This window comes from Kitasatospora sp. NPDC127111 (assembly GCF_042677465.1).
Taxonomy (GTDB): Bacteria; Actinomycetota; Actinomycetes; order Streptomycetales; family Streptomycetaceae; genus Kitasatospora.
Genome location: NZ_JBHXTG010000040.1, coordinates 34,619 through 79,823, shown reverse-complemented (window position 1 = coordinate 79,823; position 45,205 = coordinate 34,619). Strand labels below are relative to the sequence as shown.

Genomic DNA, 45,205 nt, shown 5'->3' with positions numbered 1-45,205 from the left:
CCGCGGGGGCGGGTAGGCGGGGGCGCTCAAAGTAAAATACTACATCCCCGAGGGCCTACCACCCCCCCTCCACACCGCCGGGGGGGGCGCCGGACGTGACGTCCGGCGCCCCCTCGGGCGATGTGCAGGGCTGGTGGAAGGCCCTCGGTCAGTTCTTCTTGTCCTTGCCGCCCCACGGCATCCCGGCCAGCGCGGCGATCACCACGAAGGCCCCGATCGGGAGCAGCACGTACAGGCCGAGGGTCTGGGCGACGCTCAGGCCGCTACCCGGGTCGTCGCCGTCGTCCCGGGTGAGGGCCATGGCGGGCGACGACAGCAGCATCATCAGCGTGACCGTTGCGGTGACCGCGCCGGCTCGCAAAGCGTTCCTCTTGTCCACGCTGCCCAACTTACCCGCCGCTTACCTCGCCGCGCTCGGCGGGGTCGCCCTTTCGGGCCGCCCTGACCTCGGGCCGGGGCCCCCGGTCCCCGCCGTCGGTACCGCCAGCACGTCGGCGAGCGCCCGGCCGGCCGGGACGGCGGCGAGCGCGTCCAGCGTCACCGGGTTCCCCGCGCCGTCGGCGACCGGCAGCCGCCAGTTCGGGTACTGGTCCCAGGTGCCCGGCAGGTTCTGCGGGCGCGGATCGCCCACCAGGTCCGGCAGCCAGACGCCGACCAGCTCCGCCGGCGTCGCCCGCAGGAACCGGTACAACGCCCGTGCGGACAGCGGCTCGCCCTCCGCCAGCAGACCGAGCCGCGCCAGTTCCGCCCGCCAGTCGGCCAGCTCGGCCGCCGCCTCCGCCTGCTCCTCGCCGAGCGAGCGGGCCAGCAGGCCCAGCCGGTGGCGCAGCTCGACGTGCTCCCCGGAGAGGCGGGCGGCCGTGCTCGGCAGGTCGTGGGTGGTCAGGGTGGCCAGGCTGCCCGGCCGCCAGCGCTCCGGGGGCAGGATCTCGCCCTTGGCCTGCCAGTCCCGCTCGAACCAGAGCACGGACGTCCCGAGGACGCCGCGCACCGCCAGCTCCTCGCGCACCCCCGGCTCGACCGTGCCCAGGTCCTCGCCGATCACCGCCGTCCCCGCCCGGTGCGCCTCCAGCGCCAGCACGCCGAGCATCGCCTCGGCGTCGTAGCGGACGTACGCGCCCTCCGTCGGCTCGTGGCCGCTCGGAACCCACCACAGCCGGAAGAGGCCCATCACGTGGTCGATCCGGATCGCCCCCGCGTGCCGGGCCGCCGAACGGAGCAGCTCCGCGTACGGGGCGTAGCCGGCCGCCGCCAGCGCGTCCGGCCGCCAGGGCGGCAGGCCCCAGTCCTGGCCGTGGGCGTTGAACGCGTCCGGCGGGGCACCGACCGAGATCCCGGTGGCGAGCACGTCCTGCAGGGCCCAGGCGTCCGCGCCGTCCGGGTGCGCGCCCACCGCGAGGTCGTGGATCAGGCCGACCGGCATGCCCGCGGTGCGGGCCGCCTGCTGGGCGTGGGCGAGCTGCTGGTCCACCTGCCAGGCCAGCCAGCGGTGGAACTCGACGCCCTCCTTGAGCTCCTCCGCCGCCAGCGTGACGTGCGGGCTGTCCGGGTGGCGCAGGCCCTTCGGCCAGGCGTGCCAGTCGGCGCCGTGCGCCTCGGCGAGGGCGTTCCACAGCGCGTACCGCTCCAGCCAGGTGCCCTCCCGGTGCTGGTACGCCCGGTACGCCGCCTCCCGCCCGGCCCCGCGCGGCACCTCGTACAGCAGCTCCAGGGCCCGGCGCTTCAGCGCCCACACGGCGTCCCGGTCGATCAGGCCGTCGTGGCCCAGCACCTCCTCGCGCAGCCGGGCGGCCCGGCGGCCCAGCTCCTCCGCCTCGGCGCGCTGCTCGCCCGTCAGGTAGGCGTACTCGGGGACCGCTTCGACCCGCAGGTGCACCGGGTCGGCGAAGCGGCGGGAGGACGGGCGGTAGGGGGACGGGTCGGAGGGGGTGGTGGGGAGGGCGGCGTGCAGGGGGTTGATCTGCGCGAACCCGGCACCGAGGCTCGCCGCCCACTGGGTGAGCTCGGCCAGATCGCCCAGGTCCCCCATGCCCCAGGAGCGTTCGGAGAGGACGGAGTACAGCTGCGCGAGGAAACCCCAGCTGCGGCCCGGGAGTCGGGGCAGCCGCTCCGGTGCCACGATCAGGTGGGCGCGCTCTTCCCGCTCGGCCGTCGCCGCCCGCAGCGCGTGCCGTCCCAGCGGCAGATCCGCCGGCAGCCAGTGCGAGTGCCCGCGCGGCAGCTCCCACACCCCGCCGTCCTCCAGGTCCACGGTGAGCTTCGCGTCCGCCGGCACGTCCAGCGCCGTCCGCCGCCCCTGCCGCACCACGACGCACGGCGGCAGCAACCGCCCCCGCTGCGCCACCCGGCGACGCTCCAACGCCTCCCGCACCGCCTCGGGCGTCCCGGCCTCCACCCCCAACGCGGCCAGCACCGCCACCAACGTCCGCGCCGAGGGCCGGTACGACGCGTCCACCCCGTACGCCTGCGCCAACGCCACCAGTTCGGCGGGCGGCGGCGGCGCATCCTGCGCGGGCACCTCCAGGCCCTCGGCCCCGTCACGATCGAGATAAGCGGCCACTCGCGGCTCCTGCGAAGTCTCGGCAACACCCGGTCAGAACAGCCACAGTCCTACCCGCGTGACGACCCGGTGACTCGCTGCGACACGACGGCGGGGCCCGCCGATGAGCGGGCCCCGCCGTTTCCTCCGCCCGGCCGGCCGGTCCGGCCGCTAGGCGTACGGACTGATCGAGAACTCCGGACGTTCGCTCGGGAAGTCGTCCGGGAAGAGGCCCAGCCGCACCTCGCCGGAGAGCAGCGCCAGCAACACGCCGGTGGAGGTCATGGGCAGCTGGGCGTAGCTCAGCCGGCCGGCCTCGACCGCGAGCGTCGGCCAGTCGTCCGGCTCGCCCACGGGCAGCCAGAACAGCAGGTCGGCGTTGTCGGTCACCGCCCACTGCACCAGGTCGTCCGTGGTCAGGCCGTGCTCCGCGAGCAGAGCCGGGAGCGTGGGCTCTGGATAGTCCCGCAGGAGCTGGCGGGTCTCGTCCGTCTGCCGGACCAAGTCCAGCCCGGGCCGGGCCGAGCCCTCCGCGTACACCCAGAGGAACTGGTCGAAGCAGCCCGGCCCGTAGGCGTCGATCAGCGCCCGGTGGCTCGGCGGGACCACGAAGTCCGCCGGACCCGTCGGCAGAACGGCGTTCCTCGGCCCCGATGCCGGGCAGAGGGCCAGCAGGCTCCGCAGCTCATTCACGGATGGACCTCCCAGGTTGGCCGGCGGCCGCAGCTCCGGTCGTGCCTGCGCCCGGTGGACCACCGGTCCGGGGCAGGGCGGCCGCCGTGACGGAGCGGTTTTCATCGTATGCGTCGAGGCATTTCGGGCTCTTGACCAGCTTGTGCTGCAGAGCCAGTGCGGCCTGCGGACCGGGCAAGGCCCTTGGCGGCGGCCGCAACCGCCTCGGCCGAAGGGATCGTCACCATCGACATGAGGGTGCCCACGGCGGCTGGCGGCCGTGGACGCGACGCTGCGCACCGCCCCGGACGCACCTGTCCAACACGTTGTTCCACCCCGGCTCCGGGCGCCGCCCGGACCTTCCGGGCCGGGACGCCGGCGACAACAACCGGCCGCGGCCGTACGACTGCCACGGGAGGGAGTCGCAGCAGTGGTACGGCAACCTGTCGCGCACGGCGGTGGTTCCGGCCCCGCCGACGTCTTGACCACGGTGGTCTGGACCGCGGTGCACCCGGGCCCGTTCGCGCCGATCGGCGGGAACGGGCCCGGGGCGTTTGGGGCGGAGGGCGGAACAGGTGATAAAACCGACAAAATCGTCATACCCGTCGGCGGCGTTGACACCGGCTGGGTCAACTGGTGGGCTTTGGCGCGTTGTGGTCACTGCCTGGCGAGGAGGCTCCTGTGCAAGCCCGAGTGTCCGTCGCGGCAGGGCGGCGGTTGCGGCAGCAGCTGGAGCAGAGCCCGGCGCTGCGGGAGGTGTTGCAGCACCCGGCGGCGCTGGCGGCGCGGCGGGCGACGGCGCGGACGTGCCGTCAGCTGGCGCCCCGGACGGCGGACCGGCTGATCGCCGACCTGAAGGGTACGGAGCCGCTGCTGGCGTCGGTCCGGGCCGAGCGTGCGCGCGCCGCGCGGCCGGGGGCGCCGAGCCGGCGGACGCTGCAGGTGGCCGCGACGCTGTCGGCGGCGGCCGTGGTCGGCGGGCTGCTGGTGAGCGGGCCGGGTGCGGCGTACGCGTACAGCCCGGGGCCGGACGTGGTGAGCACCGCGGCGCAGACGCCGCTGGGGAGCATGACCAACCCGCAGGTGTTCCCGCGGCCGCAGGAGCAGAGCGTGGCCGGGAAGCCGGTCGCGGTGCCGGCGGCGGTGACGCTGGTGACCGCGCCGAAGGCGGACCACGGCGCGGTGGACGCCGTCCGCGAGGTGATGGGCGTGGCCGGGGCGACCTCGGTGACGCCGCAGGCGGACGCCGGGACGCCGGCCGCCGGCTCGCTGGTGGTGTACGTCGGCGGGGCCGCCGAGGGCGCGGACGGCGACACGGACCGGGTGTTGCGGGAGCTGACCGTGGCCGCGGGCGGCAAGGAGAGTGCGGCGCCGTCCACGGCCGGGATGCCGGCCGGGGGGTACGTGCTGTCGGCGGGCCAGCTGCCGGCCCAGGGCGGCGGGACGTACGGCGTGGTGGTGCTGGCCGGGGCGGACGCGACGGGCACCTTCTACGCGGCGCAGTCGCTGCGCCAGCTGCTGGCGGCGGTGCCGGCCGGGCAGGGGCAGGCGCCGGGCGCGGCCGGGCTGGGATTCCCGGGGATCACGCTGCGCGACTGGCCGTCGGGCGCGCCGGTGCGCGGGACGGCGGAGGCGTTCTACGGCACCCCGTGGAGCGCGCAGCAGCGGCTGGCGCAGGTGGACTTCCTCGGCCGGTCGAAGCAGAACTTCTACCTGTACGCCCCGGGTGACGACCCGTACCGGCTCTCCCGCTGGCGGGACGGCTACCCGCAGGCGCGGGCCGAGGAGCTGAAGGCGCTGGCCGCCCGGGCCCGGCAGAACCACGTCACGCTCGGCTACGCGATCGATCCGGGGCAGTCGCTCTGCTACAGCTCGGCCAAGGACGCCGACGCGCTGGTCGCCAAGCTGGACGGGCTGCGCAAGCTCGGCTTCACCGCGTTCCAGCTGCAGTTCCTGGACGTCTCGTACGACGAGTGGCACTGCGGCGACGACCGGTCCAAGTACGGCACCGGGCCGGCCGCCGCGGCCAAGGCGCAGGCCGAGCTGGTCGCCAAGGTGCAGGACCGGCTGATCGCGAAGAACCCGGGGCTGGCGCCGCTCTCCGTGGTGCCGACCGAGTACCACCAGCAGGGCGCCACGCCGTACCGCAAGGCGCTGGCGGCGGCGCTGCCGCAGGGCGTGCAGGTGGCGTGGAGCGGCGTCGGGGTGATCCCGGAGAAGATCACGGGCGCTCAGGCCGCCGAGACGGCCGGCCTGTACGGGCGGCCGCTGGTCACGATGGACAACTACCCCGTCAACGACGCCAATCCGGACCGGCTCTTCCTCGGCGCCTACACCGGGCGGGACGCGGAGGTGGCCACCAAGTCGGCGGTCATGCTGACCGGCGCGATGCAGCAGCCGGTCGCCTCCCGGATCGCGCTGGCCACCGCCGGCGACTTCGCGTGGAACCCGGCCGGGTACAAGCCGGAGGAGTCCTGGCAGGCCGCGCTGCGGTCGCTGGCCGGTCCGACCGGCGCGACCAGCACGCCCGCGGGGGCGGCGCTGGCGGCCGTCACGGCGCTGGCCGGCAACAGCTCGTCCTCGCCGCTGTCCAAGCAGGAGTCCGGCTACCTGGCCCCGCTGCTGGAGCGGTTCTGGGCGACCGCCGAGCCGAACGCGGGGGCCGCGCCGGACCTCACCAAGCTGATAGAGGCGGCGGCCCCGCTGCGGGACGCCTTCGCCGCGATGGCGGGTGCGCAGCAGACGCTGGCCGCCACCCAGGCCACCGCCCCGCTGGCCGCCGAGGCCGGCCCGTGGCTGGCCCCGCTGCGCGACTACGGCCTGGCCGGCCAGGCCGCGCTGGACATGCTGCTGGCGCAGCGCGGCGGCGACGGCGCGGCCGCCTGGAAGGCCCGGGTGGAGCTGAACAAGCTGCGCGAGCAGCTGGGCCAGAGCCCGGCGACGGTCGGCGCCGGGGTGCTCGGCCCGTTCCTGGAGCGTGCCGTCCGGGCCGCCGACAACTGGGCCGGCGTGGTCGGCGGCGGGGTCACCCCGACGACCACCCTCGGCACCGCGCACGACCACCTGCCGGCGCTGATGACCGACGGCGTGGCGGACACCTTCTACTGGAGCTCGGCGCCCCCGCAGCCCGGCGACTCGGTCGGCCTGGACCTCGGCGGCGGCCGCCCGGTCGGCAGCGTCACCGTGCTGATGGGCTCGTGGGGCAGCGGTCCGGACGGCGGGAGCGCGCTGGACGACTACATCCGCGACGGCGTGCTGGAGTACTCCACCGGCGAGGGCGGCTGGAAGCAGCTGGCCGTGGTGAAGAACCAGAAGAACATCACCGCCCAGCTGCCGGCCGGCGCCGTCGTCCGCTCGGTGCGGCTGCGGGCCACCGCCGCGCAGAAGACGGCCGTGGCGGTGCGCGAGTTCTCCGTGACGGCGCCGGACGAGGCCCCGGCCAGTGTGACCGGCGGTCCGGCCGCCCTGCCCGGCGCCTCGGCCGCCGCCGTGCTGGACGGCAACCCGGACACCGCCTACCGGGCGGCCACCGCGCCGACCGCCGGCGACGAGCCGCTCACCGTCGAGCTGGGCGCGGCCCGTCCGCTGGACCGGCTGACCGTCCTCACCGACCCGAACGTGCGGGCCTCGGCCACCGTGGCGCTGCGGCGGGCGGACGGCACCTGGGTGGACATCGGCACCGTCCAGCCGGGCTACAACGAGCTGCCGGCCGGCGGCCAGACCGCGGACGCGTTCCGGCTGACCTGGAAGCCGGGCGGGGAGCCGCCGGTGGTCAACCAGGTGATCCCCTGGTACGCGGACGTCCCGGCGGCCCGGCTCAGCCTGGCCGACGCGAGGCTCGACGTGGTGACCGGCGGGGCCGCGCCGGTGCAGGCCCGCGCGCTGGTCGAGGCGGGCCGGCCGGAGGGCGTGACCGGCGACCTGCGCACCGAGGTGCCGGCCGTCGCCAAGGGCCTGACCGTGGCCCCGGTGTCCGGGGTGACCGTGCCGCGCGGCGGCCGGGTGGGCGTGCCGCTGCAGGTCAGCGCCACGCCGGAGACCCCGTCCGGCACGTACCAGGTGCCGGTGCTGTTCGTGGCCGGCTCGACCACCGTCCGGCAGGTGCTCCAGGTGCACGTGGTGCCGCCGACCGGCGGGCCGGACCTGGCCATCACCGCGCAGGCGCGGTCCTCGGCGGACGAGACCTCGTCGTTCCCCGCCTCGGCGGTGGCGGACGGCGATCCGAAGACCCGCTGGTCCTCGCCGGCGAAGGACGACGCCTGGGTGCAGCTGGAGCTGCCGCAGGCCGCCCACCTGGGGTCGGCGGTGCTGCACTGGCAGACCGCGTACGCCTCGGCGTACAAGGTGCAGACCTCGGCGGACGGCGTCAGCTGGACCACCGTGGCGACGGTGGACGACGGCAAGGGCGGCAACGAGACGGTGCGCTTCGACGCACCGGGGGCGAAGTACCTGCGGGTGCAGGGCGTGGCCCGGGCCACCAAGTACGGCTACTCGCTCTGGGGCGTCGAGCTGTACGCCGTCACCCCGGCGGCCCCGCCGGCCGGGCAGCCCGGCCAGCCGGCCGCCCCGGCGGCGCCCCCGGCCACCACGCCCGGTACGACCGCGAAGCCGTAGCGCCGCCCCGGGGCCGTAGCGCCGCCCGGAGGCCGCCGCACCGCCGCCGAGCCGCGGCACGGCCCGGGGGCCGTGGCAGCACCGCCGCCAAGCGGCGGGGGGGGCCGCGACACCCCTGGGGGTGGGGGGGGGCCCGTCGTGGTGGGGCTGGTTGTGCGGGCCGTTCGCCCCCCCGGGCGGCCGCCGCACGCCCGCCGCCCCGCGGCCCGGCCCGGGGGCGGTGGCCCCCCCCCCCCCAAGCGGCGGGCCGCCGCGCTCCCCGGTGGGGTGCGCGGCGGCCCATGAGGCGTACCGGATGTCTGAGGGCAAGCCCTTGTGGAGCGGGTCAGGCGGAGAGCGGTTCGGGCTGCTCGCCGCGGCGGACGGGGGCGGGGTGGGCGGCGTGCGCCCGGCCGAGCGGCACCGTGTGCCCGGCGTCGGTATGGTCGTGGTGCTCGTACTCGCCCCACTGCGGGGCGCGCAGCTGGTCGGCTCCGCCGTACGGCTCCAGGTAGGGGCGCCAGCGCGGATCCTTGATCCCGGTGCCGATGATGCGCCAGGCCAGGCCGCTCGGCGGGGCGGGCGGGCGCTTCATCCGCCAGCCGAGTTCGGTGAGGTGGCGGTCGGCCTTGGTGTGGTTGCAGCGGCGGCAGGCCGCCACCACGTTGTCCCACCGGTGCTGGCCGCCCCGGCTGCGCGGGATGACGTGGTCGACGCTGGTGGCGGCGGCCCCGCAGTAGACGCAACGGCCGTGGTCGCGGGCGAACAGCGCCCGGCGGGTGAGCGGGACGGGCCCGCAGAACGGGACCCGGACGAAGCGGGTCAGACGGACGACGGACGGCGCCGGAAGGGCGCTGGTGGCGCTGTGCAGAGTGACTCCCGAGTCCTCCAGGCTGACCGCCTTGTGATTGAGGACCAGGATGAGTGCGCGGCGCATCGATACGACGCCGAGTGGCTCGTAGGACGCGTTGAGGACCAGGACATGCGGCACGGATGCCTCCTTGGACGCCTGCGGCGCGTGGCTCGCGCCGGGACGAGCGGTTCGACCACGCAACGGGTGCGTGATCTCCCCCAGTGTCGCCTTACGCCGTTGTACGGCGCCACCACTCCTGTGTAACGGACCCGACATGAACACCAGGTGTGGCTTCTGTCATACCCGGTATGCCCTGGCGACGTACGGGTTGCACCCGGGTACCCCTCCGGGGGACGACGGCGGGGCGGCGCGGGGGGCGGGCGGGGGGCGGCTCGGCCGGTCGGAGCAGCCGGGGCGGCGGGCGGCGGCGGGGCCGGCCGGAACGTCTCCGGGCCTGGTCGGAGCCCGGTCACCGGGCCCGGTCACGGCCCCGGTGCAGGGGCGGACCGGGGGCGCGCCGGGGCGTTGACGGGGCGTCCGGGCGGTTCGTGCGCGCCCGGCGGCGGCTCCTGCCCGGCCGCCCGTCGGCTCCCCGGAGTGGCCGGCGGGCGGTTCGGCGGCCGATAGGCTAAGGCGGACGGTCCGCAGGCCAGGGGCATGCTTCCGCGGCGGCGGGCTGTGCCACGCCCCCTGCAAGGAAGGTCCCGCACGTGTTCCGGTCCGGTGCCGTCGGCCTGCTGGCCGACGAGTCCACGACGCTCACGACCACGACGGGTCCGGCCGGGTCGCCGGCCCCGGCCCCCAGCCCGACGGCCCCCGCGCTGCCGCAGCTCGACCTCAGGATCCCGACCAGCGCGCAGGAGGTCAGCGACACCACCAAGCAGGCGGCCAGCTGGTTCGACTCGCACTGGCAGGAGTGGCTGGCCAGCGGGGTGCGGATCGTCTTCATCATCGTGCTGGCGCTGGTGCTGCGGGCCGTGGTGCGCAAGCTGATCACCCAGCTGATAGCGCGGATGATCAAGCCGAGCGAGGACGCCGACGAGCCCGGCCGGCTGGGCGGGCTGCTCGCCAACACCGGGGTGGTCAACCCCGAGCGGCGGCAGCAGCGCTCGGAGGCCATCGGCTCGGTGCTGCGCAGCGTCGCGTCGTTCACCATCCTGGGCACGGCCGCGCTGATGGTGCTGTCGGCGCTCGGGGTGAACCTGGCGCCGCTGCTGGCGAGCGCCGGTGTCGCCGGTGTGGCGATCGGTTTCGGCGCCCGCAACCTGGTCACCGACTTCCTCTCCGGGGTCTTCATGATCATGGAGGACCAGTACGGCGTCGGTGACGAGATCGACACCGGGGTGGCCACCGGCACCGTGCTGGAGGTCGGCCTGCGGGTGACCAAGCTGCGCGGCGCGAACGGCGAGATCTGGTACATCCGCAACGGCGAGGTGAAGCGGATCGCCAACATGAGCCAGGGCTGGTCGACCGCCTCGGTGGACGTCCAGGTCGGCTACAAGGAGGACCTCGTCCGGGTGGAGGAGCTGATCCACGAGACGGCCGAGGCGATGGCCAAGGAGTCTCCGTTCGACGAGCTGGTCTGGGCGCCGATGTCGGTCCTGGGCGTGGAGTCGGTGGCGGCGGACTCGGTGGTGCTGCGGGTCGAGGCCCGGACGGCGCCGGGCAAGTCGCTGAGCGTGGCGCGGGCGCTGCGCCAGCGACTGAAGACCGCGTTCGACCTGGCCGGGATCAAGGTCAAGGAGGAGGTCGCGCCGGCCGGCGGTGCCGCGGGTACCGGGACGGCCGCGACCGCGGTGGTGCTGGCGAGCGCCTCGGCGCCGACCGACGCCGCGCCGCCGTCCGCGCTGGCCGACCCGGCCTCGCCGCGCTACCTGGCGACCGCGCCGATACCGGCGCCGGTCAAGCCGGCCGACGACGCCGGGGCCAAGTCACCCTGACCCCGTACGGCCCGCGCCGGCGCAACAGGGCCTGACCGCGCACGGCCCGTGACCGCGCGCAGCCCCCGACCGCGCGCAGCCCCCGACCGCGCGGCCGCGGCGCTCCGCCGCAGTGCTCCGCCGCGAAAACGGACGAAAGCCCCGCCTCCCGCACCCGTGGGAGGCGGGGCTTCGTGCTGCCCGGTAACGCTTCGGCATCCACGGGCGGAAGGACCATTGACACCCTCCTGACGGGGACCGTACGGTCCTGTCTCAAGCGACTGGAAAGTTTCCTAACAGTTCGCCCGAGGCCCACCCGGCTGCCGTCCGACCTGCGGGAAGAGGAGGATTCTTCGCGTGACCAAGACCACCGCCAAGGCCCCCCTCGCCGGCACCCCCAGCCTGCTGCGGGCCATCAACGACCGCGCCGCCCTCGAACTGCTGCTGGAGAACGGCCCGCTCTCCCGCACCCAGATCGGCACCCTGACCGGGCTCTCCAAGCCCACCGCCTCCCAGCTGCTGGCCCGCCTGGAGGCGGCCGGCCTGGTCCTGCCGGTCGGCACCACGGCCGGCGGCCCCGGCCCCAACGCGCAGCTGTACCAGGTGAATCCGGCCGCCGGTCACGTCGCCGGGCTGGACGTCACCAACAGCCTCGTCCGGGTCGCGGTCGCCGACATCACCGGCACCACACTGGCCGAGCACGTCGTCCCGACCAAGGGCTGGCCGGCCGCGGAGACCGTCCCCCGGATCGCCGCCGCCGTCGCCGAGGCCGTCCGGGCGGCCGGGCTCGCCGAGCACGGCCTGCACGACGTCACGATCGGCGTCGGCGGCGCCCCCGACCCCCTCACCGGCAAGCTCCGCTACGCCTCCCACCTGCCCGGCTGGCACTCACCCCGGCTGGTCGAGGAGCTGTCCGAGGCGATCGGCGCGCCGGTGTCGATCGAGAACGACGTGAACCTCGCCGCCGTCGCCGAGCAGGCCTCCGGCGCGGCGCGCGGGTTCGAGGACTTCGTCCTGCTCTGGGCCGGTGACGGCACCGGCGCCGCGATCGTGATCGCCGGGCGCCTGCACCGCGGCTTCACCGGCGGCGCCGGGGAGGTCGGCTACATGCCGGTGCCCGGGGCGCCGGTCGTGCGGGACGCGCGCCGCCGCAAGGCCGGCGGGTTCCAGGAACTCGTCGGCGCACCCGCCGTCCGGGCCCTGGCCCGCGAGCACGGGCTCGGCGCGCCCACGGCCGAGGAGTCGATCGCCAAGGCCCTGGAGACCCCGGGCGCCGGCGACGAGTTCCTCACCGCCCTGGCCGGCCGGCTCGCCGTCGGGCTGGCCGTCATCGTCGCCGTCGTCGACCCCCAGCTGGTGGTCGTCTCCGGTGACGTACCGACCGCGGGCGGCGAACGGCTGCGCGCGCTCGTCGAGGAGGAACTGGCCCGGATCTCCATGGCCCGGCCGGAAGTCCGCAGCAGCACCCTGCCCGGCTCGCCCGTCCTGACCGGCGCGCTGCAACGCGCCCTGGCCACCGCCCGCGAGGCGGTCTTCTCCACCCACTGACGCTCCCGCCGGCACCCCGAAACGCACCTGCACCCACCTCTCCCCCAACCCAGAACGCGGGACCAGAGGCAATGACGCCTGCCCGCGCACCCCCAGGAGGACCTCGAAGTGCACGCCACCACCTCCCGCAGAGGCCGCCGCACGCTGGCCGCCGTCACCGGCAGCGCCGTCCTGGCCCTGCTCGCCACCGCCTGCACCGGCACCAACGACGCCGGCGGCAACGACGACTCGGCCTCCGGCAAGGACGTCACCATCACCTTCTGGCACGGCTGGAGCCAGGACTCCGAGGTGAAGGCGATCAACGACAACATCGCCGCCTTCGAGAAGGCCCACCCCAACATCCACGTCAAGGCCGTCGGCAACATCGCCGACGACAAGGTCAACCAGGCCCTGCGGGCCGGCGGCGACGACGCCCCGGACGTGGTCTCCTCCTTCACCACCAACAACGTCGGCATGTTCTGCTCGACGAAGGCCTTCGCCGACCTCAAGCCCTTCCTGCAGAAGAGCGGGATCGACGCCGCGAAGACCTTCCCGGCCGCGATGCTCAACTACACGCAGTTCCAGGGCAACCAGTGCTCGCTGCCGCTGCTCGGCGACGCCTTCGGCCTCTACTACAACAAGAAGGCCTTCGCCGCGGCCGGCATCACCGCCCCGCCGAAGACCTTCAGCGAGTTCGCCGAGGCCGCCACCAAGCTGACCGTCGCCGAGGGCGACGGCTACAAGCAGCTCGGCTTCATGCCGCTCTACCACGGCTACGAGTCCACCACCGAGCACTTCCTCGGCCAGTACGGACCGGGCTACTTCGACGGGTCCGGCAAGTCGACCGTCGCCTCCGACCCCAAGGTCGCCGCGATGCTCACCTGGCAGAAGGGCCTGGTCGACAAGCTCGGCGGCTACGACAAGCTGGAGAAGTACCGCGCCACCTTCGGCGAGGAGTTCAGCGCCAAGAACCCCTTCCACACCGGCCAGGTCGCGATGGCCATCGACGGCGAGTGGCGCACCGCCTCGCTCGCCGAGAACAAGCCCGACTTCGAGTGGGCCACCGCGCCGTTCCCCGTCCCGGACGACCAGGCCGCCACCTACGGCCGCGGCTACCAGACCGGCACCATCGTCGGCATCGCCAGCAGCAGCAAGAAGCAGTCCGCCGCCTGGGAGCTGGTCAAGTACCTGACCACCGACACCGACGCGGTCGTCTCCTTCGCCAACGCGATCCACAACGTGCCGAGCACCTTCGCCGCGCTCGACTCGCCGAAGCTGATCAGCGACCCGAACTTCAAGACCTTCCTGGACATCGCCAAAAACCCGAACTCCGGCACCACCCCGGCGAGCGTCAACGGCGGCGGCTACATCGTGTCGCTGCAGAACCTCGGCTACGACCACGAATCCGGCAAGCAGGCCGATCTCGCGGCCGGCCTCGCCGCCACCGCCAAGGAGATCGACGCCGCCATCGCCCAGGCGAAGTAGCGGAAACGGTCCACGGAGCTCCCATGTCACTCGCGTCCGCCACCCGCACGGGCACCGGAGCGGCCGGCCCGGCGGCGCCCTCCACGCAGCACCTGCTGCGCCGGAAGCGCCGCCGGGAGGCGGCCCGCACCCTCGCCTTCCTCTCCCCCTGGCTGATCGGCTTCGGCGTCTTCTTCCTCTACCCGCTGGTCTCCACCGCCTACTTCTCCTTCACGAAGTACAACGGCTTCGGCGCCCCCACCTTCAACGGCCTGAAGAACTGGGCCTACGTCTTCGACGGCTACCCGTCCTTCTGGCAGGGCCTGCGCAACACCCTGTGGCTGGTCGTCGTCATGGTGGGCCTGCGGGTGGCGTTCGGCCTCGGCATCGGGCTGCTGATCACCAGGGTCAGGACCGGCGTCGGGTTCTTCCGCACCGCGTTCTACCTGCCGTACCTGGCACCGCCGGTGGCCGCCACCGTCGCCTTCGCCTTCCTGCTCAACCCCGGCACCGGCCCGGTCAACCACCTCCTCGGCGAACTCGGGCTGCCCCAGCCCGGCTGGTTCGCCGACCCGGACTGGTCCAAGCCCGCGCTCACCATGCTCGCCATGTGGGGCGTCGGCGACCTGATGGTCATCTTCATGGCGTCCCTGCTGGACGTCCCCAAGGAGCAGTACGAGGCCGCGGAACTCGACGGCGCCGGCCCGTTCCAGCGGTTCCGGTACGTCACCCTGCCGAACATCTCCCCGATCATCATGTTCGCCGTGGTCACCGGGGTCATCCAGACCATGCAGTACTACACGCAGGCGATCGTCGCCGGGAAGGTCGCCGGCGGCATCGCGGGCAACTCCGGGCAGCAGTTCGAGCCCGGCTTCCCGCAGGGCTCCACCTGGACCCTGCCGCAGATGGTCTACAACCTCGGCTTCCAGCGCTTCGACTACGGCGCGGCGTGCGTCGTCGCCCTGGTGCTGTTCGCCATCTCGATGGCCGTCACCTCGATCCTGCTCCGCCGCAGGTCCGGCTTCCTGGCGAACGACGACTAGCGGCCCAGTGAGGACACGATCATGACTCTCAGCTCCACCCTCACCGCCGACGCGCCCGCGAAGGGACCCGTCCCCGGCACCTCCACCGGCGCCGCCCGCGCCGCCCGCCGCCGGGCCGTCCTCAACTGGGTGGCCGTGCACTCGCTGGCCGTCGCCGCCGCCCTCTTCTTCCTGCTGCCGTTCGTCTTCGCCTTCCTCACCTCGGTGATGAACGACAGCCAGGCGCTCACCACCGACTACTGGCCCACCTCGTGGGAGTGGGGCAACTACGCCGCGGTCTGGCGGACGCCCGGCTTCCTCACCTGGTGGCGCAACACCCTGCTGTACGCCGGCCTCGGCACCCTGCTGACCGTCGTCTCCAGCCTCCCGGTGGCCTACGCGCTCGCCAAGTTCCGCTTCCGCGGCCGCAACCTGGCCCTGATGGCGGTCATCGCCATGATGATGCTGCCGCCGCAGGTCACCGTCATCCCGATGTACCTGTTCTGGGCCAAGCAGCTCGGCCTCGGCGGCTCGCTCTGGCCGCTGATCATCCCGATGGCCTTCGGCGACGCCTTCTCGATCTTCCTGCTGCGCCAGTTCCTGCTGACCATCCCCAGGGAGTACCTCGAGGCGGCCCGGATCGACGGCTGCGGCGACCTGCGCACCCTGCTCAGGGTGGTGCTGCCGATGGCCAAGCCGGCCATCGCCGCCGTCGCGCTGTTCCAGTTCTTCTACTGCTGGAACGACTACTTCGGCCCGCAGATCTACGCCAGCAACAACCCCGGCGCCTGGACCCTCTCGTACGGCCTGGAGTCGTTCAAGGGCGCCCACCACACCAACTGGAACCTCACCATGGCCGCCACCCTGCTGGTGATGGCGCCGGTGATCGTCCTCTTCTTCTTCGCGCAGAGAGCCTTCATCGAAGGCGTGACACTGACAGGGGTCAAGGGCTGATGTCCTCACTCAAGCTGGCCATCGTCGGCGGCGGTTCGACCTACACCCCCGAGCTGATCGACGGCTTCGCCCGGCTGCGGGACACCCTGCCGATCGCCGAGCTGGTGCTCGTCGACCCGGCCGCCGACCGGCTGGAGCTGATCGGCGGCCTGGCCAGGCGGATCTTCGCCAAGCAGGGGCACGGCGCCGTGGTGACCACCACCACCGACGTCGAGGCGGGCGTCGCCGACGCCGACGCGGTGCTGCTGCAACTGCGGGTCGGCGGACAGGCCGCCCGCGACCGGGACGAGACCTGGCCGCTGGAATGCGGCTGCGTCGGCCAGGAGACCACCGGCGCCGGCGGCCTCGCCAAGGCGCTGCGCACCGTCCCCGTGGTGCTGGACATCGCCGAGAAGGTCCGCCGGACCAACCCCGAGGCCTGGATCGTCGACTTCACCAACCCCGTCGGCATCGTCACCCGCGCCCTGCGGAACGCCGGCCACAAGGCCGTCGGCCTGTGCAACGTCGCGATCGGCTTCCAACGGCGGTTCGCCGGGCACCTCGGCGTCGACCCGGAGCTGATCCGGCTCGACCACGTCGGCCTCAACCACCTCACCTGGGAGCGCGGGGTCACCCTGCTCGACGCGCCCGGCGCGACCACCGGGCGGGAGGTGCTGCCCGAGCTGCTGGGCTCGTTCGGCAAGGAGATCGCCGAGGACCTGCGCCTGCCGCAGCGGGTGATCGAGCACCTCGGCGTCGTCCCCTCCTACTACCTGCGCTACTTCTACCAGCACGACGTCGTGGTGGAGGAGCTCCGGGCCAAGGGCTCGCGGGCCGCCGAGGTCGCCGAGATCGAACGGCAGCTGCTCGCGATGTACGCCGACCCGGCGCTCGACACCAAGCCGGAGCTGCTCGGCAAGCGCGGCGGCGCGTTCTACTCCGAGGCGGCGGTGCAGCTCATCGCCGCGCTGCTGGGGACCGGCGGCGGCACGTCCGTGCAGGTCGTCAACACCCGCAACCACGGCGTGCTGCCGTTCCTGCCGGACGACGCCGTCATCGAGGTGCCGGCCGAGGTCGACGCGGCGGGCGTGCGCCCGCTGCCGCAGCGCCCCGTCGAACCGCTCTACGCCGGGCTGATCGCGAACGTCACCGCGTACGAGCACCTGGCCCTGGACGCCGCCCTGCGCGGCGGCCGCGCCCGCGTCTTCGACGCCCTGCTCGCCCACCCGCTGGTCGGCCAGATCGAACTCGCCGACCGGCTCACGGACCGGCTGCTCGCCCACAACCGCGAGCACCTCGCCTGGGCCTGACCCGCCCGGCCGCCCGGTCCGCGCCCCGCCCGCCGAGCCGCGAGGGGCGCGGACCGGGCCGCGAGGAGACCGACCACCCCCGGCCGGGGACCACGGCCGGGCCACGTACGAGCGCGGGGACCAGATGACCCACCAGCCCGAACCACTCCTGCCCGGCGTACTCGCCATCGACGCGGGCAACTCCAAGACCGACGTCGCCCTGGTCGGCGCCGACGGCACCGTCCACGGCACCGCCCGCGGCGGCGGCTTCGCCCCGCAGAAGATCGGCGGCGCGGCGGCCGTCGCCGGGCTCGCCCCGCTGGTCGAGGAGGCCGTCGCCGCCGCCGGCCTCTCCTTCCACAGCGGTGTGCTGACCAGCCACGTCAGCGCCTGCCTCGCCAACGCCGACCTCCCGGTGGAGGAGGAGGCCCTGCGCGCCGCCCTGGAGTCCCACCCGTGGGGCGTCAGCAACACCGTCGTCAACGACACCTTCGGCCTGCTCCGGGCCGGCACCGACGGCCCGCGCGGCGTCGCCGTCGTCTGCGGCGCCGGCATCAACTGCGTCGGCCTGCTCCCCGACGGCCGCACCGCGCGCTTCCCCGCCCTCGGCGAGCTCACCGGCGACTGGGGCGGCGGCAGCGGGCTCGCCGTCAACAGCATGTGGCACGCCGTCCGGGCGGAGGACGGCCGCGGCGGACCGACCGCGCTCGCCGGGGCCATCGCCGAGCACTTCGGCCTCCCCAGCACCGGCGCCGTCGCCGAGGCCGTCCACCTCGGGCAGCTGCCGTTCGCCCGGCTGCACGAGATCGTCCGGGTGCTGTTCACCGTCGCCGAGGCCGGGGACGAGGTCGCCCTGGAGCTGATCGACCGGCAGGCCGACGAGATCACCCGGCTCGCCGTCGTCGCGCTCCGACGGCTGCAGCTGCTGGACTCGCCGACCCCCGTGGTGCTGGGCGGCGGCGTGCTCGCCTCCCGGCAGCCGCTGCTGCTCGACAACCTGACGGCCCGGCTGGCCGCCGCGGCGCCGCTGGCGGAGCCGCGGGTCGTCGTCGCGCCGCCGGTGCTGGGCGCCGCCCTGCTGGGCCTCGACCACCTCGGCGCCGGCCCGGCCGCACAGGCCCGGCTCCGGGAGGCCTACGACCCGGCGCGCCGCGTGGCGGCGTAGCACCCCGCCTCCGTTCCCGCCGGGTCCGCACGCCCGGCGGGAACGGGAACCGGTGGTGGCGGGGGCCGTCGCCGCGCCCCGCCCCTCGGTCGTTCCGCCCCTCGGTCGTGCTACCCCTCGCTCGTCCAGCCCCGGGCCGTCCGCCAGGTGGGCGCGTCTGCCGAATCCCGGGTTCCTCTGCTGAGCTGCCCGGCATGGACGACTCACAGGGCGACCGGCGGCGTTGGCTGGTCCTCGCCGTCGGGATGTTCGCGATGACCTCCGGGTGCGCGTTCCAGTTCGGGCTGCCGTACCTCATCCCGGCGTTGCGGGACGAGGGGCTGTCGCTCTCCCGGGCCGGGATGCTGGCCGCCTGCCCGACCGTCGGGCTGGTGCTGACGCTCACCGCGTGGGGGGCCGCGGCCGACCGGTGGGGCGAGCGGTGGGTGCTGGCGTCCGGGCTGGGCATCGGCGGCCTGGTGCTGCTCGGGGCGACGGCGGTGCGGGGGACGGTCGCGCTCGGCGCGTGCTTCCTGCTGGCCGGCGCGGCCGGGGCGTCGGCGCACGCCTCCAGCGGGCGGCTGATCCTCGGCTGGTTCCCGGCGGAGCAGCGCGGGCTGGCGATGGGGCTGCGGCAGACCTCGCTGCCGCTGGGGGTCGCGGTGGCCGCACTGCTGCTGCCGCCGCTGGCCGGGCAGGGGCGGGGGACGGCGCTGGCGGTGCTGGGCGGGCTGAGCGTGGCGGCGGCGCTGCTGGTGGTGGGCGCCGTCCGGGATCCGGCGCGGGCCGGCGCCGGGACCGGCGAACGGGCCGGGAACCCCTACCGGACACCGGTGTTGTGGCGGCTGCACGGCGCGGCGACGCTGCTGGTGGTGCCGCAGTTCACGGTGTCGGTGTTCGCGCTGGTCTTCCTGGTGGACGAGCGCGGCTGGTCGCCGTCGGCGGCCGGACCGGTGCTGGCCTGCGTCCAGGTGGCCGGAGCGGGCGCGCGGTTGGCGGCCGGGCGGTGGTCGGACGTGGCCGGCAGCCGGGTCGGCCCGATGCGGCGGCTGGCCTGGACGGCGTCCGGGGTGCTGGCGGTCCTGGCGGCCGGCGCGTTCGCCGGCTCGGGGCTGGCGGTCGCGGCGCTGCTGGCGGCGGGCGTGCTGACGGTGTCCACCAACGGCCTGTCGTTCACGGCCGTCGCCGAGTACGCGGGTCCCGCCTGGGCCGGCCGGGCGCTCGGCGTGCACACCACGGTCCAGAACGCCGTCGCCGCCTGCGTCGGGCCGACGGCCGGCGCCCTGATCGCCACCGCCGGCTTCGGCTGGGCATACGCGGCCGCGGTCACCTTCCCCCTGGCAGCGGCCGCGGTGGTACCCACGCCGCACGAGAAGTCGGCCGGGCCGACTTCTGGTGTGGGGCGGGGTTGACCTCAAGCGTGCTTCAGGTTGTCTGATGGGGCTCGGCGGCGGCGCGTCGGTGTCGCCGTGGGAGTCGAGGAGGGTGCGCTCGTGGGTGACGTCCTGGTGGTGGGCGAGGTTTCGGCGGAGGTGCGGGCGGCGGTGACCGGGGTGGTGGCGGAGCTGGAGCAGGCGTTCAACGCGAAGGACCCGGTGGCGCTGGGCGAGCGGTTCGCCGAGGAGGCGTCCTGGACCAACGCGGTGGGCCGGCGGCTGGACGGCCGGGCGGCGATCACCGAGTCCAGCGCGCCGGCGATGCGGGGGTTCCTGCGCGACTCGTTCGCCCGGTACGAGGTGGTCAAGTTGTTGGAGATCGCGCCCGGGGTGATCGCGGTGAACGTCCGGCAGACGCCCACCGACGCGCAGGGCACACCCGTCGAGGGCCCGCACGGCGCGGCGCTGTACGTCGTCGCCCGGCGGGCGGACGGCTGGCGGATCGTGGCCGGCCAGAACAACGCGATCGACGAACCGTCCGCCGGGTGACGGGAGGCGGCCCCCGTCACGTCCAGGGGCGCTGGCCCGGCTCGCAGTGGTAGCAGCGGGCCACCAGGCCGTCGTGGTTGTACCACTCGTGGTCGCCGCAGTCCCGGCGGCCCTTGCGGGCGACGCCCCGGTCGACGAGGAACCACGGCAGGTGGGCGCGCAGCCGGGTGCGCAGGCGGTAACGGCCTGTTCGATTCATGGCGTGAGGTCGGTCTCTCGGTCGCTCAGGTGAGGCGGCGGGCCAGGGCCGGGGGGAGGGGGTAGGGGCGCTCGGGCGGGAGGAGGCGCTGGGCCTCGGCGGGGCGGCCGGCGCGGAGCAGCGCGGCGATCCTGCGGACCTGCGGGGTGAGGTCGGTGATCCCGGTGATCCACTCCTCCGCGTAGCCGCGGATCAGCGAGCGGCCGATGCCGACCTGGATGCTGTACTGGTTGAGCGCGGCGCCCCGCAGCGATCGTTCCGGGTCCCACTGGACGTGCACCTCGGCGCGGGCGACGGCGGCCGGGTCGGCGGTGGTGAGCACGGCGCGGGAGAGCGCCTCCTCCCAGCCCGCGCGGGTGATCCGGACGGCGAGGACGCGCTCCTGGCCAGGCTTCTGCGCCCAGTTGCTGCGGTGCATGAGCCAGCGGAAGGACGGCTTGATCCACGTCATCCGCCCGAACGAGAACGGCGGCACGAAGCGGCCCGCCGCCACCGCCGGGTCCGCCACCGCCGGGGCGTACGCCTGGTAGACGACGATGGTCCCGGCGTCGTGGTCGGCCCGGATCTCGCGCAGGCCCGCGCCCTTCTGCTGGTGCCGCATGGTCCGCCACCCTGCCGTGCGGCGTGCGCCGGCACAACCGGATTACGTCGCCGTGGCCCGCGCTCAGCGACGGGTGCGGGCGGCCGCCAACAGCGCGGGCACGGTGGCGAACTTGACCCGGGGCCGGCCGGACGCCTCGCCGAGGGCGCGTTCGGTGCGGTCGATGGCGCGCAGCTCCTTGAGCCCGACGGCGTCCGGGCGCCGGCTGCGGACCAGCCGGGCGAAGTCCTTGCCGGTGCCGGCCGGGTCGGGGATCAGGCCGGCCGCGGCGTCGTCCAGGAAGGCGTCGACGGTTTCCTGGGCGCAGGCCCGGTTGGCGCCGATCCCCCCGGAGGGGCCGCGCTTGGCCCAGCCGACCAGGTAGGTGCCGGGCAGGGGGCGGCCGGTGGCCGGGTCGAGCACCCGGCCGTCGCGGTGCGGGACGGCCGCGGCGTCCTCGTCGAAGGGCAGCCCCGGCACGGGCACGCCGCGGTAGCCGATGGACCGCACGACCAGACCCGCGGCGATGCTCTCCGGGCCGGACGCGACGCCCGTCACCCGGTCCTCGCCGGTGAGCGCGGTGGGCGTGGAGTGGAAGCGCAGCACGATCCGCCGGCCGGGGCGCGGCGGCCGGCCGAGGTCGACCGGCTGCAGCGGGAGCCCGGCGAGCAGCGCCGCCTTGGAGCCCGGGGCGGCCGCCTCGATCGCGGCCCGGACCTCCGGCCGGTCCTCGACCACCAGCTCGACGCCGGGGAGGTGTCGCAGGGCGAGGAACTCGGGCCTGGTCCAGGCGGCCTCCTCCGGTCCGCGCCGGGCGAGCAGCACCACCTCGCGGACCCGGCTGGCGCGCAGTGCGGCGAGGGCGTGGTCGGCGATGTCGGTGGCGGCGAGCCGGTCCGGGTCGAGCAGCAGGATCCGGGCGACGTCCACGGCGACGTTGCCGTTGCCGATCACGACGACCCGCTCGGCCGAGAGGTCGACGGCGTCGGCGGGCACGGTGGGGTCGGCGTTGTACCAGCCGACCAGGGTGGTGGCGGGGAGGCTGCCGGGGAGGTCCTCGCCGGGCAGGCCGAGCCGGCGGTCGGCGGCGGCGCCGACCGCGTAGACCACGGCGTGGTGGTGGGCGGCCAGCTCGGCGTGCGTCAGGTCGCGGCCGACCTCGACGTTGAGGTGGACGGTCAGGCGGGGGTGGTGGAAGACGGACGCGAAGCTCTCGGCGATCCGCTTGGTGGACTGGTGGTCGGGGGCGACGCCGTGCCGCAGCAGGCCGCCGGCCACCGGCAGCCGGTCGATCATGGTGATCTCGGCGCTCGTGGTGCGCAGCAGGGACTGGGCGGTGTAGCTCGCGGACGGGCCGGTGCCGACGATGGCGATGCGCGGCGTCCCGAGGGCGAGGCCGTTCGGCAGGCTGCGGGGGAAGCTGGGTTCGCCCCAGGCGTGGTCGTTGGGGTGGTCGCGGTAGTAGTCGCGGTTGAGGTCGCCGAAGACGGTGTCGGGCCCCGCGAGCCGGTCGACGGGGAAGACCGCGTCGACCGGGCAGGCGTCGGCGCAGGCGCCGCAGTCGATGCAGGCGGCCGGGTCGATGTACAGCATGTCGGTGGTGCCGAAGTCCGGCTCCCCGGGCGCGGGGTGGATGCAGTTGACCGGGCAGACGGCGACGCAGGAGGCGTCGTTGCAGCAGGTCCTGGTGATCGCGTAGGCCATGGCGGGGGTGGGGTCCTCGCTGGGTGGGGGTCGGGGCGTTCCGGGTGCGGTGGGTTCCAGGTGCGGCGGGGCGCGGCGGGGTGCGGCGGGGCGCGGCGGGCCGGGTCAGAGCATGTGGACGCGGCGGTAGACGGCCGCCGAGGCCTTGGTGAGCAGGCCGCACTCGGCGAGGAACGCCATCAGGTGGCGCGAGCTGGTGCGCATCATCGCCTTGCGGTGCTCGTTGGCGCGCACCTCGGCGACCGCGCGCTCGCGGTCGAGGCCGGCGGCCGCGTACACCCCCGGGTGCACCATGCTGCTGACGATGACGAAGGCGCCGGCCGCGATCCCGGTCGCGGCGGCCCGCCGGCGCGCGGGCGAGGCGCCGCGCATCCGCTCGCGGATCTGCTGCCGGGCGAACTTCATGTGCCGGGACTCCTCGACCACGTGGATCCGGGAGGTGCCGCGCACGATGTCGAGGACGTTCTCGCCGCGCATCCAGTCGCGCTGCATGACGTCGAGCACCTCCTCGGCCACCAGGATGCCGCCGTAGGCGAGTTCACCCCGGGCGGTGGCCTTGAAGAGGCGGCCGGCCTGGGCGATCACGGAGTTCGGCTTGTACTGGGGAACGCCCATCTTCTCGCAGGCACGGGCGAACATGATCGAGTGCCGGCACTCGTCGGCGATCTCGGTGAGGGCGAAGCGGAACTCGGCGTTGGCCGGGTTCTTCAGGTACTGGTCGCGCAGCACCATCTGCTGGAGGATCATCTCGAACCAGATGCCGGTGGTCATGATCGAGCAGACCTCGTGCCGGGTCAGTACGACCCGCTGCTCCTCGCTCATCTCGTCCCAGAGCCTGGTGCCGTACAGCGTGCTCCACTCCGGGTTGAGCCCGTAGTGGCCCGCGGGGAGCGGGGCGTCCCAGTCGATCTCTGTCGCCGGGTCGTAGGAGAGGGTCGCGGCCGAGTCGAGCAGCCGCTTCGAGACGTCGTCGTCGGCCTCGGTGTGGCCGTGGATCGCTGCCGCCGCGCCGGTCCGGGTCATGGCTGCCTCCAGGTGCGTGCCCTGCGCGGGGTTCCCGCCCGCCCCGCTTATTAGACGGAGAGTACAATAAGAGCACCGGGTCGAGAACCCCTCGCGCGGCACCCTCGCGGCGGACGCACCCGCTCGCGGTGAAATCGCCGGGATTCCCTGCGAGGATCGGGGGGTGGACAGCCGACGATTCCCTTTCGTCGACAGCGCGGCCGGGGCCCTGCTCGACGCGGACGGCAGGATCACCCGCTGGACGCCGCAGGCCGAACGCCTGCTCGCGCTGCGCGCCGACCAGGTCTGCGGCCGACCCGTCCGGGAACTGCTCGCCGACCCGGCCACCTGGCCCGCGCTGCTGGCGGAGCGGGCCGCGGACGCCTGGTCCGGCCGGGCCGTGGTGCGCTCGGGGCGGGGTGAGGAGCTGAGGGTCGTCTTCCAGGTGCTCCCGCTCGCGGACGGCGGTGCGGCCCCGGCGGCCGGCGACGCCGGGGGCCGGTCCGACGCGAGCGACGGGCACGCGGCGGGCGCCGGCGCGCTGCCCGCAGGCGGTGGGGCCGCGCGGTACTTCGTGCTCGCCGCGCCCGCCGGCCTGGTCGCCCAGTGGCGCCAGGACCAGGCGTTCGCCCAGGAGCTGTTCCTCCAGGACCGGGTCGGCCTCGCCGTCTTCGACGACCGGCTGCGGCTGATCCGCACCAACACCCACCTGCTCCCCTACACCGGCCTCCCGCCCGACCTGCAGGGCCACCGCCTGGGCGACTTCCTCCAGCCCGACGACGCGAAGGCGGTCGAACGCCACCTGCACGAGGTGCTGGAGACCGGCCGGCCCCTGGTCCTGGCCGAGGAGCTGGTCCGGACGATCGAGGACCCGGGCACCGGCGCGGTGATGGCCGTCTCCGCGTTCCGGCTCCAGTCCCCCGAGGGGCACGCGATCGGCGTCACCGCGCTGTTCACCGACGTCACCGAACTCCACCGTTCGGGTGAACGCATGGCCGTGCTGCACCGCGCCACCGCGGCGGTCGGCGCCTCACTCTCCGTCGCCGGCACCGCCGAGGACCTCGCCGCCGTCCTCGCGCCCGGGCTGGCCGACCTGGCCGTGGTCGAGGTCGCCGAGGCGGTGTTCGGCGGCGAGGAGCCGGTCCCCGACCGGGACGGCCTGCTGCCGCTCCGCCGGGCGGCCGTCGCGGCGGGCACCGAGCACGCCCGGACCGCCGTGGCCGCCGAACCGCCCGGCGCGCGGCCGGCACCCGTCCTGGTCCCCGCCGACGGGCCGCCCACCGCCACCGACTCCCCCGCCGAGATGACCGCCCCGCTCCGGGCCCGCGGCGCCATGCTCGGCCGGGTCACCGTCCGCCGCGACCCGCACCGGCCGCCGTACGAGCCCGCCGACCTGGACCTGCTGCGCGAGATCGCCGCCCGCGCCGCCCTCGCCCTGGACAACGCCCGCCGCTACACCCGCGAGCGCCGCGCCGCCGTCGGCCTGCAGCGGAACCTGCTGCCGCCCTCGCAGACCGAGACCGCCGCCGTGAGCACCTCCAGCGTCTACCTGCCCACCGACACCGCCACCGGCATCGGCGGCGACTGGTTCGACGTGATCCCGCTCTCCTCCGCCCGGGTCGCCCTGGTCACCGGCGACGTCGTCGGCCACGGGCTGGAGGCCAGCGCCACCATGGGCCGGCTGCGCACCGCCGTCCGCACCCTCGCCGACCTCGACCTGGAGCCGGACGAGCTGCTGGTCCACCTCGACGACCTGGTCTCCCGGCTGCTGGTCGACCCCGGCGAGCCGGAAGCCGCCGGCGGGGCGGTGGACGGCGGCCCCGGTGGCCCCGGTGGCCCCGGCGGTCCCGGGGAGGGCCCCGGCGACGGCCCGGACGGGGCGTGGGCGGAGAGCGGTGCGTCGTGGGCCGGGGACGGGGCGTGGGCCGGGGAGGGGGCCGGGGAGGGGGCGTGGGCCGGGGAGGGGGCGTGGGCCGACGCCTGGGACGACACCGCCGGGTCCGCCGGACACCGTGCCACCGCCCACGGCGCCACCTGCGTGTACGCGGTGTACGACCCGGTGTCGCGGCGCTGCGCGGTCGCCTCCGCCGGCCACCCGCCGCCCGCCGTCGCCGCCCCCGACGGCACCGTCGAGTACGTGCCCGTGCAGCCGGGCCCGCCGCTGGGCGTCGGCGGCCTGCCGTTCGAGGTGGCCGAGGTCGAGGTGGCCCCCGGCAGCGTGCTCGCGCTCTACACGGACGGCCTGATCCACGGCTACGACGGCGACCTCGACGTGGGCATGGCCGAGCTGCGCCGCCGGCTCGCCCGGCCCGGCGCCACCACCGCGGCGCTGCCGGAACTCGGCCGCTCCCTGCTCGCCGACCGCCCCGCCCACCGGCTCGCCGACGACGTCACCCTGCTGCTCGCCCGCACCCGCGCCGTCCCGCCGGAGGCCATCGCCGTCTGGCCGGTGGACGCCGACCCGGCCGCCGTCGGCCTGGTCCGCGAACGGGCCGCCGAGCGGCTGCGCGCCTGGGGCCTGGAGGACCTGGTGTTCACCACCGAACTGGTGCTCAGCGAACTGGTCACCAACGCGATCCGGTACGCGGGCGGGCCGGTCGAGGTCCGGCTGGTCCGCGCCGAACGGCTGACCTGCGAGGTCTCCGACCCCAGCGCCACCCAGCCCCGGATGCGCCGCGCCCACCTCACCGACGAGGGCGGCCGCGGCCTCTACCTGGTCGCCCAGCTCACCAACCGCTGGGGCAGCCGCTACACCCGGCGAGGGAAGACCATCTGGGCCGAGCAGGAGCTGCCCTGAGGCGCGGGTCGGCTCTCCTCCGCCCCGCGCCCCGGTCCCGCCCGGGCCTGGTCCCACTCACGCCCGCTCCCGCTCAGGCCGGCCCCGCCTCATGCCCGGCCCCGCTTCACGCCCGACCCCGCTCAGACCCGCTCCCCGTCGGGCCCGCTGCCGCTCAGGCCCGGGCCCCCCTCACGCCCGGTAGGCCGCCGCGAAGACTCCCGGCAGGCGGGCCCACGAGGGCTCCGCCGCGAAGCGGGTGAGCCGGCGGCCGGTCAGGGCCGCGCTGCGGGCCGTCACGAACCACGGCGGCTTCGGGAAGAGCGCCCACTCGCCGCCCGCCACCGAGCGCGGGAACGGCCGGAACGGGCCCCGGACGACCGTCCGCTCCGGCCCGTCGATCAGCAGCGCGTTGTGCACCACGCCGATCCCGCTCTGCGCGTCGTCCACGGTGTGCCCGGGGAAGGCACCCCAGGGCGCGGTCGCGGTGAGGAAGCCGAGCGCCGTCCAGGCGTTGACGGCGATCGTCCCGTACCGCAGCGCGGCCAGCGCGCGGTCGAAGGCCGGGCCGAGACGCCGCAGCGTCGCCGGGTCGACCAGGACGTTGGCGCCGAGGGTGCCGGCCAGGTCGCGGTTGGCGGTCTCGACGGCCCGGTCGAGGAAGTCCGCGCCCGTCCCCGGCAGGGTCAGCACCCCGAGCACCGGCGCGAAGTACTCGGTGGTCGCCGGCGAGGCGTCTCCGCCGCCGTCACCGATTCCGTCACCGATTCCGTCGCCGATTCCGTCGCCGCGGCCGTCACCGAGGTCCAGCAGCAGCCGGGTGCCCTCGGCGCCCTGCCACTGCGCGCCCGGGTGGGCCGCCGCAGCGGCCAGCCGCTCGTCGCTGCCCGGGTACCAGGCGGGCCGGGCCGGGAGCCGCCGCAGCGCCGTCCGGAGCAGGCCGAGGAAGGCTTCGCGCTGCGGCCAGTCCGCGCTGACCAGCACCAGCTGCGAGGCGATGCAGTTGTGGCCGCTGTTGTGCAGGCGCTGGGTGACGATGTGCTCCGCCTGGTACGTGAGGTCGGCCTCGCTCCACTCCCCGGGGACCACGATGACCGGGGAGACGCCGCCGAGCTCGCTGGTCATCGGCTTGGCGAGGAGCGGCGTCCCGGCGGCCTTGCGGGCCCGGCCCTCCTCGCCGGGGCCGAAGGCCACCAGGTCGTGGGTGGCGAGGCTGCCGGTGATGTGGACGTGCGCGACGCCGGGGTGGTGGGCGAGGTAGCCGCCGACGTCACCGCCGCCGGAGACGATCCGCAGCACGCCGTACTCGACGAGCGGGGCGAGGGCGCGCCGGTAGACCGGCTCGAGGTCGCCGAGGACGGGGTTGAGCTTGAGGACGACCACGCGGTTGTGGGCGATGAGTTCGTACAGCACGTCGAGCGGCGCGATGGAGGTGATGTTGCCGGCGCCGAGGACGAGGCCGACGCCCGTCGTCCGCTCCGGCCGGAGCGCGCCGAGCCCGGCCTGCCGGCGCACGGTCTCCTCGTCGGCGCCCGGGGGCATCCACACCTCGGCGGTGAAGCCGTTCAGCAGCAGCCGGTCGTGGGCGCTGAGCGGGAGGACGGGGACGGTCACCCGCCCGCCGGGCGCCCGGCCGAACCGCGCGCCGTCCAGCGGGCTCCGGCCCGCCGCGACCGCGCGCAGCGAGCGGGCCAGCGCGTCCAGGGAGGTCAGCAGGGCGTACGGGCCGGACATCCACTCCTCGCCGGTCAGCGGCGAGCCCTCGGGGAGCAGCTTGATCCGGCTCGCCGTGCGCACCCAGTCCTCCGCCTCGGCGGCGACGGCGGCGTGGACGCGGCCCAGCAGGGCGATCCGCTCGGCGAGCGACGTCGCCGCCCACCGGCGCTCGCCGTCGGCGAGTTCGGTGAGCAGCGCGTCCAGGTCGGGCCTCGGGCCCGACTCCGGACCGGCGGGGGCGCTGCCTGCGGGGGTTGCGACGGTCATGGGGCCTCCCTCGATCACGGCCGCCCGGGCGGGCGGGCGGCGTCCTGCGGGACCGGGCTGTCGGGTGCTCGGGTCTGGGCGCTCGGGTCTGGGCGCTCGGGTCTGGGTGCTCGGGTCTGGTGTGCTCGCGGTCGGGCGCTCGCGGTCGGGCGCATTGGGTGCTCGCACAGGGTTCCCGGAACGGTCCCACGATGACGCACGCCCGGCCCCGGATGCCATGGGCGGCCGCCCCGGGTTGCCCCGGAGCGGACTGTGCGGCGGCACAGTTCCACCGGGGTCGGCGACGGGTACGGTGACCGCATGGGAACCCTGCCCGGCCCGGCCGAAACCTCGCCCCGCCCCGCCGACGTGACGCCCCGCCCCGCCGACGACTCCGTGCTGGACGACGTCTTCGCCGAGATCCTCGGCTCCGTCGAGGAGATCACCGACGAGACCGTCCGGAAGATCACCGAGGACGAGTCCGGCTACGTCGAGAACCAGCTCCCGCCGGACCTGCTCCGCGCCGTCGTCCGCGCCAACATCGAGGCCGTGCTGCGCACCGAGGCCGGCGGCCCGGACGGCGGCGACGAGACCGCCCGCTGGGCCGGGCGGGTCAAGGCCGAGCACGGCGTGCCGCTGCCGGCGCTGCTGCACGCCTTCCGGCTGGGCGGGTTGGAGATCTGGGAGTGGGCCATCGCCCGGGCCAACACCGGCGCGCAGGCCACCGCCCTGCTGCGCCGCTCCTCCGACTTCTGGGCCGTGCTCGACCGCTTCTCCACCGCCGCGACCGAGGCCTACCGCCAGGTCGCCGACGACCGGGAGCGGCAGCAGGAGGCGGCCCGCCGGATCATGCTGCTCGGCGTCTTCGAGGGCGCCGCGGCGGGCACCACCCGGGCGGCCGGCCTGCCGCGCGCCCTGGGCCTGCCGGAGCGCGCGGCGTTCCGCGTGGTCGTCGGCGAGCTCGCCCCCGACGGCACCGACCCGCTGCCCGGCGTCGCCGAGCGGCTGGCCGGCCTGCACGTCCCGTCCGTCTGGACGACCGAACTGGGTGAGCGGCTCGGCCTGCTCGCCCCCGTGAGCGAGGCCGACGCCGCGGCCGCGTTGCGCGCCCTCGACCGGTCCGCCGCCGGGCGGGTCGGCGTCAGCCGTCCGTTCGCCTCGCCGGCCGCCGCCCCGGAGGCCCTGCGGCAGGCCCGGATCGCCCTGGAGTGCGTGCCGCCGTCCGGCAGCGGCGTGCACCGCCACGGCTCCGCCCCGGTCGACGCGCTGCTCGCCGCCCACCCCGCGTCCGCCGCCGAACTGGCCGCCGACGTGCTGGGCCCGCTGCTCGCCACCGAGGACGGCGGCGCCGCCCTGCTCGACACCCTCGACGCCTGGTTCGCCGCCGACGGCTCCACCGCCGAGGCCGCCCGCCGCCTGCACTGCCACCGCAACACGGTGCTCTACCGCCTGGGCCGGATCGCCGACCTCACCGGCCGCACCCCGACCCGCCCGGTCGACGCCGCCGAGCTGCACACCGCCCTGCGCGCGAGGCGTTTGCGGCCCTGACCGCCGGTGTCCGGCCGTTGTCCCGGCGAACGGCCGCCTGTCATGATCCACACCATGCCCACCTTCTCCGCCCCCGACGGCACCCTGCTCTCCTACCGCGTGCACGGCGACGGCGAGCCGCTGGTCTGCCTCCCCGGCGGGCCCACCGACTCCGCCTACCTCGGTGAGCTCGGCGGCCTGTCCGCCCACCGCCGGCTGATCCTGCCGGACCCGCGCGGCACCGGCCGGTCCGCCGCTCCCGCGGACACCTCCTCGTACCGCTGCGACCGCCTGGTCGGCGACGTCGAGGCACTGCGCGCGCACCTGGGGCTCGACCGGTTCGACCTGCTCGCCCACTGCGCGGGCGCCAACCTGGCGGCGCGGTACGTGGCCCGGCACCCGGAGCGGGTCGGCCGGCTCGCCCTGATCACGCCCAGCAGCCGGGCGGTCGGCATCGCGGTCACGGGGGAGATGCGGCAGGAGGTCGCCCGACTGCGGGCGGGCGAGCCGTGGTTCCCGGCCGCCTCCGCCGCGCTGGCCGCGATCGTCGCGGGGACCGGCACCGACTGGGAGGCCATCGCCCCCTTCGCGTACGGGCGTTGGGACGCCGCCGCGCAGGCGCACCACGTGACGGCGCAGCCGGACAACCCGGAGGCGGTCGCGCTGTTCGGCGCCGACGGCGCCTTCGACCCGGCGGCGACCCGCGCGGCGCTCGCCGCCTGGCCGGGCCACGCACTGCTGCTCGCCGGGGAGTTCGAACTCAACAGCCCGCCGCCGGCCGTCGCCGAGTTCGCCGGACTGTTCGCCGCGGCCGCCTTCACCGTGCAGACGGGCGCGGGCCACAACCCGTGGGTGGACGACGCCGGGGCCTTCGTCGCGGCCACGGCGGCGTTCCTCAACGGCCGGCCTCCTGTGCCTACGATGGGACGGTGACGATGCATCAGACGGCCCAGTGGAGCGGCGCGACCGCACGCGGGGTGTACAAGGCCGAGGTGGACGAGTTGCGGGACGCGCTCGCGGACGCGGCGCGGGACGGCCACTGGAACCGCGTGTTCGAGCTGATCGCGTCCGCACCGCACTGGATCGGCGTCAACGACGCCCGCCTCGGCGGCCCGAGCGGCTACACGCCGCTCCACCAGGCGGCCTGGCACGGCGCGGACTCCGAGGTGGTCACCCGGCTGCTCGAACTCGGCGCCTGGCGCACCCTGCGCACCTCCTCCGGCGAGCGCGCCGTGGACATCGCGGCGGCGCGCGGCCACGTCCGGCTGCTCGACCTGCTCCGGCCCGTGGTGCACCACCCGCTGGGGGCCGGCACGGTCGCGCTGTTGGAGCGCCGCCTGCACGCGCTGATCGAGGAGGACAGCCACGGGCTGGTGGCGAAGCACCGGTTGAAGCTGCCCCCGGTGGAGATCCTGACCGAGCTGGCCGAGCCGAGGATGTGGGTCCCGGTGCCCGGGATGTACGGAGGCTTCAGCATCCGCCTGGAGGGCGAGGGGCTGGTCGTCGAGAGCTGGAGCCGGGTCGTCGGTGGCTCCGGCCGCCGCCACCGCATCACGCCCGACGCGACCACGCTCGTGGCGGAGGGCTTCGTCTGAGCCGCCCCGGGTGCGGCGGCGGCCTTGCCCGCCGCGCCTGCAAAAACGACGCTGCCGCGCCGTCCGGGAGTCGGACGGCGCGGCAGGCGCGGTGTTCGGGATCAGGCGGAGAAGTAGCCGATCAGGTCGGCGACCACGTCCGTGCTGCCCCACTGGTTGGCGAACGACACCCGTCCGTCCACCACCGGAACCATCACCAGGGCCGAGACGACCTCTCCCGGCCGGTAGTTGATGTTCGAGGCGTCCGGCCGGTCGGTCCCGTGCGGGTAGACCGTCAGGAAGCTGGTGTTGGTGGGCCAGACGACCGTGACGTTCATCAGCACCGAGGTGACGCCGGTCGCGGGCACGCCCTCGACCCCGGCCACCTTGAGGCTGACCACGTCGCCCGCCCCGCCCAGGGCACCGACGCGGGCGCCCTCGCCGGTGCGGGTGTCCATCAGCCGCACCAGGCCGGCCGCCGTGTAGGTGGCACCCGAGGCGGAGTAGTACCCGACGACGTCGACGCCGAGGTCGACCTCGCCCCAGGCGTTGTAGAGGTCCACCTTCCCGTCCGTCCCCACCGGAACGGTCACCAGGTTCGAGGCGTTCTGCCCCGCGGCGAAGTTGACGTTCGACGCGTCCGGCACGGCCTGGCCGTGCGGGTACGCCGTCACGTAACCGGTCCGCGTGGGGTTGACGGCCGTCACGCTCATCACGACCGCCGACACACCGGTGGCCGGAACGCCGGCCACCCCCGTCACCTTCAGCGGCACCACGCCGCCCCAGCCGAGCCGGCCGGCGGGCGCGCCGACGCCCGAGACGGTGTTCAGGATGCGCGCCGGGTTGACCGGGGTCAGCAGGGAGCCGGCGCCGCTGTCGGTGTAGTAGCCGGCCACGTCGACGCCGAGGTCGACCTCGCCCCACGCGTTGCGCAGGTCCACCTTGCCGTTCGCGAGCGGAACGGTCACCAGGTTCGGCACGTTCTGTCCGGCGGCGAAGCTGACGGTCGGCAGGTCGGGCACCGCCTGACCGCTCGGGTAGACCGAAACGGCGCTGCGCTGCGTCGGGTTGACGGCCGTCACGTTCATCACGACCGCGGTCACGCCGGTGGCCGGGATCCCGCCCGCGCCGGCGACCTGCAGCGTCACCACGCCGCCCTGGCCGACCCGGCCGGCGGGCGCGCCGACGCCCCAGACGGTGTTCAGGATGCGCGCCGGGGGCACCGGCACGAACCGGCCCTTCGTCGCCGTCGTGGCGGCGGTCACGGTGTACGCCTTGGTGAGGCCGCTCCCCGTCCCGCCGGTGTCGGGCTGGACGTCGTAGCTGCCCGGCTCCAGGCCGTTGGTGTCGACCAGGACGTGCAGCTCGGTGCCGTTGGCGCTGACCGAGACCGGCTTCATCAGCGGCTGGGTGCTGCTGTAGGTGCCGTTGCGCACCAGCTTCAGCTTCGTGCCCAGGGTGAGGCCGCTGCCGCGGACGACGGCCTGGGTCAGCGTGCCGGCCGCGCCGGTGGCGGGGCTGATCGAGCCCAGGGTCGAACGCGGCCAGCCGCCGGCGCACCCGGAGTAGTCGCAGACGCCCTGGAAGCTGTACTCGATCGGCGTCGCGGCCTTCGCCGGGCTGATGACCAGGAGGGCCTTGCCGGCGTCGGCGTTGTTGGTGGCCTGGCACCGGGCGCTGAACTCGACGTAGCTGCTGCCGCACTGGTACTGGTAGTCGTAGTTGTCCCACTTGGTCGGGCTGAACAGGTTGATCCGCGGCCGCTCGGTGTTGGTGGCGCTGGAAGTGCCGTAGACGTTGAAGTCCTGCAACGGCTTCATGTCGATCACGCCACAGTAGGCGGTCGCGGACTCCGTAAGCACGCCAGTCCGCAGCGCGAAGCCGTCCACCGAGAGCGGATGGGCGGCGCATTCCGGAGCCCATCCGTTGTCCGTGCCGACCTTCCAGGTGTCCACGAAGGTGCGGATGTTCTTGTCCTGGTACCCGGCGGCGAGCACCACCATGGTGTACGAGGTCGAACCGGTGACCTGGCAGTAGTTGCCGAACTGGTAGCAGACGCGCTTCCCGCTCGCGTCGACGATCTGCGACTGCCCGGACGCGCCGTACGCGTTCCCGAGCATCCGCGCGCTCAGCCAGAACTTGTCCGTGGCGTTGGCGCTGATCCGGACGCAGCGCACGTCCAGCGTCGAGGTCAGCTCCATCGGGAGCGACGGGCCGCCGACCGAGGTCGAATTCGGGGTCAGGCAGTTCGCGGTGGACGAGATGTCCCGCCGGGCCAGCTTGTAGCTGTCGCCCCAGTACGAGTTGACCAGCAGCGCGGTGTACGGCTGACCGGCCTGGAGCGCGCAGGTGAACGCCGAGCTCGGGCTGGTCGTGCACGCCACGTCGCCCCGCGCGTCGACCACCTGCAGCGAGGCGTTGAGCTTGTTCTGCGTGTTGGTGAAGTCGGCCACCTCCAGCGTCGAATGCTGGTCGGCCGGCAGGGCCAGGCAGGCCTGCTTCAGGTCCGCGGTGAGCGTGACCTCCGCACCCCAGGTGCCGTCGAGCCCGGTCCGCGGCCAGGCGGTGCAGCCCGCCGTCTCGCCGGTCCGGTGGATCACCAGCTGGTACGCCTGGTTCGGCGTGCCGGTCAGGACGGCGCGGAAGGGCGCGGTCCCGCTCAGCTTGCAGACCATGGCCGGGTATCCATCGTCCTCGCACTGCTTCACGCCGGCCGCGTCGTAGACGGTGACGGCGGCACTGGTACCGCCAGCCGGGGGCCGGTTGAGGAGGTAGACGCCGTTGCCGGTGACCGTCGGCAGGGTGCGGCAGGCCGCCTGGCCCGCCGCGCCGAAGGTGCCACCGGCCGGACCGGAGACCAGCCCGTTGTCGCTGGTCGCGGTGCAGCCGCGGGTCTCCTTCGTCGACCGGAAGGCCATCCCGAACGCGACACCGGCGGCGGTCCGGCTGTCGGCCACCCAGGTGTAGTCACCGGGCGTCAGGTCACAGCTGGGGCTGAGCGAACCGCAGCCCGCTACCTGTGAGCCGTCGGCCCTGAACAGCGCGCCGCCGACGGAGGTGTTGTCCACCGTGGCCGGGCCGTAGGCGTACGGGCCGGCCTCGGTCGCCCGGAGGATCCGGCAGCGGGCCGTCGCGGTCAGGTCCGGGGCGTACCCGAATGCCTGCGGCTCCACGGTGAGGCAGCCCTCGGGAGCCGAGAGCCGGGCAAGGGTGAGATCGTAGTTCAGCGCGTCGCCAGAGGACCGCTGCGCCGTCACCCGGAACGGCGCCGTCCCGGTGAGCCTGCAGAGCTCGAGGCCGGGGCTCCGGTCCGAATAGCACAATTCCTTGCCGGTGGCGTCGAAGACGTACTGGAAGGTGCCGCCGGGCGAGTAGCCGCGCAGCATGTCGCCGGCGGCAAGGTCCAGCGTGTAGCAGTCACCGGCCGAGCCGACCGACAGCGAACCGTGGAAGGTCTTGGGCGCACCCAGGCTGCTGTCGGCGGCGGTCACCGTCGTGCAGGTCGGGGTGGTGAGCAGCGGCAGGTACGACACCGAGACGCCGTTCGCCCAGGAGTCGTTGTTCCGGACCTGCAGCGTGTAGGTGCCCGCCTGGCTGGTGGCGCAGCGGAGCGGACCGTAGCCCTCGCAGGTCACCGCGGAGCCGTCCGGCGCGGTCAGCTGCGGATAGACCGACGAGTTGACCGCGACGGCCTGAACGAAGACCAGGTCCTTCGGCTGCGTCAGCGTGATCGTGAAGGCGGCGGATTTGTGCGGGTCGATCGCGCAGGTGGTCACCGTGCCCGGCGTCAGCGTCGCCGGGCAGGGGCCGGTCGGGCCCGCCTGCTGGAGCTCCCGGACAGCGGCCTCGTGCTCGGCCTTCGGGTCCGCGGTGGGCGCGGCCGTCGGCCCGGCGGCGGGCGCCGCACTCGGGCTGGCGGACGGGCCGGCGGACGGGCTGCCCGCGTCACCGCTTCCCGGCTGCGGCGAGCTCACCGCCGCGGGCGGAGCCTCCACGGCGGCCGCCGGATTGACCTGGCCCACCAGCGCGGCCACGACCGCGAGCAACAGGGCTCCCGGAGCGGCGATTCCGGCTCGTCGGTGTCTGTGTCGCACTCGTCTGCCGGACGGCAGCATCCTCATGCTTCCCCCCTTTGTTCAGGAATGCCCGACCCCCATGACGTCCAGAGGAGTTCGCAGGCAGCCGGAGTGTAGCGAGCCCCACCCACAGGACGATCACCGGCTCCGGTCCGAGGTGAGGGTGCCATGCCGGCTCCCCGGAGCGCGACGCAAATTCCGCGGGCGGCCCTTGCCCCAGTGCGAGCGTGGCGAGGCCCCGGGTTGGCCAGGGCCTCGCCACGCGTGTTCGTCCTCGGATCAGCTCGCCGGCCGGGACGACCGCCGGGTCAGGGCGCGTGCTCCTCGTACTTCAGCGTCCACTGCTGGTTGCCCTGCAACGCGGGGCAGTCCCAGATGCCGAGGCGAGTCCCCTGGGCGGTGGCGGGCGGTGGCCCAGCCGGGCAGTTCGAGGCACCTGCCACTTGGATTATCAGCGGCGACCGTCCGAGGGTTGTGGAAATTGACTTGAGCAAGCTCAAGAGCAGTCAGACTCTTTAATCCGCATGATGATGCTGGCCGGGCCGCCAACAACGTCAGAGGATTCACCGCGATCGACAGTCAAAGTCTTCGCACGAGGTACTCATCGCAAGATTAATTCCCTCGGACGCAATCAGTTCGCCAGAGGTGACCCTGGCGGCAACTGACCCACTCGAAAGAATGGCCGAGACACGGGTCTCACCGGGCAGTCGATGAGGCCGCCGCATGCCAGGACCTGGGGCAGGCTCGGCTGCACCCCAATCGTACGGGTGCGCGGCCGGGGAGCCGGCCGAGTCTCCGAGCCAGCCGAGCCTAGTCTCGAGATGAGGCCGGCAGGGCGCTTATCCGAAGTGGCAGCCAGTTCCGGAATCGTGTTCAGGAATTTGGTGATAGCAGCTGATCTATCGGTCCTGTGGCCGTCGCTGATCTTCTCGGCGAACAGCTCCATCCCGCCCTTCCCATCGGTGAAGACGACCGTTCCCTGGGGCCGGCTACCCTCCCCGGCCCTGGAGGCCAGGTTTGCGAGGGCTTCATCAATCTGCCTGGGGCAGTTATGCGCCTGGGGCAGTTATGCGTCATCAGGGGCGTGTCGCCTGCCAGCTTCACGTACTTGAGCCCGCCCACGGCGACCGGGCCGAACATGCCGGATCAGGCTTTTGCAACTAATAAGCTCGAAAAGGGCAGGGCCTGTAAGGCCCTGCCCTTTCAACGATATTCTGGCACGCCGAGTTGCCAGTAGGTCCTAGTCGGGGACGCTATCATTGCTAGCCGCGAACTTCATGATATCTCCAAGCACGGCTTCGACGTCGGTGGAGGACTCCGGCGCGGGCTCTACCCCGGGCCCTCGCTCCTCACGCTCGCCATTCATGTGCCCCCTGACCCAATTGATACAGGTCGGCCTGTCTCCGATTCCCGCCCGATAGAACTCTTCGAGGACCTTGCGAATCTCGGCGACAGGCAGTGCGCTCGCCGCCTCCATGAAGACCGGATGATGCACATCCGAGAGAACCTTCGGGTCAGTCGTGGGCGGTTCCGGATTGTCAGACACCCAGGTGTGGGCATAGATTCCACCCTGCTTAGGGTAGCTTGTACTGACCTGCCAGATTACGCCGCCATATCCGGTCGACCGGTTGATCGAAACCTTGAGACTATTGCTTGCGTAGCTGCCGGCCTCGCGGCGCCGATCATCGATGGAAAGCCATGCATTGTCGCCAAACTCAAGACTCTCCATCGCCCTGGAGATCAGCCGTTCTGCGTCACCTTCACTCTCTCCGTAGAGCCGCTCATCGCCGATTATGACGATAAGAATCATCTAGTCCTCCAGGGAGCCCTTTCCCTCGATCAGCTTGGAGGTCATACTACCGGTCACCGCCCTTCATCCAAACCCTGAGGGTATCGCCAGAAGGAAGAATGCGCTCCACAGATGCGATGCAATTTATCTCACCTTGAAGATCCACTCGGTGTTGCCGATCACGACATTGAGGTTTAGATTCTTGGCGCCATTCTTGAGGGCTTTCCGCATGATCCGTGCGAACCCTGTTTCAACATGGGCGGAAGTCTCGAACTTGGTTCCTGCGGGTTTGCCGAACTTCGTGGCCAGATGGGCGTCGATGTCCGACGACCATTTGGTGTAGCCGCTTTCCAGCTCGGTCGAGAGCTTCTCGATGCCGTTCTTACCGATGTAGAACGCCTGGCCTCTTGTCTTGTCACCCTTGACCCACGTGGGGAGCTCGTCGAAGAGAGTCTTCGGGTCGAGGCAGTTGTGGGTGAGCAGCGGGATGTCGCCTGCGAGTACGTGGTAGGTGTGCAGGTCGGCGACCGCGAGGTTGTAGGCCGGGGCAAGTCAGGGGCGTTTCAAAGTCCCGGTGATCATGTGAGCCTGCAGGTCACGGCTGTGCGGAGGTCCCCGGGTGGCCCGTCACGCATGCATCGAGGCTCCGGTTGAAGGGGCCCTGGCACCCCACCGAATCCAAGGGTGTGGCGCCAGGGCAATGTGGCTATTACCGGCTAGTCGTCAGGGTACTGGTTTTTCCATGTGACGCAGGTCGGGCGCTGACCGCCTGACGCGAGGAATTCCTTCACGGCCTCTCGAATGAGGCCGATGGGGATTTCGGTCTGGTCGGGAAATTTGGTCCAGTGTCCGGCAAGGTAGTATTCGGGGGCGTTTCTAGATTCCGCTGGTCCCGCAGTCACATAGTTCCCGCTGCGGTCCAGGAAGGACAGCACCCCGACTTGGAGCTCCTTGTCTACTCCGACCTGGAGTTCGTGGTCCGGCCATCCTGGCCTAAGCTGTTCCCGATCTAGATGGATGATTTGCGCCAGGTTTTCGTTCGCCGGTCCGTCCAGGAGTTCGTCAATCAGCACATCGACGTCCTCGACGGTATTTAGGTAGTCGGGATTTTCGATCCGGTCCCGCCTGTATCGGAGTTCAGCGCGCATCGGCATTTCAGCCAGGTCGCCCCTTCGTCTTGTGTGTTCCATAGAGCAAGAAATCCCATTCACCACTTCCGTCTGCTTTTGGAAAGTAGACGGTAAGACCCTTTTTGTCGCCGAGCAGGACGTCCAGGGTCTTGTCGCATCCTAGCGGCTGGCGGCACGGTCCGCCCGGAAAGTTGATCACCAGCTCGGCATCGTCGATGCCTTCCATCTCCATTTTGGCAACGAATTTTACCTCAAGGTCGGAGGCGCGCCCGCTAGTGACCCCCAATTTCTCTTTGGTGGTCGCCTTCACCCAGGCAATCAGTGCGGCCTCCTCCCGCTCCCTGCCACTTTCGAGATTGTCAATGATCTTGTCGCCGGCCCTTGCAAATCCCTTCGTCGCCCCCTTCCCCGGATATTCCGGGAGTCCGATCTTGGTCGCAATCGCGTTGATATTTTGTTGGGTGAATGGGGCAAAGCAGTCGACGTTGTGTACGAGTACCGGTGTTGCACCGGCCAGGACGTAGTAGGTGTGGACGTCCCGGATGGTTAGGTTATAGGCCGCCTCGAGACCCTTGCGATGCTGAACACTGGCGACCTTGGCAGTCGGCCCGCTCGGGGTGCGCAGGGTGTCGCCGTTGCTGAGGTCAGCGGCGTCGACCCACTTCTGGTCCTTTTCGACCCAGAACGGGTGGTGGTCGGTTGCGGTGAGGCTGCCAGTTCCGTTCTCACCCTGGATCTCGAGGTCGGTGAATTCCTGGTCATCTGGTGTGTAGATGACGGCCTCGACCGCCCGGGCCGCTGTCCTGCCGGTGAGCGGGTCGGTGGCCAGGACGGTGTCGCCAACCTTGACCGTCTCGATGGGCTTGCGGCTTCCGTCGCCCATGAGGACGCCGGTGCCGGCTGGGAAGCTGTTCTTCTTGCCGAACTGGCAGGCTCCGGAAACCGTGGAGTAGACCCGCTCCAGGAATTCGATGACCTTCTTGCCGATCGGTCCGGCGTTCTTCAGGATTTCCATCACCTTGGCGACGGCCTTGGCTTCGCCAATGATGGGGATCGCGCTGATGCAGGCGGCCTTGGCGTTCTCGACGTCGTGCTGGAGGCCGTACAGACCACAGTTGAGGAGGTCTGCTGCGGACGACCAGCCCGGTGGGAGCACCGCCCCTGCGACGTCGAGGACGCCGTGTGTGATGGCGAGGAGGATGCCCCGCGTATCGACGGGCTGGTAGTCGCGGTAGGGGTCGTCGAGCTCCTTGCTGAGCGCGGCCGCGATCTGCTTCTTCTGTTCCTCGGCTGCCTGTGTGGCGGCTTGCTGGGCCACCATGTCCTTCAGGAAGTCGGCGTTTAGCGCGGCCATCTCGGCCCGGTAGCGGTCCCACTCGGCAACCTTGGCGTTGTAGGCCAGGACGGCCTTTGCCGCTGCGACGGCTGCGGCGTCGGCGTCCTGATTGGCCGCTTCATAGGATGCCCGCGCCTGGGCGCTCGCCCGGTGGGCCGAGGCCGCGGCCCAGTTGGCCACGGTGGCGGAGGACTGTGCCTGCCGGGCGGAGTAGGTGGCCGAGGCGACCTGGCGGCGGGCGGTCGCCTCCGCGTCGGTTGCCGTCTTGGCAGCTGCCACGGCTTGGGCGGCGCCGGCTTCGGCGGCCTTGGCTTTCTCCTGGGCCTGTGCGGCGAAGCCGGCGGCCTTGCCTGCCGAGTCCGCGGCGGATGCGGCGGCGGTATTGGCCTCGTCGGTGGCGCCGGCGGCGACGGCCGCCGCCTGGGCCGCCTCAGAGGCGCTCTGCTGGGCGAGCGCGCTGGCGGCGTCGCCCTCCAGGAGCAGGCGCTCGATCTCGGCCTTGTGAGTGGCCGCGAGCGCGTCCTTGCGCTTGGCCGTGTACTGCCCGGTCTGCAGGAATGCCTGCAGTTGCTGTGGGGAACCCTGCAGGGCCGCCCGGGCCGCGGCTTCGAGTTCGGGGCCTGCGCCGTTGCGCAGTTGGGCGGCGCGCAGGATGTCGTCGCTGGTCTGGGCCTGCGCGTAGCCGGAGGCCATGAACTCGTGCAGGGCCTTTGGGGTTCCGGAGTTGATGGCGGCGCGGGCTGCTTCGTCGACCGCGCTGCCGGCTCCGTTGCGTGTCTGGGCGACGGCGAGGCGCAGGTCCGAGGCGGCGGCCTCGTACTGGCCGGTTGTAAGGAAGGCGGTAATGGCCTGGGCGTCACCCTTGGTGGCCTCGGTGGCGGCGGCTCGTACCGCGGCGATTTCGGAGTTCAGCGCGAGGCTGTTGACGCGTTCCCGCTCGTCTTGTTCGAGGGCTTGGCGGCGGTCGTTCTTGACGTAGTCGAGGACGGCCTGGTCCGAACCGGACAGGGCGTTGGCTGCGGCCTCCCTTGTCCATGGGCCGCCCGCGATCTTCATGGACAGCAGCGCGAGCTTGCGGCCGTCCGTGAGGATCTCGGCGTTGGACGTACCGGGCTGCGCCACCGCGGTCGCGAGGCGGTTAGCCTCGTCCTGGGCTGTGCGCAGGGTCTGGACGGCTTCGCCGACCTTGTTCTGGTCGTCGTCGTATGCGGCCCTGGCGTCGCGGGCCTTCTCGATACCGGCGGCGGTGCGGGCAGTGAGGTCCTCGGCTTCGGCGCGGTCCGCGAGGTCTCGGACCGTCTTGGCCTGCGCGACGGCGTCCTTAGTGGTCTGCGCCGCGTCGGCCGCCGCCTTGGCATTCGCTTTGGAGGCCGCGGTCGCGGTTGCGCTGTCGCCGGCATGCTGAGCAGCGTCATTGGCGGCCTGCGCCGCGGCACTCGCGTGCGCGGCGGCAGAGGTCATGAGCGCCTTAGCGTCGGAAACGGCCTGCTTGGCGTCCCGGACCAGGGCGCCAGCCGCCGTTGCGGCACGGCTGGCCTCCTGGGCGTGCCGCGAGGTGGAGGCGGCGGCCTGCTTGGCGCGGGCCGACTGGGCGGATGCCTTTCCGGCGTTGGCACCGGCCTGGGATGCCGAGGCCGCGGCGGCCTGGGCGTTCACACCAGCGCTGTTGGCCGCCTCGGAGGCCTTGTCGGCGTAGCCAAGGGAGATCTGGGCCCGGCCGAACGCACCCGTCGGGTTAACCGGGTCGTCAGGGATCGGCGGCTGCAGCTCCCCGTGATCGAGCCCATCGTAACCAAACCATTCAGCGGCTTGGGCCGCTGCCGAGGCAGCCTCGGCCGCCTCCCGCGCGGCCTTGGCCTTGCCCTGGTCATTGGCCGCCGCAGCAGCGGCACTGCGTGCGCGGGCGGCTGCCTGGGACGCAGCGGCGGCAGCCGCGGCAGCTTGAGCAGCGGCGCTGGCGGCAGTCCGGGCGGAGTTGGTGGCGGCCTTGGCCGCCTGGATGGCGACCTGAGCGGCTTCGCCGGCGCGGGCCGCCGCCTGCGCGGCACGGTCGGCGGCCGCTCCGGCGGCCTCGGTGTCGTTCTGCGAGGCCTGAGTCTCGGCTGCCGCGGCGGCCGCCGCCTGCTTGGCCAGCTCCGAGGACGCGAGCGCCTTCGCGGAGGCCTGCTTGGCCGCTTCGGTCTCGCGCACGGCCTGATAGGCGGCGTCCTTCGCCTGCTGCACCAGCTGGCTCACGTCGGCACGTTCGGCGTCACGCGCGTGAGCGACGTGCTGGCCCACCTCGAGGAAGTCCCGGACGTCCTCGATGGACCCGTTCAGGGCGAGTCTGGCGGCGGCCTGGGTGTTGGGTCCTCCAGTGCTGAGAATCTGAACGAGCCGAACGCGGTCGTCCGCTTCACGAGCCGTGTACTGGCCGTCGTTCAGGAAGTTGCGGATATCGTCGATCGACCCGTTGATCGCGGCCCGGCCGGCCTCCTGAACACCGCGGCCCGCACCGTTGCGCAGTTGGGCGGCCTGAAGTCGCTGGTCGGACTCCAGCGGCGCCTGCCATCCGGTGGCGAGGAAGGCCTGGAGGTCATCGGGGGTACCGTTGAGCGCCTTGGTCGCCGCGTCGCGTACGGCCTGGCCACCAAGGTCGTGGATCTGCGTGGCACTGAGCCGGTCGTCTGCCAGCTGTGCAGGCTTCAGGTCGGCGTCGAGGAACTTCCGCACATCGGCATCGCTGCCGAGAAGCGCGGCTTCGGCTGCAGCCTTGACCCCGGGGCCACCGTCCTTCCATATCTGGACTATCCGTCCACGGTCCGACTGCGGGACTGGCATAGGAGTTGAACCGGAGTCATCCGCCGCAACGGCAGGCGAGCTTCCTAGCCCGCCCGCCACGAGCGCAAGCGGCAGCATAAGCAGACCCAGCCGCGCAGGGAAGGACTGCCAGTGCCACCCCCTGCGCTGCACTATGTCCGAACTTTTCGTCACCAACGGCCTCTCATATTTACACGTACAGCCGGGTATTGCTAGCGGCGGAAGCCTATACGCCCGCAGAGGGCGAATAGTCCAGACCTAAAGTCAGCCCTCACGCAGGACGGAATGGTCGGACCACGGCCAAAATGTGTCAAAGTGTCAGCTAATTGGGCATCAAGCATGATTACGCTTGGGGACTCCCTGCGGATCCGTCTGGGCAGGTCAGAGGCCCTACATCGGCCCATGTGCAAGCCGGGCTTCCACTCCGAAGCAACTGAAGCCATGACCTAGACTTTGGTCGCAAATTACTGACGCACTGTCGATGCATCGTCCGATGCCGACGGGCATCGTCACCGACGCGTCCGGGCGCGGTGAGTCTCCGAGCGGTGAACTTCCAGCCGCTGACCGTTGGACGATTCCACCGAAACAAACTCTGAAAGAAGCGCTGATGAAGAAGCACGTACGCCGATGGCTCATAGCTGGTGCCAGTACCGCTGTGGCAGCTGCTCTCGGAACCTCCGCGGTGGCCGCCACTGACCCGGCCGCAACGGACACCACCGCTCCCCCGCCAGCTGTCGAGGACTTCGCATACCCCTTGGACTCGCCCTACCCGGCGCTGAGGCTCATCCGCGGTGACGGCCACATCATGCTGGCCGACTGCCACACAGCCACCCAGATCCAGATCTGGAGCCGCGCTCTCCCCCAGAGCATCGGCGAGCAGATCTGCTTCCGTGTCAGCGGAGCCACTGGCTATCTTGCCCTCCAGCTTCCCGAGACAACCATCATCCAGACTGCAGAGCGTCCGGTGCAGGCGACCCTCACCACGGACGGGACCTCCACCCCCGTCAGTATCCCCAAGAACACGATGCAGAACGTGGGACAAGCGCTCGGGCTCAAGCCGACCACACTCGTCGAACTGCGGATCACCGGCTGACGAGCCTAATCAGCTTCCATCCCGCTTGTAAGGCCCCACCATCACCCGAACAAGGCTCAAAGGATCTGGAGTGAAACACCGCATACGCGGCCTGCTCATAGCGCTCAGCGCAGTTGCCGGCCTCACAGTCGGCATGTCTGTGCTCGCTGCGGCCGACACCGCGCCGCCCTCGTCGGCGGCGGGTGACAACGCCACCGCTCCGCCCGCCGTCGAGGACTTCGGTTACCCCGGCGCCGAGGCGATCACCCGTGTCAAGCTGCTGCACGGCGACGGCGGCATCCTGCTGGTTGACTGCGCCAAGCCCTCGCAGATCCAGCTGTGGACCCGTGCGCCCGGGAACCCGGGTAACAAGGTGTGCTTCGCGGCCCCGGCTGCGACCGGTTGGCTGACGCTGCAGTTGCCGGACCTGTTCGCCGTACAGACAGCCGGGCGTTCAGTGCGCGCCGAACTGACCACTGCGGGCGCCACAAAGAGCCTCGACATCCCCACTAATGGATTCATGGGCATCGGCGAGGGCCTCGGCCAGGCTCCCGCCACGGTCGTCGAACTGCGCATCACCGGCTGACCGGCCCGAGCCCTCGACCCATAGGAACTCATCACCATGCTGAACAGACTCTCCCGCACCCGGCGGGCGGGCGTGCTGGCCGCCGCCTTGGCCGCCGGCACGCTGACCACCTTCACCCCGGCCGACGCCGTAGCCGGTGACCTGGCCTCCGCTGACGACTATGCGTTCACCGCCCGAATCGTCATTGGCGACAATGTGCGTGCCTGCACAGGCGCGCTGGTCGATCCGTATTGGGTGATCACCACCGCCAGTTGCTTCGCCGACGACCCCGGCCAGCCGCAGTCGCTCGCCACCGGCGCCCCGAAGTGGAAGACCACCGCCACGATCGGGCGCACCGACCTCACCACCAGTGCCGGGACCACTGTCGAGATCACCGGGCTGGTGCCCCGTCAGGACCGCGACCTCGTCATGGCCCGCCTCGCCAACCCCGTCACGGGCATCGCCCCGCTCCAGCTGGCCACCTCTGTGCCTGCGGCCGGTGAAAGCCTGCGCCTGCCGGGTTACGGCCGCACCAAGACGGAGTGGGCGCCGCTCAAGCTGCACTCCGGCACTTTCACCCTCGATGCGGTCAAGCCCTCTGGTATAGACATTACCGGCACGAATGGCGCCGCCGTCTGCAAGGGCGACACCGGTGCGCCCGCCCTACGCGAGGTTGACGGCAAGGCCGAACTGGTGGCCGTCGCGTCCCGTTCCTGGCAGGGCGGCTGCCTCGGCACCCCCGCCACCGAAGCCCGCACCGGCGCCACCGCTAGCCGGGTGGACGACATCGGTCAGTGGATCACCAAGACACGCCACTCCACCCCGTCCGGGACGACCGTCAGCTCCTCGCCCTACACCGCCGTCGACCCGGCCAACGGACACCTGGTCACCTTCGTCCAGGACAACAACAACCACCTGTGGTCGGTCGACCTTCAGGGCGAAGGCTGGACCGACCTGGGGGCCTACGCCGCCGCCCGGCCGACCACGATCGTCAACCCGGCCGACAACCACGTCATGGTGTACGTCAACGGTCAGAACAACCTGCTCTGGTCCTACGACCGCAACACCGGAAACTGGACCCGGTTCGACCCCACCGCCGCCAGCACCGTGCTGGCTGCCGACGCCGTGCCGCGCACGATCGTCGACCCGGCCAACGGACACCTGGTGACCTTCGTCCGTGACACCGCCAACCACCTGTGGTCCGTCGACCCCCAGGGCGAAGGCTGGCACGACT

General features: G+C 73.0%; 31 protein-coding genes. 17 read left to right on the top strand and 14 right to left on the bottom strand.

Annotated elements, in window-relative coordinates; translation table 11 throughout:
- Positions 1-148 precede the first annotated feature (148 nt).
- The 3 genes from ACFVHB_RS23545 to ACFVHB_RS23535 all read right to left on the bottom strand — a co-directional run bounded on the left by ACFVHB_RS23545 (position 149) and on the right by ACFVHB_RS23535 (position 3,232).
- Positions 149-388, bottom strand: coding sequence for a hypothetical protein (locus ACFVHB_RS23545; RefSeq protein WP_380325566.1), 240 nt, complete (start codon positions 386-388; stop codon positions 149-151).
- Positions 389-400: 12 nt separating this feature from the next.
- Positions 401-2,524: a 4-alpha-glucanotransferase gene (gene malQ, locus ACFVHB_RS23540; RefSeq protein WP_380325583.1), complete on the bottom strand. Its 2,124-nt coding sequence runs from the start codon at positions 2,522-2,524 to the stop codon at positions 401-403.
- Between the two features lie 186 nt (positions 2,525-2,710).
- Positions 2,711-3,232 carry a hypothetical protein gene (locus ACFVHB_RS23535; RefSeq protein ID WP_380325563.1) on the bottom strand — a complete coding sequence of 174 codons (522 nt, stop codon included), beginning with the start codon at positions 3,230-3,232 and terminating at the stop codon, positions 2,711-2,713.
- 660 nt (positions 3,233-3,892) lie between these two features.
- Here ACFVHB_RS23535 and ACFVHB_RS23530 point away from each other — a divergent pair.
- The gene (locus tag ACFVHB_RS23530; protein ID WP_380325560.1) at positions 3,893-7,825 is read left to right on the top strand and encodes a beta-N-acetylglucosaminidase domain-containing protein; all 3,933 of its coding nucleotides are present in this window, start codon (positions 3,893-3,895) and stop codon (positions 7,823-7,825) included.
- A 325-nt stretch (positions 7,826-8,150) separates the two neighbouring features.
- On the opposite strand, the gene ACFVHB_RS23525 is transcribed toward ACFVHB_RS23530, so the two are convergent.
- Positions 8,151-8,795, bottom strand: coding sequence for an HNH endonuclease (locus ACFVHB_RS23525; RefSeq protein WP_380325557.1), 645 nt, complete (start codon positions 8,793-8,795; stop codon positions 8,151-8,153).
- 683 nt (positions 8,796-9,478) lie between these two features.
- Here ACFVHB_RS23525 and ACFVHB_RS23520 point away from each other — a divergent pair.
- The 9 genes from ACFVHB_RS23520 (at position 9,479) to ACFVHB_RS23480 (ending at position 19,880) form a co-directional block, all read left to right on the top strand.
- Entirely contained in the window at positions 9,479-10,597 is a 1,119-nt protein-coding gene (locus ACFVHB_RS23520; protein WP_380325581.1) for a mechanosensitive ion channel family protein, read from the top strand.
- 336 nt (positions 10,598-10,933) lie between these two features.
- Complete coding sequence (locus ACFVHB_RS23515) at positions 10,934-12,124, top strand: ROK family transcriptional regulator (RefSeq protein WP_380325554.1); 1,191 nt, start codon at positions 10,934-10,936, stop codon at positions 12,122-12,124.
- Between the two features lie 108 nt (positions 12,125-12,232).
- Positions 12,233-13,588, top strand: coding sequence for an ABC transporter substrate-binding protein (locus ACFVHB_RS23510; RefSeq protein WP_380325551.1), 1,356 nt, complete (start codon positions 12,233-12,235; stop codon positions 13,586-13,588).
- A 23-nt stretch (positions 13,589-13,611) separates the two neighbouring features.
- Complete coding sequence (locus ACFVHB_RS23505; protein WP_380325548.1) at positions 13,612-14,610, top strand: carbohydrate ABC transporter permease; 999 nt, start codon at positions 13,612-13,614, stop codon at positions 14,608-14,610.
- A 21-nt stretch (positions 14,611-14,631) separates the two neighbouring features.
- A complete protein-coding gene (locus tag ACFVHB_RS23500) occupies positions 14,632-15,543 on the top strand; it encodes a carbohydrate ABC transporter permease (RefSeq protein WP_380325545.1) in 912 nt (303 codons plus the stop codon).
- Entirely contained in the window at positions 15,543-16,832 is a 1,290-nt protein-coding gene (locus ACFVHB_RS23495; RefSeq protein WP_380325542.1) for a 6-phospho-beta-glucosidase, read from the top strand. The genes ACFVHB_RS23500 and ACFVHB_RS23495 overlap by 1 nt, the downstream gene beginning before the upstream one ends.
- A 124-nt stretch (positions 16,833-16,956) precedes the next feature.
- Complete coding sequence (locus ACFVHB_RS23490) at positions 16,957-17,976, top strand: N-acetylglucosamine kinase (RefSeq protein WP_380325539.1); 1,020 nt, start codon at positions 16,957-16,959, stop codon at positions 17,974-17,976.
- A gap of 194 nt (positions 17,977-18,170) precedes the next feature.
- Positions 18,171-19,367 (top strand): MFS transporter, encoded by a 1,197-nt coding sequence (locus ACFVHB_RS23485; protein ID WP_380325536.1) that lies wholly within the window; start codon positions 18,171-18,173, stop codon positions 19,365-19,367.
- A gap of 81 nt (positions 19,368-19,448) precedes the next feature.
- A complete protein-coding gene (locus ACFVHB_RS23480; RefSeq protein WP_380325533.1) occupies positions 19,449-19,880 on the top strand; it encodes an SgcJ/EcaC family oxidoreductase in 432 nt (143 codons plus the stop codon).
- Positions 19,881-19,896: 16 nt separating this feature from the next.
- Here the strand turns inward: ACFVHB_RS23480 and ACFVHB_RS23475 are convergent, their stop codons facing one another.
- The 4 genes from ACFVHB_RS23475 to ACFVHB_RS23460 all read right to left on the bottom strand — a co-directional run bounded on the left by ACFVHB_RS23475 (position 19,897) and on the right by ACFVHB_RS23460 (position 23,386).
- Positions 19,897-20,079, bottom strand: a complete 183-nt coding sequence (locus ACFVHB_RS23475; protein ID WP_380325530.1) for a hypothetical protein — start codon at positions 20,077-20,079, stop codon at positions 19,897-19,899.
- A 25-nt stretch (positions 20,080-20,104) separates the two neighbouring features.
- Complete coding sequence (locus ACFVHB_RS23470; RefSeq protein WP_380325527.1) at positions 20,105-20,680, bottom strand: DUF4291 domain-containing protein; 576 nt, start codon at positions 20,678-20,680, stop codon at positions 20,105-20,107.
- A gap of 63 nt (positions 20,681-20,743) precedes the next feature.
- A complete protein-coding gene (locus ACFVHB_RS23465; protein WP_380325524.1) occupies positions 20,744-22,363 on the bottom strand; it encodes an FAD-dependent oxidoreductase in 1,620 nt (539 codons plus the stop codon).
- Positions 22,364-22,468: 105 nt separating this feature from the next.
- The gene (locus ACFVHB_RS23460) at positions 22,469-23,386 is read right to left on the bottom strand and encodes a diiron oxygenase (protein ID WP_380325521.1); all 918 of its coding nucleotides are present in this window, start codon (positions 23,384-23,386) and stop codon (positions 22,469-22,471) included.
- Positions 23,387-23,549: 163 nt separating this feature from the next.
- Here ACFVHB_RS23460 and ACFVHB_RS23455 point away from each other — a divergent pair, with 163 nt between their 5' ends.
- The gene (locus ACFVHB_RS23455) at positions 23,550-26,162 is read left to right on the top strand and encodes a SpoIIE family protein phosphatase (protein WP_380325518.1); all 2,613 of its coding nucleotides are present in this window, start codon (positions 23,550-23,552) and stop codon (positions 26,160-26,162) included.
- 171 nt (positions 26,163-26,333) lie between these two features.
- On the opposite strand, the gene ACFVHB_RS23450 is transcribed toward ACFVHB_RS23455, so the two are convergent.
- The gene (locus ACFVHB_RS23450; protein WP_380325515.1) at positions 26,334-28,124 is read right to left on the bottom strand and encodes an aldehyde dehydrogenase family protein; all 1,791 of its coding nucleotides are present in this window, start codon (positions 28,122-28,124) and stop codon (positions 26,334-26,336) included.
- 300 nt (positions 28,125-28,424) lie between these two features.
- On the opposite strand from ACFVHB_RS23450, the gene ACFVHB_RS23445 reads away from it, so the two are divergent.
- The 3 genes from ACFVHB_RS23445 to ACFVHB_RS23435 are packed head-to-tail and all read left to right on the top strand — an operon-like array spanning position 28,425 to position 31,225.
- On the top strand, positions 28,425-29,651 hold the full coding sequence (locus tag ACFVHB_RS23445) for a PucR family transcriptional regulator (RefSeq protein WP_380325512.1): 1,227 nt from the start codon (positions 28,425-28,427) through the stop codon (positions 29,649-29,651).
- A 54-nt stretch (positions 29,652-29,705) separates the two neighbouring features.
- Positions 29,706-30,563, top strand: coding sequence for an alpha/beta fold hydrolase (locus tag ACFVHB_RS23440; protein WP_380325509.1), 858 nt, complete (start codon positions 29,706-29,708; stop codon positions 30,561-30,563).
- A 2-nt stretch (positions 30,564-30,565) separates the two neighbouring features.
- Positions 30,566-31,225, top strand: coding sequence for an ankyrin repeat domain-containing protein (locus ACFVHB_RS23435; RefSeq protein WP_380325578.1), 660 nt, complete (start codon positions 30,566-30,568; stop codon positions 31,223-31,225).
- Between the two features lie 101 nt (positions 31,226-31,326).
- Here the strand turns inward: ACFVHB_RS23435 and ACFVHB_RS23430 are convergent, their stop codons facing one another.
- The 5 genes from ACFVHB_RS23430 to ACFVHB_RS23410 form a co-directional block, all read right to left on the bottom strand.
- Positions 31,327-35,250 carry a hypothetical protein gene (locus tag ACFVHB_RS23430; RefSeq protein WP_380325506.1) on the bottom strand — a complete coding sequence of 1,308 codons (3,924 nt, stop codon included), beginning with the start codon at positions 35,248-35,250 and terminating at the stop codon, positions 31,327-31,329.
- 338 nt (positions 35,251-35,588) lie between these two features.
- The gene (locus ACFVHB_RS23425; RefSeq protein ID WP_380325503.1) at positions 35,589-35,723 is read right to left on the bottom strand and encodes a hypothetical protein; all 135 of its coding nucleotides are present in this window, start codon (positions 35,721-35,723) and stop codon (positions 35,589-35,591) included.
- Between the two features lie 797 nt (positions 35,724-36,520).
- The gene (locus tag ACFVHB_RS23420) at positions 36,521-37,090 is read right to left on the bottom strand and encodes an Imm1 family immunity protein (protein WP_380325500.1); all 570 of its coding nucleotides are present in this window, start codon (positions 37,088-37,090) and stop codon (positions 36,521-36,523) included.
- Positions 37,091-37,785: 695 nt separating this feature from the next.
- Positions 37,786-38,217, bottom strand: coding sequence for an Imm1 family immunity protein (locus ACFVHB_RS23415; protein WP_380325497.1), 432 nt, complete (start codon positions 38,215-38,217; stop codon positions 37,786-37,788).
- A 7-nt stretch (positions 38,218-38,224) separates the two neighbouring features.
- Positions 38,225-42,355, bottom strand: a complete 4,131-nt coding sequence (locus ACFVHB_RS23410; RefSeq protein WP_380325494.1) for a polymorphic toxin-type HINT domain-containing protein — start codon at positions 42,353-42,355, stop codon at positions 38,225-38,227.
- 586 nt (positions 42,356-42,941) lie between these two features.
- On the opposite strand from ACFVHB_RS23410, the gene ACFVHB_RS23405 reads away from it, so the two are divergent.
- The 3 genes from ACFVHB_RS23405 to ACFVHB_RS23395 all read left to right on the top strand — a co-directional run.
- Positions 42,942-43,427, top strand: a complete 486-nt coding sequence (locus ACFVHB_RS23405) for a hypothetical protein (RefSeq protein ID WP_380325491.1) — start codon at positions 42,942-42,944, stop codon at positions 43,425-43,427.
- A gap of 133 nt (positions 43,428-43,560) precedes the next feature.
- Positions 43,561-43,992, top strand: a complete 432-nt coding sequence (locus tag ACFVHB_RS23400) for a hypothetical protein (RefSeq protein ID WP_380325488.1) — start codon at positions 43,561-43,563, stop codon at positions 43,990-43,992.
- A 36-nt stretch (positions 43,993-44,028) separates the two neighbouring features.
- On the top strand, positions 44,029-45,205 hold a 1,177-nt coding region (locus ACFVHB_RS23395; RefSeq protein ID WP_380325485.1), incomplete at its 3' end, for a trypsin-like serine protease.

Bases quoted from the DNA above. Each gene is read 5' to 3' on its own strand.
- ACFVHB_RS23505 (WP_380325548.1), top strand. From the start codon at position 13,612: ATGTCACTCGCGTCCGCCACCCGCACGGGCACCGGAGCGGCCGGCCCG.
- ACFVHB_RS23500 (WP_380325545.1), top strand. From the start codon at position 14,632: ATGACTCTCAGCTCCACCCTCACCGCCGACGCGCCCGCGAAGGGACCC.
- ACFVHB_RS23495 (WP_380325542.1), top strand. From the start codon at position 15,543: ATGTCCTCACTCAAGCTGGCCATCGTCGGCGGCGGTTCGACCTACACC.
- ACFVHB_RS23490 (WP_380325539.1), top strand. From the start codon at position 16,957: ATGACCCACCAGCCCGAACCACTCCTGCCCGGCGTACTCGCCATCGAC.
- ACFVHB_RS23485 (WP_380325536.1), top strand. From the start codon at position 18,171: ATGGACGACTCACAGGGCGACCGGCGGCGTTGGCTGGTCCTCGCCGTC.
- ACFVHB_RS23475 (WP_380325530.1), bottom strand. From the start codon at position 20,079: ATGAATCGAACAGGCCGTTACCGCCTGCGCACCCGGCTGCGCGCCCAC.
- ACFVHB_RS23470 (WP_380325527.1), bottom strand. From the start codon at position 20,680: ATGCGGCACCAGCAGAAGGGCGCGGGCCTGCGCGAGATCCGGGCCGAC.
- ACFVHB_RS23465 (WP_380325524.1), bottom strand. From the start codon at position 22,363: ATGGCCTACGCGATCACCAGGACCTGCTGCAACGACGCCTCCTGCGTC.
- ACFVHB_RS23460 (WP_380325521.1), bottom strand. From the start codon at position 23,386: ATGACCCGGACCGGCGCGGCGGCAGCGATCCACGGCCACACCGAGGCC.
- ACFVHB_RS23450 (WP_380325515.1), bottom strand. From the start codon at position 28,124: ATGACCGTCGCAACCCCCGCAGGCAGCGCCCCCGCCGGTCCGGAGTCG.
- ACFVHB_RS23445 (WP_380325512.1), top strand. From the start codon at position 28,425: ATGGGAACCCTGCCCGGCCCGGCCGAAACCTCGCCCCGCCCCGCCGAC.
- ACFVHB_RS23440 (WP_380325509.1), top strand. From the start codon at position 29,706: ATGCCCACCTTCTCCGCCCCCGACGGCACCCTGCTCTCCTACCGCGTG.
- ACFVHB_RS23435 (WP_380325578.1), top strand. From the start codon at position 30,566: ATGCATCAGACGGCCCAGTGGAGCGGCGCGACCGCACGCGGGGTGTAC.
- ACFVHB_RS23420 (WP_380325500.1), bottom strand. From the start codon at position 37,090: ATGATTCTTATCGTCATAATCGGCGATGAGCGGCTCTACGGAGAGAGT.
- ACFVHB_RS23415 (WP_380325497.1), bottom strand. From the start codon at position 38,217: ATGCGCGCTGAACTCCGATACAGGCGGGACCGGATCGAAAATCCCGAC.
- ACFVHB_RS23410 (WP_380325494.1), bottom strand. From the start codon at position 42,355: ATGCCAGTCCCGCAGTCGGACCGTGGACGGATAGTCCAGATATGGAAG.
- ACFVHB_RS23405 (WP_380325491.1), top strand. From the start codon at position 42,942: ATGAAGAAGCACGTACGCCGATGGCTCATAGCTGGTGCCAGTACCGCT.
- ACFVHB_RS23400 (WP_380325488.1), top strand. From the start codon at position 43,561: ATGTCTGTGCTCGCTGCGGCCGACACCGCGCCGCCCTCGTCGGCGGCG.